This window comes from Lelliottia sp. AC1, assembly GCF_023278595.1.
Lineage (GTDB): Bacteria > Pseudomonadota > Gammaproteobacteria > Enterobacterales > Enterobacteriaceae > Enterobacter > Enterobacter nimipressuralis.
In genome coordinates this window covers 984,169-1,041,839 of sequence record NZ_CP025699.1, presented here as the reverse complement: position 1 = coordinate 1,041,839, position 57,671 = coordinate 984,169, and the positions used below count along the sequence as shown (strand labels likewise).

The 57,671-nt window shown below is 56.5% G+C and carries 52 protein-coding genes (2 of these 52 only partly in view); 19 read left to right on the top strand and 33 right to left on the bottom strand.

Features of this window, described 5'->3' with window-relative positions; translation table 11 throughout:
* Positions 1–527 carry the beginning of a tRNA preQ1(34) S-adenosylmethionine ribosyltransferase-isomerase QueA gene (queA, locus tag C0560_RS04865; RefSeq protein ID WP_123429390.1) on the bottom strand. 544 nt of this gene lie to the left of the window's left edge, so the window shows 527 of its 1,071 coding nt (coding positions 1–527); its start codon is at positions 525–527; the stop codon falls past the left edge of the window.
* A 91-nt stretch (positions 528–618) separates the two neighbouring features.
* On the opposite strand from queA, the gene acpH reads away from it, so the two are divergent.
* Positions 619–1,200, top strand: coding sequence for an ACP phosphodiesterase (acpH, locus tag C0560_RS04860; RefSeq protein ID WP_248859742.1), 582 nt, complete (start codon positions 619–621; stop codon positions 1,198–1,200).
* 127 nt (positions 1,201–1,327) lie between these two features.
* Positions 1,328–1,930, top strand: a complete 603-nt coding sequence (locus C0560_RS04855) for a peroxiredoxin (RefSeq protein ID WP_100777435.1) — start codon at positions 1,328–1,330, stop codon at positions 1,928–1,930.
* 101 nt (positions 1,931–2,031) lie between these two features.
* Here the strand turns inward: C0560_RS04855 and C0560_RS04850 are convergent, their stop codons facing one another.
* The 8 genes from C0560_RS04850 to phoB all read right to left on the bottom strand — a co-directional run bounded on the left by C0560_RS04850 (position 2,032) and on the right by phoB (position 12,531).
* Positions 2,032–3,900 carry an amidohydrolase gene (locus tag C0560_RS04850; RefSeq protein ID WP_181827406.1) on the bottom strand — a complete coding sequence of 623 codons (1,869 nt, stop codon included), beginning with the start codon at positions 3,898–3,900 and terminating at the stop codon, positions 2,032–2,034.
* Positions 3,901–3,921: 21 nt separating this feature from the next.
* Positions 3,922–4,467 (bottom strand): antibiotic biosynthesis monooxygenase, encoded by a 546-nt coding sequence (locus C0560_RS04845; RefSeq protein WP_100777437.1) that lies wholly within the window; start codon positions 4,465–4,467, stop codon positions 3,922–3,924.
* Between the two features lie 55 nt (positions 4,468–4,522).
* Positions 4,523–5,164 (bottom strand): hydrolase, encoded by a 642-nt coding sequence (locus tag C0560_RS04840; RefSeq protein WP_100777438.1) that lies wholly within the window; start codon positions 5,162–5,164, stop codon positions 4,523–4,525.
* Positions 5,165–5,364: 200 nt separating this feature from the next.
* Positions 5,365–7,182 carry a maltodextrin glucosidase gene (gene malZ, locus C0560_RS04835; protein ID WP_248859741.1) on the bottom strand — a complete coding sequence of 606 codons (1,818 nt, stop codon included), beginning with the start codon at positions 7,180–7,182 and terminating at the stop codon, positions 5,365–5,367.
* A gap of 161 nt (positions 7,183–7,343) precedes the next feature.
* Positions 7,344–8,717 carry a proline-specific permease ProY gene (gene proY / locus C0560_RS04830; protein ID WP_181827404.1) on the bottom strand — a complete coding sequence of 458 codons (1,374 nt, stop codon included), beginning with the start codon at positions 8,715–8,717 and terminating at the stop codon, positions 7,344–7,346.
* A gap of 78 nt (positions 8,718–8,795) precedes the next feature.
* A complete protein-coding gene (gene brnQ / locus C0560_RS04825; RefSeq protein ID WP_100777441.1) occupies positions 8,796–10,115 on the bottom strand; it encodes a branched-chain amino acid transporter carrier protein BrnQ in 1,320 nt (439 codons plus the stop codon).
* 409 nt (positions 10,116–10,524) lie between these two features.
* Positions 10,525–11,820, bottom strand: a complete 1,296-nt coding sequence (gene phoR / locus C0560_RS04820; RefSeq protein WP_123429395.1) for a phosphate regulon sensor histidine kinase PhoR — start codon at positions 11,818–11,820, stop codon at positions 10,525–10,527.
* Between the two features lie 21 nt (positions 11,821–11,841).
* A complete protein-coding gene (gene phoB / locus C0560_RS04815; RefSeq protein WP_095280962.1) occupies positions 11,842–12,531 on the bottom strand; it encodes a phosphate response regulator transcription factor PhoB in 690 nt (229 codons plus the stop codon).
* 181 nt (positions 12,532–12,712) lie between these two features.
* Between phoB and sbcD the strand changes: the two genes are divergently transcribed.
* Complete coding sequence (gene sbcD, locus C0560_RS04810) at positions 12,713–13,918, top strand: exonuclease subunit SbcD (RefSeq protein ID WP_248859740.1); 1,206 nt, start codon at positions 12,713–12,715, stop codon at positions 13,916–13,918.
* On the top strand, positions 13,915–17,052 hold the full coding sequence (sbcC, locus tag C0560_RS04805) for an exonuclease subunit SbcC (RefSeq protein WP_248859739.1): 3,138 nt from the start codon (positions 13,915–13,917) through the stop codon (positions 17,050–17,052). The genes sbcD and sbcC overlap by 4 nt, the downstream gene beginning before the upstream one ends.
* A gap of 111 nt (positions 17,053–17,163) precedes the next feature.
* Here the strand turns inward: sbcC and mak are convergent, their stop codons facing one another.
* Positions 17,164–18,069 carry a fructokinase gene (gene mak, locus C0560_RS04800; RefSeq protein WP_181827401.1) on the bottom strand — a complete coding sequence of 302 codons (906 nt, stop codon included), beginning with the start codon at positions 18,067–18,069 and terminating at the stop codon, positions 17,164–17,166.
* Between the two features lie 123 nt (positions 18,070–18,192).
* On the opposite strand from mak, the gene rdgC reads away from it, so the two are divergent.
* Positions 18,193–19,107: a recombination-associated protein RdgC gene (rdgC, locus tag C0560_RS04795; protein WP_100777446.1), complete on the top strand. Its 915-nt coding sequence runs from the start codon at positions 18,193–18,195 to the stop codon at positions 19,105–19,107.
* 54 nt (positions 19,108–19,161) lie between these two features.
* Here rdgC and ppnP read toward each other — a convergent pair whose 3' ends face one another.
* From ppnP to C0560_RS04770, 5 genes are all read right to left on the bottom strand, one after another.
* A complete protein-coding gene (gene ppnP, locus C0560_RS04790) occupies positions 19,162–19,449 on the bottom strand; it encodes a pyrimidine/purine nucleoside phosphorylase (protein WP_100777447.1) in 288 nt (95 codons plus the stop codon).
* Between the two features lie 71 nt (positions 19,450–19,520).
* Positions 19,521–20,198 carry an AroM family protein gene (locus C0560_RS04785; RefSeq protein WP_100777448.1) on the bottom strand — a complete coding sequence of 226 codons (678 nt, stop codon included), beginning with the start codon at positions 20,196–20,198 and terminating at the stop codon, positions 19,521–19,523.
* 238 nt (positions 20,199–20,436) lie between these two features.
* Positions 20,437–20,628: a protein YaiA gene (gene yaiA / locus C0560_RS04780; protein ID WP_100777449.1), complete on the bottom strand. Its 192-nt coding sequence runs from the start codon at positions 20,626–20,628 to the stop codon at positions 20,437–20,439.
* Positions 20,629–20,672: 44 nt separating this feature from the next.
* On the bottom strand, positions 20,673–21,197 hold the full coding sequence (aroL, locus tag C0560_RS04775) for a shikimate kinase AroL (RefSeq protein WP_102104321.1): 525 nt from the start codon (positions 21,195–21,197) through the stop codon (positions 20,673–20,675).
* 270 nt (positions 21,198–21,467) lie between these two features.
* A complete protein-coding gene (locus tag C0560_RS04770) occupies positions 21,468–21,926 on the bottom strand; it encodes a YaiI/YqxD family protein (protein ID WP_248859737.1) in 459 nt (152 codons plus the stop codon).
* A gap of 97 nt (positions 21,927–22,023) precedes the next feature.
* Here C0560_RS04770 and proC point away from each other — a divergent pair, with 97 nt between their 5' ends.
* On the top strand, positions 22,024–22,833 hold the full coding sequence (gene proC, locus C0560_RS04765; RefSeq protein WP_100777452.1) for a pyrroline-5-carboxylate reductase: 810 nt from the start codon (positions 22,024–22,026) through the stop codon (positions 22,831–22,833).
* A 16-nt stretch (positions 22,834–22,849) separates the two neighbouring features.
* Here the strand turns inward: proC and adrA are convergent, their stop codons facing one another.
* The 6 genes from adrA to C0560_RS04735 form a co-directional block, all read right to left on the bottom strand.
* Complete coding sequence (adrA, locus tag C0560_RS04760; RefSeq protein WP_181827400.1) at positions 22,850–23,965, bottom strand: diguanylate cyclase AdrA; 1,116 nt, start codon at positions 23,963–23,965, stop codon at positions 22,850–22,852.
* Positions 23,966–24,054: 89 nt separating this feature from the next.
* Entirely contained in the window at positions 24,055–24,375 is a 321-nt protein-coding gene (psiF, locus tag C0560_RS04755) for a phosphate starvation-inducible protein PsiF (RefSeq protein WP_194512858.1), read from the bottom strand.
* 92 nt (positions 24,376–24,467) lie between these two features.
* Positions 24,468–25,883: an alkaline phosphatase gene (phoA, locus tag C0560_RS04750; RefSeq protein WP_123429401.1), complete on the bottom strand. Its 1,416-nt coding sequence runs from the start codon at positions 25,881–25,883 to the stop codon at positions 24,468–24,470.
* A 96-nt stretch (positions 25,884–25,979) separates the two neighbouring features.
* Entirely contained in the window at positions 25,980–26,240 is a 261-nt protein-coding gene (gene iraP / locus C0560_RS04745) for an anti-adapter protein IraP (RefSeq protein ID WP_100777456.1), read from the bottom strand.
* A 237-nt stretch (positions 26,241–26,477) separates the two neighbouring features.
* Entirely contained in the window at positions 26,478–27,689 is a 1,212-nt protein-coding gene (locus C0560_RS04740) for a multidrug efflux MFS transporter (protein WP_194512860.1), read from the bottom strand.
* Positions 27,690–27,858: 169 nt separating this feature from the next.
* Complete coding sequence (locus tag C0560_RS04735) at positions 27,859–28,542, bottom strand: extensin family protein (RefSeq protein ID WP_100777458.1); 684 nt, start codon at positions 28,540–28,542, stop codon at positions 27,859–27,861.
* A gap of 108 nt (positions 28,543–28,650) precedes the next feature.
* Between C0560_RS04735 and ddlA the strand changes: the two genes are divergently transcribed.
* On the top strand, positions 28,651–29,751 hold the full coding sequence (gene ddlA / locus C0560_RS04730; protein ID WP_123429443.1) for a D-alanine--D-alanine ligase: 1,101 nt from the start codon (positions 28,651–28,653) through the stop codon (positions 29,749–29,751).
* On the opposite strand, the gene C0560_RS04725 is transcribed toward ddlA, so the two are convergent.
* Positions 29,748–29,984, bottom strand: coding sequence for a DUF2754 domain-containing protein (locus tag C0560_RS04725; protein WP_102104328.1), 237 nt, complete (start codon positions 29,982–29,984; stop codon positions 29,748–29,750). The genes ddlA and C0560_RS04725 overlap by 4 nt on opposite strands.
* A 249-nt stretch (positions 29,985–30,233) precedes the next feature.
* Here C0560_RS04725 and C0560_RS04720 point away from each other — a divergent pair, with 249 nt between their 5' ends.
* A complete protein-coding gene (locus C0560_RS04720) occupies positions 30,234–30,536 on the top strand; it encodes a DUF2755 family protein (RefSeq protein ID WP_100777460.1) in 303 nt (100 codons plus the stop codon).
* A gap of 3 nt (positions 30,537–30,539) precedes the next feature.
* Here C0560_RS04720 and C0560_RS04715 read toward each other — a convergent pair whose 3' ends face one another.
* The 3 genes from C0560_RS04715 to C0560_RS04705 form a co-directional block, all read right to left on the bottom strand.
* Positions 30,540–31,640 (bottom strand): DUF1615 domain-containing protein, encoded by a 1,101-nt coding sequence (locus C0560_RS04715; RefSeq protein ID WP_123429404.1) that lies wholly within the window; start codon positions 31,638–31,640, stop codon positions 30,540–30,542.
* Between the two features lie 14 nt (positions 31,641–31,654).
* Positions 31,655–32,875, bottom strand: coding sequence for a peptide antibiotic transporter SbmA (sbmA, locus tag C0560_RS04710; protein WP_102104331.1), 1,221 nt, complete (start codon positions 32,873–32,875; stop codon positions 31,655–31,657).
* 114 nt (positions 32,876–32,989) lie between these two features.
* Complete coding sequence (locus C0560_RS04705) at positions 32,990–33,523, bottom strand: isochorismatase family protein (protein WP_100777463.1); 534 nt, start codon at positions 33,521–33,523, stop codon at positions 32,990–32,992.
* 204 nt (positions 33,524–33,727) lie between these two features.
* Between C0560_RS04705 and ampH the strand changes: the two genes are divergently transcribed.
* Positions 33,728–34,885 carry a D-alanyl-D-alanine-carboxypeptidase/endopeptidase AmpH gene (ampH, locus tag C0560_RS04700; protein WP_100777464.1) on the top strand — a complete coding sequence of 386 codons (1,158 nt, stop codon included), beginning with the start codon at positions 33,728–33,730 and terminating at the stop codon, positions 34,883–34,885.
* A 5-nt stretch (positions 34,886–34,890) separates the two neighbouring features.
* Here ampH and C0560_RS04695 read toward each other — a convergent pair whose 3' ends face one another.
* A complete protein-coding gene (locus C0560_RS04695; protein ID WP_248859736.1) occupies positions 34,891–35,517 on the bottom strand; it encodes a helix-turn-helix domain-containing protein in 627 nt (208 codons plus the stop codon).
* Between the two features lie 94 nt (positions 35,518–35,611).
* On the bottom strand, positions 35,612–38,386 hold the full coding sequence (locus C0560_RS04690; RefSeq protein WP_248859734.1) for an autotransporter outer membrane beta-barrel domain-containing protein: 2,775 nt from the start codon (positions 38,384–38,386) through the stop codon (positions 35,612–35,614).
* A gap of 476 nt (positions 38,387–38,862) precedes the next feature.
* On the opposite strand from C0560_RS04690, the gene hemB reads away from it, so the two are divergent.
* Positions 38,863–39,837, top strand: coding sequence for a porphobilinogen synthase (gene hemB / locus C0560_RS04685; RefSeq protein ID WP_100777467.1), 975 nt, complete (start codon positions 38,863–38,865; stop codon positions 39,835–39,837).
* Positions 39,838–39,967: 130 nt separating this feature from the next.
* Positions 39,968–41,668 carry a lysophospholipid acyltransferase family protein gene (locus C0560_RS04680; protein ID WP_248859732.1) on the top strand — a complete coding sequence of 567 codons (1,701 nt, stop codon included), beginning with the start codon at positions 39,968–39,970 and terminating at the stop codon, positions 41,666–41,668.
* Between the two features lie 78 nt (positions 41,669–41,746).
* Here C0560_RS04680 and tauD read toward each other — a convergent pair whose 3' ends face one another.
* The 4 genes from tauD to tauA are packed head-to-tail and all read right to left on the bottom strand — an operon-like array spanning position 41,747 to position 45,161.
* Positions 41,747–42,598 (bottom strand): taurine dioxygenase, encoded by an 852-nt coding sequence (tauD, locus tag C0560_RS04675; RefSeq protein WP_123429407.1) that lies wholly within the window; start codon positions 42,596–42,598, stop codon positions 41,747–41,749.
* On the bottom strand, positions 42,595–43,422 hold the full coding sequence (gene tauC, locus C0560_RS04670; protein ID WP_181827390.1) for a taurine ABC transporter permease TauC: 828 nt from the start codon (positions 43,420–43,422) through the stop codon (positions 42,595–42,597). The genes tauD and tauC overlap by 4 nt, the downstream gene beginning before the upstream one ends.
* Positions 43,419–44,186, bottom strand: coding sequence for a taurine ABC transporter ATP-binding subunit (gene tauB / locus C0560_RS04665; protein ID WP_102104338.1), 768 nt, complete (start codon positions 44,184–44,186; stop codon positions 43,419–43,421). Before tauB ends, tauC begins: the two co-directional genes overlap by 4 nt.
* A gap of 12 nt (positions 44,187–44,198) precedes the next feature.
* Positions 44,199–45,161, bottom strand: a complete 963-nt coding sequence (gene tauA / locus C0560_RS04660) for a taurine ABC transporter substrate-binding protein (protein ID WP_095280932.1) — start codon at positions 45,159–45,161, stop codon at positions 44,199–44,201.
* A gap of 269 nt (positions 45,162–45,430) precedes the next feature.
* Between tauA and C0560_RS04655 the strand changes: the two genes are divergently transcribed.
* From C0560_RS04655 to fbpC, 6 genes are all read left to right on the top strand, one after another.
* Positions 45,431–46,060 (top strand): response regulator transcription factor, encoded by a 630-nt coding sequence (locus tag C0560_RS04655; RefSeq protein ID WP_100777483.1) that lies wholly within the window; start codon positions 45,431–45,433, stop codon positions 46,058–46,060.
* Positions 46,060–47,601: an MASE1 domain-containing protein gene (locus C0560_RS04650; RefSeq protein WP_248859730.1), complete on the top strand. Its 1,542-nt coding sequence runs from the start codon at positions 46,060–46,062 to the stop codon at positions 47,599–47,601. Before C0560_RS04655 ends, C0560_RS04650 begins: the two co-directional genes overlap by 1 nt.
* Positions 47,602–47,686: 85 nt before the next feature.
* The gene (gene uhpC, locus C0560_RS04645; protein WP_123429411.1) at positions 47,687–48,988 is read left to right on the top strand and encodes an MFS transporter family glucose-6-phosphate receptor UhpC; all 1,302 of its coding nucleotides are present in this window, start codon (positions 47,687–47,689) and stop codon (positions 48,986–48,988) included.
* Between the two features lie 12 nt (positions 48,989–49,000).
* Positions 49,001–50,032: an ABC transporter substrate-binding protein gene (locus C0560_RS04640; RefSeq protein WP_100777486.1), complete on the top strand. Its 1,032-nt coding sequence runs from the start codon at positions 49,001–49,003 to the stop codon at positions 50,030–50,032.
* Between the two features lie 77 nt (positions 50,033–50,109).
* The gene (locus C0560_RS04635) at positions 50,110–52,188 is read left to right on the top strand and encodes an iron ABC transporter permease (RefSeq protein WP_100777487.1); all 2,079 of its coding nucleotides are present in this window, start codon (positions 50,110–50,112) and stop codon (positions 52,186–52,188) included.
* A gap of 4 nt (positions 52,189–52,192) precedes the next feature.
* Positions 52,193–53,239: a ferric ABC transporter ATP-binding protein gene (gene fbpC / locus C0560_RS04630; protein ID WP_100777488.1), complete on the top strand. Its 1,047-nt coding sequence runs from the start codon at positions 52,193–52,195 to the stop codon at positions 53,237–53,239.
* Positions 53,240–53,317: 78 nt separating this feature from the next.
* Here the strand turns inward: fbpC and mmuM are convergent, their stop codons facing one another.
* Both mmuM and mmuP read right to left on the bottom strand, forming a co-directional pair.
* Positions 53,318–54,250 carry a homocysteine S-methyltransferase gene (gene mmuM, locus C0560_RS04625; RefSeq protein ID WP_248859729.1) on the bottom strand — a complete coding sequence of 311 codons (933 nt, stop codon included), beginning with the start codon at positions 54,248–54,250 and terminating at the stop codon, positions 53,318–53,320.
* Positions 54,237–55,637, bottom strand: coding sequence for an S-methylmethionine permease (gene mmuP / locus C0560_RS04620; protein WP_100777490.1), 1,401 nt, complete (start codon positions 55,635–55,637; stop codon positions 54,237–54,239). Before mmuP ends, mmuM begins: the two co-directional genes overlap by 14 nt.
* 432 nt (positions 55,638–56,069) lie before the next feature.
* Here mmuP and C0560_RS04615 point away from each other — a divergent pair, with 432 nt between their 5' ends.
* Entirely contained in the window at positions 56,070–57,179 is a 1,110-nt protein-coding gene (locus C0560_RS04615) for an AI-2E family transporter (RefSeq protein WP_100777491.1), read from the top strand.
* Positions 57,180–57,300: 121 nt separating this feature from the next.
* Positions 57,301–57,671: the start of a diguanylate cyclase gene (locus C0560_RS04610; RefSeq protein WP_248859727.1), read on the top strand. 1,414 nt of this gene lie beyond the right edge of the window; only the first 371 of its 1,785 coding nucleotides appear in the window; the start codon lies at positions 57,301–57,303; the stop codon falls past the right edge of the window.

Here is a 57,671-nt window from a genome sequence, read left to right as displayed (position 1 = left end):
ACGGCGCCGGGTTTTTCGCTGTAGACCGTCTGGTACAGCTCGCGGTCGGCGTCTTCGTCCGGGCGGTCGATGTACGGCGGCAGCGGCATGTGGCCGATGGCGTTCAGAATATCCAGCACCGGGCGTTCGTCGTTAAACTCGACTTCAAACAGCGCGCCGTGACGGGCCGTCATGGTGGCGTTGATGCTTTCGTCATCACCCAGCAGCAGCTCAGCGCCCGGCTTCGGCGCTTTGGAGGCGCGAATATGTGCCAGAATACGTTTGTCATCGAGCATACGTTCGACCAGCACTTCAATCTTGCCACCGCTGGCTTTACGGCCAAACAGACGCGCCGGGATCACGCGGGTATTGTTAAAGACCAACAGATCGCCAGGGTTGAGCTTATCGAGCAGATCGGTGAAAGTACCGTGCGTCAGCGCGCCCGTTGGCCCGTCCAGCGACAGCAAGCGGCAACCACTGCGCTCCGGCTGCGGATAGTGGGCAATCAGGGATTCAGGTAATTCAAAGGAGAAATCGGCGACGCGCATGACTTATACTCGTGACTTAAAAACAGGCGGCTTAGTCTAGTGCTCACACCTCTTTGCTGCAACAACTAGCCGTATCCGGATACCAAAACGCATGAATTTTCTCGCACACCTGCACCTCGCCCACCTCGCCGACAGCTCACTTTCGGGCAATTTGCTGGCCGATTTTGTTCGCGGCAACCCGGCAGAGGACTATTCCGAGGAGGTGGTGGAGGGTATTTTCATGCATCGTCGCATCGATGTGTTGACCGATAACCTGCCCGAAGTGACAGAAGCGAAGGCGTGGTTTCGACCTGAAACCCGCCGCGTGGCACCGATTACGCTGGATGTGATGTGGGATCATTTTCTCTCGCGCCACTGGTCACAGCTCTCACCCGAGCTGCCGCTGCCTGAATTTGTTCGCTATGCCCATTCGCAGGTGGCGCTCATTCTGCCCGACTCGCCGCCGCGCTTTGTCAATCTGAACGACTATCTGTGGTCCGAACGCTGGCTTGAGCGTTACAGCGAGATGGAATTTATTCAGCGCGTACTGAACGGTATGGCGAGCCGCCGTCCGCGGCTGGATGCCTTGCGCGACTCCTGGCAGGATCTGGACACCCATTACGACGCGCTGGAGACCCGTTTTTGGCAGTTCTATCCGCGCATGATGACGCAGGCGAAAAACAAACAACTTTAATAGAAGTGTGATTGATAGGTAAAAACTGGCTGAACGATTGTCAGCGCCTCTTTGTCTTAATGCTGAACACTCTCTATACTGGCCCGCGTTGCGTTCCAAATAACCTTAGTTACTACAGGAGAATCACATGGTTCTGGTCACTCGTCCGGCTCCGGATTTTACAGCTGCAGCCGTTCTCGGCAACGGTGAAATCGTTGAAAACTTTAATTTCAAACAGCACACCAACGGTAAACCTACCGTTCTGTTCTTCTGGCCAATGGACTTCACTTTCGTTTGCCCGTCTGAACTGATCGCATTCGACAAACGTTACGAAGAGTTCCAGAAACGTGGCGTTGAAGTTGTGGGTGTTTCCTTCGACTCCGAATTTGTACACAACGCATGGCGTAACACCCCTGTCGACAAAGGCGGCATCGGTGCAGTGAAATACGCAATGGTTGCGGACATCAAACGCGAAATCCAGCAGGCTTACGGTATCGAACATCCGGACGCTGGCGTTGCACTGCGCGGCTCCTTCCTGATCGACGCGAACGGCATCGTGCGTCACCAGGTAGTGAACGATCTGCCACTGGGTCGTAACATCGACGAAATGCTGCGTATGGTTGACGCGCTGCAGTTCCACGAAGAGCACGGCGAAGTGTGCCCGGCTCAGTGGGAAAAAGGTAAAGAAGGCATGAACGCGTCTCCAGACGGCGTGGCTAAATACCTGACTGAAAACGTCTCCAGCCTGTAATCGGCACGGATGATAAAAAAGGCTCGCTTAGGCGAGCCTTTTTGTTTTCTCTTAACCCTGCACCGGGAGTGAGCTTCGCCCTACCCGGCCTCATCATCAGGTTAAAACGCGAAACACGAGCAGCCCAGCACGCCCCAGAATGCCTGGTCATCCGATACCGGAATGCCCGACTGGCGCGCAATCCCATGCTGGTGCCCATGAACTCCGCAGCTGCCGATGCACTGATGCATCTGCACAACGGCGCCGACATTTGAGGCCACTGGCGGCGCTGAGCGGTAATGCCCCGGCACTTTCACCACTGGCGACCACTCCGGCAGAACCGGGATCGGCGGCGGCGACAGCGGACTAAACTGTCCGGCGGCGTACACCACTTTGCCATCCACTACCGTCAGCACCGACTCGATGCCTTTGATCTCCTCTTCCGGCACGCTGAAGTAGTCTTTCGATAGCACCACCAGATCCGCAAGCTGCCCTGCCACGATGCGGCCTTTCTTACCCTGCTCGCTGGAGAACCATGCGCTGCCTGCCGTCCACAATTCCAGCGCGATATCACGCGGCAGACGGTTGCTGTCGTCATACATCGACAGCCCGCCCACGGTGCGACCGGAGACCAGCCAGTACAGCGCCGTCCACGGGTTATAGCTCGCCACACGGGTGGCGTCGGTGCCTAAGCCCACGGGCACGTCCAGCTCCAGCATTTTCGCGACCGGCGGCGTGTGTTTCACCGCCTCTTTGCCGTAACGATCGACAAAATACTCGCCCTGGAACGCCATGCGATGCTGCACCGCAATCCCGCCGCCCAGCGCTTTTACGCGCTCGATGTTACGCTCGGTGATGGTTTCCGCGTGATCGAAGAACCAGTGCAGGCCGTTAAACGGTATGTCGCGGTTCACCTTTTCGAACACGTCCAGCATCCGGCTGATAGATTCGTCGTACGTGGCGTGAAGACGGAACGGCCAGCGCTGCTCCACCAGATGACGCACCACGCGCTCCAGCTCGTCTTCCATCCCCTCTGGCAGATCCGGGCGCGGCTGCAGGAAATCTTCGAAATCTGCCGCCGAGAAGACCAGCATTTCCCCCGCCCCGTTGGCGCGATAGAAATCGGTGCCCTGTCCCGGTTTGAGCATATCGGTCCAGCGTTCGAAATCTTCCAGCTCCTGCTTTGGCCGCTGGGTAAAGAGGTTATAGGCGATGCGAATCGTCATCTGCTCTTGGGCGTGCAGCTCTTCGATGATTTCGTAATCTTCCGGGTAATTCTGGAAGCCGCCACCCGCATCAATCGCGCTGGTTAACCCTAAGCGGTTAAGCTCACGCATAAACTGGCGCGTCGAGTTCACCTGCTGTTCCAGCGGCAGTTTTGGCCCTTTCGCCAGCGTGGAATAGAGGATCATCGCGTTCGGTTTGGCGATCAGCATCCCGGTGGGGTTGCCGTTATTATCACGGACGATTTCACCGCCCGGCGGGTTTGGCGTCTCTTTGGTGTAGCCGACAGCTTTCAGCGCCGCGCGATTCAGCAGCGCACGATCGTAGAGATGCAGCACAAACACCGGTGTATCCGGCGCCGCGTCGTTCAGCTCCTGGATCGTCGGCATCCGCCGTTCGGCAAACTGAAATTCGCTCCAGCCGCCGACCACGCGCACCCACTGGGGCGTTGGGGTGCGATCGGCCTGCTCTTTCAGCATCCGCAGGGCATCGGCCAGCGACGGCACGCCTTCCCAGCGCAGCTCAAGGTTGTAGTTCAGCCCGCCGCGAATCAGGTGCAGGTGCGAATCGTTGAGACCGGGGATCGCCGTGCTCCCTTTCAGATCGACAATTTGCGTCCCTTCGGTGGCGTAACTCATCACCCGGTCGTGGTTGCCGGTGGCGAGGATCTTGCCGTTGGCAATGGCCACCGCCTCAGCGAGCGGGTTTTCACGATCAAGGGTGTGGATCTGACCTTTGGTTAAGATCAGTGTGGCAGTTTGAGACATAACGTACTCCTTTGAGCCGGATCAGGCTTTTTTCAGCCACCCGGCGAACAGGCGGGTCACGATGGGCATCCACAACCAGACCACCAGCGCGACCACACAAGCATCGTTAAGCAAATGCAGGAATAAAGACCCTTTCAGGCCTGGAAGCAGCGCGCCGGTCAGTTGCGGTACGACGAGCGTGCTGGGGAAAATCACCATCAGCGTCATCAGAAACTGTTTCCACTGTTTCGGCTTGCGCACATGCGTCTCCGGCGGCGTAAACCAGAACGCGGCCTCGGTGCGCACTTCCGTTTTGTCCCCTTCGGCCAGCAGCGGTTCAATCTCTTTGACCAGCACTGAACGGGTATCGGACTGCGTCCAGGCATAGAGGTGTTCGAGGGTGTCGAAGCGGATAATGACCGTCCACAGATCTTGCCCTTCCGTCGGGCGAATCACGTTCGCGCCGAGGTGTCCGGGAAATTCTGCGGCCACGGGCATGATTTTGCCCAGCCACTGTTCGTATCGCGCCGCCTGTCCGGCCAGCAGGGTATGGGTGATCACCAGCGTCACATGTGAATTTTGCGCCATGAGAGTATCCAGGTCTGATGAAAATGGCGGGTTCAATCAACCCGCCGGGAGGGATTTACGCTTTACGCTCAGGCGCGCCGTGAACCAGGGTATAGGCATAATCGACGCCCATCCCGTACGCTCCGCTGTGCTCACGCACCAGATCCATTACCGCGTCGTAAGTCTCTTTGCGAGACCAGTCGCGCTGGTACTCCAGCAGCACCTGCTGCCAGGTCACCGGAACGGCACCGGCCTGCACCATACGGTCGATAGCACGCTCATGAGCATCGACAGAAGTGCCGCCCGAGGTGTCAGTTACCACGTACACTTCAAAACCCTCATCCAGCGCCATCAGCGCCGGGAAGGTCAGGCACACTTCGGTCCACAGGGCCGAGATGATGAGTTTTTTGCGGCCCGTTGCTTTGACTGCCGCAACAAACGCATCATCTTCCCAGGAGTTCATCGAGGTGCGTTCAATCGGTTTCACATCAGGGTGAACAGCCAGTAATTCCGGCCAGATATAACCGCTAAAACTTTTAGTTTCGACCGAGGTGTAGATAACCGGCACATCAAATATTTTGCCCGCTTTCGCCAGTGCAACCGTATTATTCTTAAGGAGTTGGCGGTCAATATTCGCCACACCAAACGACATTTGCGGCTGGTGATCAATAAAAATAAGCGTGGAGTTTGATGGGTCAATCAGTTCGCGGATAGACATAAATGTACCTTTTAATCAATACGTTAAAAGAAAACTAAATGTGTGCGATATGTGGTCGGGCCCTGACTGATAAAGCAAATTGAGTATAGCGAGAATAGATTGGCGGGATAGTAAAGATATTTGTCCGCTCTGTTTAATTTAACCGAACGACTTTGGGGAATATTCTGCAACGGGCAGCGTATGCCCGTTGCAGAAAGGGGCTAATTACCGAACCAGACCGTGGCAGAAATGGCAGGCAGAGACAATACGCCCTCCTGGATATCCCCTTTGCCCTCTTTCAGTAACCAGGTCTGGAGATTGAGCAACGGAGAGTCGTCCAGCACCACCTCACAGGCCTCTCCGCGGTTAATCGCCACCAGCACGCGCTGCTGGTTATAGACGCGGGCAAACACCACCACGTTGTCATGGGCATAGACCACCTGACAGCCGCCGTAGCGCAGCGCCTGACTGTGTTTACGCAGTTTCGCCAGGCGCTGATAGAGTGCCAGCAGGTTTTTGTCCTGTTTCTCACTCTCCCACGGGAAGGTTTTGCGGCAGAACGGATCGTTGTTGCCATCCAGACCCACTTCATCACCGTAGTAGATGCACGGTATACCCGGCCAGGTAAAGAGCCAGGTGACCGCCAGCGGCAGGCGCGCCACATCTTTACCTAACAGGGATTTAAAGCGCGCGGTATCGTGGCTGTCGAGCTGATTGAACATCCGCAGCTGCTGCTGATGGGACAGGCTGGCGCGATAGTTATTCATCCACGCCATACAGGTCTGGGCATCGATGTGCTGCGGATCGTACGAGATATCGGTATTGGCGAGGAATCCCCATACCGGGAAGGTAAATCCACGGTAGTTCATCGCCGCGTCTTCCGCATCGGCCTGTAGCCACTGGCGCGCATCGCCAAAATGCTCGCCAAACACAAAAGCTTCAGGCTGCGCGGCCTTGGCCGCCTGGGTAATGCCGGTTACGTGCTGAAGATTGTTCCGCGCGCCACCCGCTTCACCAAGCATATGCACCACGTCCAGACGCCAGCCGTCCATGTTCCACGGTGCTTTAAGCCAGTGGCGCACGATGCTGTCTTCGCCGCCGTAGATTTCGTCAACCAGCGTCGGGGACTGAAAATCGAGTTTCGGCAGGCTCGGATAGCCCAGCCAGTCGAGCGCCCGCCCCTCTTCGTTAAAACTGTACCAGTCGCGCTGGGCAGATTCCGGATTGTGACAGGCGCCGCCCGTGGCGCGATTGTGGCGGTCAAACCAGGCGTGGGAATCCCCGCTGTGGTTAAACACGCCGTCGAGAATCAGGCGCATCCCTTCACGGTGCGTGTTCTCCCGCAGGCGCAGCAGCGCCTCGTCGCCGCCAAACTGCTCGTCGACGTGGCGATAATCTTCCGTATCGTATTTATGCACGCTCGGGGCTTTAAACACCGGATTGAGGTAGAGCGCCGTCACCCCCAGTTTTTTCAGGTACGGCAGTTTTTCACTGATCCCGTCCAGATCGCCGCCGTAAAACGTCGATCCGCCGGCCTGCGCCGTCAGCGGTTCATCCCAGGTTTTACGGATAATGTCGTGGCCCGCCGCATGGTGGAAATAGACCTGATCCTGAGCGGCCGTGCGCTGCTGGCTGCGGGCAAAGCGGTCAGGGAAGATCTGGTAGAAGACCTGGTCGTACACCCACTGCGGGCCGTTGTCCGGGTTATCGACGGCAAACTGCTCCAGCCGTGCGGGTGGGAAACGGCTAAAGCCCTGCGGAGTAAACCACAGCTGGCGGTTGTTCCACAGCAGCTTAAAGCTGTAGCGACGGCGCGGCTGGCCCTGGGACAGATCAATGGTGGCTCGCCAGGCGGTGACGCCCGGCTGCGGCTGCGTGCGCTGTTTATGCATGGTCAGCGCCGTCTCTTCGTTATCCACTTCGGCGCGCAGCATGACGCGCTCCGGCTGATTTTCTCCCGTCAGCCACAGCGTAATCACTAAATTGTCTTTGTTTTGCTTAACAAATGGGGCAACCGGAAGGTGCCAGGCGTTCAACATCACGTATCCCCTTTGATGAAATTGAGGCCACCTTGCCACAGCGTAGTGGAGGATAACTCATCATGAAAAGGTTTATTGGGGGAGGAGGTGGAGGGAGGAGGCGTTTTACCGCGAAAAGCGTGCTTGCCGGGTAAGCAGAGCGCCACCCGGCATTTTTTACGTTACTGCGCTTCGGCCAGCTGGCGCTCGCGGCGACGTTTAAACGCCCATCCCACCAGCAGCAGAACAATCCACGCAAAGCCCACATACAGGGAGATACGGGTGTCCGGGTGATAGCCAATCAGCCCGATGATAAAGACCAGGAAAATCAGGCCAACGACCGTGGTCGCGACGCCGCCCGGCACTTTAAATTTCAGCGCTTTCACCTCTTCCGGCGGCAGACGGCGGCGGAATGCAATCTGCGAAATCAGAATCATGATCCACACCCAGACCGTCGCAAAGGTCGCCAGAGACGCAATCACCAGGAAGACGTTTTCCGGCATGATGTAGTTCAGGTAGACCGAGAGCAGCAGCGCGACGGTCATCACCATCACCGTGACCCACGGCGTACCGCGACGAGAGGTTTTCGCAAACACTTTCGGCGCGTTGCCCTGCTCTACCATGCCGTGCAGCATACGCCCAACGCCGAAAACGTCGCTGTTAATGGCGGAGAACGACGCCGTGAGCACGACAAAGTTCAGTATACTGGCGGCAAACGCGATACCCAGGTGCTGGAAGGTCAGCACAAACGGACTGCCGTTGGTTCCGACCTGATTCCATGGATAGATGGACATAATCACAAACAGCGTGCCGACGTAGAACACCAGGATACGCATCGGCACCGAGTTGATGGCGCGCGGAATGGATTTCTCCGGGTCTTTGGCCTCACCTGCGGTGATACCGATAATTTCGATACCGCCATAGGCAAACATCACCATCTGCAGCGACATCACCATCCCCAGCCAGCCGTTGCTGAAGAACCCGCCGTTACTCCACAGGTTGTGGATGCCGGTCGGTTGCCCGCCGTTGCCAATCCCCCAGATGATGATGCCAAAGCCCGCCACAATCATGATGATAATCGTCGCTACCTTGAAGAAGGAGAACCAGAACTCCAGCTCACCGAAGACCTTCACGCTCATCAGGTTGATGGCGCAGATGATCAGCACCACACTTAGCACCCAGATCCAGTGCGGCACCAGCGGGAACCAGACGCCCATATAGATGCCGAACGCCGTCACGTCGGCTATCGCCACGATCAGGATTTCGAAACAGTAGGTCCAGCCGGTAATGTAGCCCGCCAGCGGGCCAAGGTTTTCCTGGGCATAGCGCGAGAAAGAGCTGGCTGACGGATTGTGTACCGACATTTCACCCAGCGCGCGCATGATGATATAGGCCGCGACGCCGCCGATAATGTACGCCAGCAGCACGCTGGGTCCGGCCATTTTGATGGCATCTGCCGAGCCATAAAAAAGGCCTGTCCCGATTGCCGAGCCAAGCGCCATGAAACGAATGTGGCGGGTACTTAGCCCACGTTTGAGTCTGTTCGTGCTTTCCATTTAAATCTTGCCATTCAACTCGAAAAAAACAAAAAACCACGGGGCCATAAGCCCCGTGGTTAAACAATTTGTCGTTGATTAATGCGCGCTGGAAGTCACCTGACGCCCTGCTGCACGGTCCCAGATAATAGCCAGAACCAGTGCGACAACGGTCGGCATTAACCAGGCCAGGCCTTGCTCTGACAGCGGCAGACGCTGTGTCCAGGCTGGCAGGATCCCACCGAATGCGGATGCTTTAATCCCGTCAAGGATACCAAAAAGCAGGCTGATAAACATCGTTGGGGCAATAATTCGCGAGGAATTGTTCCACCAGGGACGGGTAAAGCTCAGCACCACCAGCACGATACACGGCGGATAAATCGCGGTCAGCACAGGAATGGAGACCTGAATCAGGTGGCTCAGACCAAGGTTAGAAACCGCCATTGAGAAGCCGCCGAGGATGAACACCAGCGTGCGGTATGACAGCGGAATATACTGGGCGAAGAACTCTGCACAGGCGCAGGTCAGGCCAACAGCCGTCACCAGACAGGCCAGGAAAATCAGTACCGCCAGCAGGAAGCTCCCCGCTCCGCCGAAGGTGTGCTGAACGTAGGCATGGAGGATCGCCGCGCCGTTCGCGTTTTGATCGACCAGCGTCGCGCTATCAGAGCCCAGACGGAACAGCGCCAGATACAGCAGCGTCAGACCAACACCCGCCATCAGGCCAGCCCAGATGGTGTAGCGGGTCAGTAGACGCGCTTCAGTCACACCGCGAGAGCGCGCGGCGTTAACGATGACGATACCAAAGACCATCGCGCCCATGGTGTCCATGGTCAGATAGCCGTTCACAAAGCCGTTCGAGAAGGCCGCCGTTTTGTAGGCGTCCAGCGACTCGCTGATCGGGCCTGCTGGCCACATGATGGCCGCCACGGCCAGCACGATCAGCGCAAGAATTTTCATTGGCGCGAGGAAGTTACCCACGGTATCCAGCAGTTTGCCCGGATAGAGGGAGACCAGAATCACCAGCGCGAAGTAGACCAGGCTGTAAATCAGCAGCGGCAGCGCGCCATCACCGGTCAGGGGAGCAATCCCCACTTCGAAGGAGACTGTTGCGGTACGCGGGGTCGCAAACAGTGGACCCACCGCCAGATAGCACACGGTTGCCAGCAGAACGCCCGCCACTTTACCGATCGGGGTGCTGAGGCTGTCCACGCCGCCGCCGACTTTCGCCAGCGCGATCACGGTCAGAACCGGAAGACCGACCGCAGTAATCAGGAAGCCAATCGCCGCTGTCCAGACGTGTTCACCCGCCTGCAGGCCAACCATAGGAGGAAAAATGATGTTACCTGCGCCGACGAACAGCGCAAAAGTCATAAAGCCCAGCGCGATGATGTCACGCGATTTTAAATGATGGGTCATAGAACCTTACTGCCTGTGGATGTGGTGTTGAAAACGTTGAGATTTTCGCCATACCAAAGGGGACGATACAGCGGAAAATTTACTCAATTTCAGCGGGATATGCTCCCGTCATGCCGTGGCGAAGAATAGTTTTTCGATTTACCACGTAAATACAGTCGGTATGACAGTATATGGGGCGCAATTTAAACGCTTATAACGTTTAAAGGCAAGGAGGGATCTGAAAACCAGAACAATATGCCAGCATGAAAATTCAGACCAGAACAATCCTCTAAGGTTAAGAAAAACTCATGGCTAATCATGCGAACAAAAAAGCAACAGCCGTATAAAATTCATTCACGTTTCGCTTGACTGCAAAGCAAACAGGCCAGCATACGCTGGCCTGTGGAAAGGAGCGCTGACACACACGTCGTCAGGCACTTTTTTTGGCAATTAAACGTTCCGGGATAACAAAACTGAAGCGCGTGCCTTTGCCCGGCGTACTCTGAATATCGAGGCGGCTGTCGTGGTGATTCACGGCGTGCTTAACAATCGCCAGCCCCAGCCCGCTGCCGCCGGTCTGCCGCGAACGCGCTTTATCCACGCGATAGAAACGCTCGGTCAGACGCGGAATATGCTCCGGTCCAATCCCCGGCCCGTTGTCCTCCACGCTAAACTCCGCCCCCGTCGGGACGCGCTGCCAGCGCACAATAATCTGCGTGCCCTCTGGCGTATGGTTCACCGCGTTATAAACCAGGTTTGAAATCGCGCTGCGCAGTTCGTCCTCGCTGCCGAGCACCTTTAGATTGTTGTCCAGCTCAAAAGTGAACTGATGCCTTTTGTGGCTCAGGGTCTGGGCTTCCCGCTCAACCACCCGCAGCATCATCGGCACGTCGATGGTTTCATTCATCGCCAGCGTCGGTGCCGCTTCAATTTTTGACAGGGTAAGCAGCTGCTTCACCAGCCCTTCCATGCGATGCGTTTGCTCGCGCATGGTGTGCAACGCTTTCTCTCGCGGCGCCCCCTCCAGCGTCTGCTCCTGCATCATCTCCAGATACCCCTGCAGCACCGTCAGCGGCGTGCGCAGCTCGTGGCTGACGTTGGCAAAGAAGTTACGCCGCGCCCCTTCGAGCTGGTGCATCTGGGTCACATCACGCGCCACCATCAGCCATTGCTGATCGCTGTAGGGCATCACGCGAAACTCAAGGTGACGGCCATTGTTCAGCACCAGATTATGCGGGCGGGTAAAGTCGCGTTTTTTTAGATACAGGGTGAATTCAGGATAACGCAGGAGGTTAAGGATATTCTGGCCGTTATCGTCCGGCCAGCGCAGCCCCAGCAGCTGTTGTGCCAGGCCATTACACCAGAACATCGTCCCTTCTTCGGTGGTCAGAATCACCGCATCCGGCAGCGATTCGGCGCCGCTGCGAAAGCGTTTGATCAGGCTTCCAAGCTCACGACGGCGCTTTTTATTTCGCATCTGCATCTGATGCAAGCCGTAAAGCAACGGCTCCCAGCTGCCGCTACCGGGCGGTGGCGTCATGCTGCGATCGACCCACAGCCACCAGGAGAGACGCAGTAAATTCCAGAAATGCCAGACCAGCAGGCCGGTCACTGCCGCCAGTAAAAACCACGGCAGATAACCAAAAATCGCCCCCAGAATGGCGGCGGGAATACAACATAAGATCAGTTCAAAAACGAGCCTTTTCCATGACAGACGTTCCAGCACGCGTCACACTCCTGTCATTGTTCAGAAACGGGTCGAAAAACGATAACCCGTACCGCGGACCGTCTGCACCATACGATCGTGGCCGCTGTGTTCCAGCGCTTTACGCAAGCGGCGAATGTGGACATCGACCGTCCTGTCTTCGACATAGACGTTAGTCCCCCAGACGTTATTCAGCAACTGTTCACGGCTGTAGACGCGTTCCGGGTGAGTCATAAAGAAGTGCAAAAGTTTGAATTCTGTCGGGCCCATATCCAGCGGGTTTTCGCCGGTCATCACGCGATGCGAGGTCGGGTCGAGGCTTAAGCCTTGCATTTCGATCACCTCTTCCACCGCCATCGGCGAAATACGGCGCATGACGGCTTTGATACGCGCCACCAGCTCTTTCGGCGAGAACGGCTTGGTGATGTAATCATCCGCGCCGGTCTCAAGACCGCGCACGCGATCTTCCTCTTCACCGCGCGCCGTCAACATCACCACCGGGATATCGCGGGTCATCGCTTCGCGTTTAATGTGCTTGATAAATTGCAGGCCAGAACCGCCGGGCAACATCCAGTCAAGCAGAATCAAATCGGGCCAGGGTTCGTTGAGTTGATTCACCGCGCTGTCATAATCTTCCGCCTCAACCGGCTGGAAGCCATTTTGTTCGAGCACGAAGCACACCATTTCGCGAATCGGAGCTTCATCTTCTACGACCAGAATACGTCTCGCCATACTTTGCCCTGTCTTATTAAAGTATCAGTTTGTAATGCGGCGCCATTATGCGTCAGATTTATGACAGATTTATGAAAAACATTACCACCATGAATGGCAAACTGTTGTTTTATTACAGCGGTTATTTTCCAGCCCCTGAAAGCTTATAATCCCCTTCACCCTTTTTTGCCATGGAACTGTTATGCGCATACTCCACACCTCGGACTGGCATCTGGGGCAAAATTTTTACAGCAAAAGTCGCGCCGCCGAACATGAAGCGTTCCTGAACTGGCTGCTGGAGACGGCGCAGTCGCAGGAGGTGGATGCGATCATCGTTGCCGGGGACATTTTTGATACCGGCTCGCCGCCGAGCTATGCGCGTGAGCTGTATAACCGCTTTGTGGTCAATCTGCAGCAAACAGGCTGCCATCTGGTGATCGTCGCGGGCAACCACGACTCCGTCGCCACGCTCAACGAATCCCGCGATATTCTTGCGTTTCTGAATACCACTGTAGTGGCAAACGCCGGACATGCCCCGCAAATCCTCAAAAAACGCGACGGAACGCCGGGTGCCGTGCTTTGCCCGATTCCTTTTTTACGCCCGCGTGACATCGTTCAGAGCCAGGCAGGGCTTTCCGGCGGCGAAAAACAGCAGCATCTGCTGCAGGCCATCACGGACTATTATCACCAGCAGTACGCCGAGGCCTGTGCGCTGCGCGGTGATGCGCCGCTGCCGGTCATTGCCACCGGGCATCTGACCACCGTCGGTGCCAGCAAAAGTGACGCGGTGCGCGAAATTTATATTGGTACGCTGGATGCGTTCCCGGCACAGAATTTCCCGCCAGCGGATTACATCGCGCTCGGCCACATTCACCGCGCGCAGATCATTGGCGGCTGCGAGCATATCCGCTACTGCGGCTCACCGATTTCCCTCAGTTTTGATGAAACCGGCAAAGGCAAAAGCGTGCATCTGGTGAGTTTTGCCGAGGGCAAACTGAGCGCGGTCGAGACGTTAACCGTACCGGTGACACAACCGCTGGCGATGCTCAAAGGCGATCTGGCCGCCATTTCTGCGCAGCTTGAACAGTGGCGCGGCGTGGAACAGTCGCCTCCCGTCTGGCTGGATATTGAAATCAGCACCGATGAATATCTGCACGACATGCAGCGCAAAATCCAGACCCTGACCGATGATCTGCCGGTTGAGGTATTGTTGGTGCGCCGCAGCCGCGAACAGCGCGAGAAAATTCTCTTAAGTGCGCAGCGCGAAACCCTCAGCGAATTAAACGTGGAAGAGGTATTTGAGCGCCGCCTGGCGCAGGAAGCGCTGGACGACGCACAGCGCACGCGCCTCAACGAACTCTTTACCCAGACCCTGCACGCGCTGCATGACCAGGAAAACAACGCATGAAAATTCTCAGCCTGCGTCTGAAAAACCTCAACTCCCTGAAGGGCGAGTGGAAAATCGACTTCACCGCCGAGCCGTTTGCCAGCAACGGCCTGTTTGCTATAACGGGCGCGACCGGTGCGGGTAAAACGACCCTGCTCGATGCCATCTGCCTGGCGCTGTACCACGAGACGCCGCGTCTGAACACGGTGTCGCAATCGCAAAACGATCTCATGACCCGCGACACGGCGGAGTGCCTCGCCGAAGTGGAGTTCGAAGTGAAAGGCGTGGCCTATCGCGCATTCTGGAGCCAGAACCGCGCCCGTAATCAGCCGGACGGGAACTTACAGGCACCGCGCGTGGAGCTTGCCCGGTGCGAAGACGGCAAAATTCTCGCCGATAAGGTGAAAGATAAACTCGATCTGACTGCCTCCCTGACCGGGCTGGATTATGGCCGTTTCACCCGTTCGATGCTGCTGTCGCAGGGGCAGTTCGCGGCGTTTTTAAATGCCAAACCCAAAGAGCGCGCCGAGCTGCTGGAAGAGCTGACCGGCACCGAGATCTACGGCCAAATCTCCGCCATGGTGTTTGAAAAACACAAAACGGCAAGAACCGAGCTGGAGATGCGCGAAGCGCAGGCGGCAGGCGTGGTGCTGCTGAGCGAAGAACAGCAACAGCAGCTCCATCAGGGTTTGCAAGCACTGACTGACGAAGAAAAAACGCTGCTCAGTGAACAGCAAAACCGCCAGGCACAACATCAGTGGCTGGTGCGCAGCGAAGAGCTGGCGCGTGAACAGCTACGTGCGCAATCGGCACATCAACAGGCGTTACAGGCACAGGCCGACGCCCAACCGGAACTGCTTAAACTGCAGCAGGCACAACCTGCGCTGGCGCTGCGCCCGCTCTGGGACCGTGAGCAGGAGCAGGCGTCAACGCTCACCCGCACGCAGCAGCAGATTGCCGAAGTAAATACTCGCTTACTTTCACGCAAGGGCCAGCGGGCGCGGATCCGTAACGGCGCAATGCGTGAGGCAGAGCGGATCCAGTCACAGCACAAATCCCTCGCCAACTGGATCGACGAACACAGCCACTTCGGGCTATTGAGCCAGCATATTGGCGGCTGGCGCGCGCTATTTACCCAGCAGCAGCGGGATAAATCTCAGGCAGTGGCGCTGGGTAAGCGTCTGACTGAACTGCAACAAAAACTGGCCGCGCTGCCACTCACTCCCCTGACGCTATCCGCAGAAGAGACCGCCCAGGCGCTAGAGCATCAGGTGCAGTATCGCCCGACGCGTCAGCGTCTCGCCACACTGCATGCCCGCTATCAGCCGCTGCAAAAACGGCTGTTACAGATGCGGGCAACGCAGGAAAAAGACCTGGCCGCGCAGGCCACGCTTGATCAAACCCTGGCTGCGCGACGCCAGCAGTACAAAGAGAAAAACCAGCACTATCTGGATCTGAAAACCCTGTGCGAACAGGAAGAGCTGATCAAGGGTCTGGAGGCGCACCGCGCCAGCCTCGAGGCGGGTAAACCCTGCCCGCTGTGCGGTGCAACCGAACATCCTGCCGTGGCGCATTATCAGGCGCTGGAGGTTAGCGCTAACCAACGTCGCCGCGATGAACTGCACGCCGAAGTGAAACGGCTTGAAGAAGAGGGACTGTTGCTGCGCGGACAGCTGAAAGCGCTGATAGACCAGCGTGAGCGCGAAGCCGCAGAAACCCTGACGCTCAGTCAGGAAGAGCAAGCGCTCACACAGGAGTGGCAGTCGGTGTGCGCGTCACTGAAGGCGAGCCTGAACATTCAGGAAGATATTGCCCCCTGGCTGGAGGAGCAGGAACAGTACGAGCGCCAGCTGTATCAGCTCAGCCAACGCCTGGCCTTGCAGAATCAGCTCAACGAACTGGAACAGCAGATTCACCAGATTCAGCAGCAGATTGATACCCAGCGCCAGACCTTGCTGAGTGCATTAACGCCGCTCGCCCTCACCGCGCCGCAAGAGGGCGAAGAGAGCGCGTGGCTGGCACTGCGTGAAACCGAATCGAATGAGTGGCAGGAAAAACAGAAGCAGCTCACGGCCCTTCAGGAACAAATGAACGCCCTGGTGCCGCTTCTCGACACGCTGCCCGCATCCGAAGATGAAACAGCGGACGAGCCGGTCCCCGACAACTGGCGCGATATTCACAACGACTGCATCTCCCTGCATAGCCAGCTCACCACCCTGCAACAGCAGGAGCAGAGCGATCGCGAGCGTCTGGCACAGCTGCAAACCCAGTTTGCAGCTGCGCTCCAGGAGAGCAGTTTTGCCAGTGAAGCCGCGTTCCTTGCCGCACTGCTTGATGGCGATACCGTGCGCAAGCTGGAACAGCTGAAACACACGCTGGAACAACAGCTCCAGCAATCTTCTGCGCTGGCCTTACAGGCGGATCAGCAGCGTCTGGAGCATATGGAAAAGCAACCGGAAGCGCTGCCGGAGGATTTGGACGTACAGGCATTGCAGGCACAATTACAGCAACTGGCACAGCAGCTGCGCGAAAATACGACGCGTCAGGGCGAGATCCGCCAGCAGCTGAAGCAGGACAGTGACAACCGTCTTCATCAGCAGGGCTTGATGCAGCAGATTGAAGAAGCCGCGCGTCTCGCGGATGACTGGGGATATCTGAACGCGCTGATCGGTTCCAGCACCGGCGACCGGTTCCGTAAATTTGCTCAGGGGCTGACCCTCGACAATCTGGTGTGGCTGGCCAACCAGCAGCTTAACCGTCTGCACGGGCGCTATCTGCTGCAACGCAAGGCCAGCGATGCGCTGGAGCTGGAAGTGGTTGATACCTGGCAGGCCGACGCCGTGCGCGATACGCGCACCCTCTCCGGCGGGGAGAGTTTCCTGGTAAGCCTTGCGCTGGCGCTGGCGCTGTCCGATCTGGTGAGCCATAAAACGCGAATAGATTCCCTGTTCCTTGATGAGGGCTTTGGTACGCTGGACAGCGAAACGCTGGATACGGCGCTGGATGCGCTCGATGCCCTGAACGCCACGGGTAAAACCATCGGCGTCATCAGCCATGTCGAGGCGATGAAAGAGCGCATACCGTTACAAATCAAAGTGAAGAAAATTAACGGGCTGGGCTACAGCAAGTTAGACAGAGCCTTTGCGGTGGAGTAAGCGCGATCACTGGGGGCTTTCCGGCCCCCATTCTTTTATGTCAGGGGATTAGAAATCGCAAAAAGCCTGACGTTTCCATCAGGCTTTTTCACAGCAGAATACAACGGACGATCAGTTAGGCCACAACCACGCCGCGCCACGCACGCCGCTGGAATCACCGTGCACCGCTTTGCGGATCGGCGTTTCGCATTCACCGCCGAAGACCCACTGCTTCACCAGCTGCGGAACCGTGGTGTAGATACGGTCGACGTTGCTCATCCCGCCGCCCAGCACGATCACATCCGGGTCGAGAATGTTCACCACGTGCGCCAGGGATTTCGCCAGGCGCATTTCATAGCGGCTCAGCGCCAGTTCGGCCACCGCATCCTGCTCTTCTACCAGACGCATAATTTCGTTGCCCTTAAGCGGTTGTCCGCTCAGACGACGGTAGTCGGTGGCAAATCCGGTCCCGGAGATGAAGGTTTCGATACACCCCTGTTTGCCGCAATAGCATGGTACTTCGGCGCGGTATTTCAGTTCGTCTTCGTCCATCCACGGCAGCGGATTGTGCCCCCACTCTCCCGCCGTTCCGTTGCCGCCGATATGGGCGCGACCGTTGAAGGCCACGCCTGCGCCGCAGCCGGTGCCGATAATGACCGCAAACACGGTCTGTGCGCCCGCCGCCGCACCGTCAATCGCTTCAGAGACAGCAAGACAGTTGGCGTCATTTGCCAGTCGCACTTCGCGGTTCAGGCGCGCGCTCAGATCTTTATCAAACGGCTGACCGTTGAGCCATGTGGAGTTCGCATTTTTTACCACGCCAGTGTAAGGCGAAATCGAGCCTGGAATCCCCATCCCAACCGAGCCGGTCTGCCCTGTGGCTTTTTCCGCCATCTCCACCAGCAGTGCGATGGTTTCGATAGTCTGCTGGTAGTCGTCACGTGGCGTCGGAAGACGATGTCTAAAGAGCTGCTCGCCGCGATCGCTCAGCGCAATGACTTCTGTTTTGGTGCCGCCCAAATCAATACCAATACGCACAGGACTCTCCTCATTATTTTGATTATCAACAGAGTAGAAGCAGGCTACCCGATTAGCAATGCAAGCACTGCCACAATTCGTTATCATGCCCGCTGATTTAACGACAAGGCCGTGGAAATTATCATGCTGTGGTTCAAAAATTTGATGGTTTACCGTCTCAGCCGCGACGTTTCGCTGCGTGCGGAAGAGATGGAAAAACAGTTAGCCGCTTACACCTTTACCCCATGCGGTAGCCAGGATATGGCAAAAACCGGTTGGGTTTCTCCGATGGGTTCTCAAAGCGATGCGCTGACCCACTCGACAACCAATGGTCAAATCATTCTTTGCGCGCGCCAGGAACAGAAAATCCTGCCGTCACCGGTGGTGAAGCAGGCGCTGGAAGCGAAGATCTTCAAGCTGGAGGCCGAACAGGGCCGCAAGCTGAAAAAAACGGAAAAAGATTCCCTGAAGGATGAAGTGCTGCACTCTCTGCTGCCTCGCGCCTTTAGCCGATTCAGCCAGACCATGATGTGGATCGACACCGTGAACGGTCTGATCATGGTGGACTGCGCCAGCGCCAAGAAAGCAGAAGATACGCTGGCTCTGCTGCGTAAAAGCCTGGGCTCGCTGCCGGTGGTTCCGCTGGCGATGGAAAATCCGATTGAACTGACCCTCACCGAATGGGTACGCAGCGGCAGCGCGGCGCAAGGTTTCCAGCTGCTGGACGAAGCCGAGCTAAAAGCGATCCTCGAAGATGGCGGCGTGATCCGCGCGAAGAAGCAGGATCTGGTCTGCGACGAAATCGCAGTTCATATCGAAGCCGGCAAACTGGTGACCAAGCTGGCACTCGACTGGCAGCAGCGCATTCAGTTCGTGATGTGCGACGATGGCTCGATTAAGCGTCTGAAGTTCTGCGATGAGTTGCGCGATCAAAACGAAGATATCGATCGTGAAGATTTCGCCCAGCGTTTTGATGCGGACTTTATCCTGATGACGGGTGAGCTGGCGGCATTGATTCAGAATCTGGTGGAAGGTTTAGGCGGCGAAGCGCAGCGCTAAATTCTCAAATCAGAAAAGCAGGCCGGGTCAGCGTCTACGCTACCCGGCCTTTTTTTATTTCAGATAACGGCACAGATAGGAGGTTGGCTCTGCAACCTGCAGGTTGAACTCGCTGTGGCCAGGGACGTTGAAAACTTCTCCGGCGGTGTACGCCTTCCATTCGGTTTCGCCAGGCAACAGCACGTTCAGCGCGCCGCTAATCACCGTCATCTCTTCAGGCTCTGCGGTACCAAAGGTATATTCCCCTTCAGCCATAACGCCCACACTGGCACGGCCAGTACTGCTGCTGGTAAAACCAATGGATTTCACTTTACCGGAAAAGTATTCGTTACTCGAAAGCATGAACTGGCCCTTATGTCTTTGGATAAAAATCCACTATAGGGGCCATCCTCCGTGCCTGTCACGCAAAATCATCAGGCCAGTAATTCAGACGCCAGACGGGTTACCAGAACGTTCGAGAGCAGCACCGGTACATCGAGGGCTTTTTGCAACAAATCACGATGTCGCTGATGAAAACCGAGACAATCGAGCATCAAAACGTCGGCGCCCTGCTCCAGCAGTTCACGTCCTGCCGAAATCAGTTTGGCTTCGCTATCCCAGATCGGGTTTGCCAGGGCAAACAGCGGCGGTTTTTGCAGGACTTTCCACTTCGCTATCTGGTTCTCCAACAGCTCTGCAATCGGCACGATTACCCCGACCTGATGCCCGTCGACAATCGAGGCCACCAGCGGAGGGATAATCCGCATCGGTTCAAGGAGGATAGCGTTTCGCGCCATAAGACCCGAAATCGGGGCGGTGCTCATTAACAGAATGACGTCATATCCTTGATTATCGAGCACTTCGATCACGCCCTGTAAAGCACGCTCGATTTTGTGATGTGAAACATGCGCGAGTTTACCGTCGCTTAACAATGTCGGCAGGGTCACCTCATTATCTGCAGGTGCGTAGTCTTCCATGACCTCTTCCCGACTCATCTTGCCGAGCAGGCTAAGATGGGTGATTTGCTGTTCGGAGACATGCTCAGTTAAGAGCGGTAACACTTCGCTGACAGGGACCACCCCGATGGTGAGGATCGCCAATGTTGCCTTCATCGTTTTCGCCTTTCTTCACTACCATTGCGATAATACAGGCACAAGCTCAATACGCTGCGCGGTTCTTGTTTCAGCTTAAACAGGTCAAAAGCGTAGCAGCATATCCCTACACCGAAATGTAAAGATCCAACGCCCGGTCTGAATCTCACTGTAATAACTAAATATTAACCCCCACTTAACATTCACGCTGAGTTAAAAGTGTGATTCAGGCACGGTTGTTATCGATTTCAGATTTGTATCAGGACTTTTCAGGATCTTCGTAGCGGCGCTTGGCATCCAGCGCTTCCTGCTCAGTTTCATGTTCGCTGATCAGGGAGTCCGGCTTTGGGTGGTCTGCACGCAGTTGATACCAGGTTACGGTTTGGGCACCGGTGCCTTTTTCAATAGTGACAATGCGCGCTTCACGTGGGTATGGCGGTCTGGTTGGCATAGTTCATCCTTTTTTAACGGCTAAACTATGAGTATAGACGCCTGCTAGCTGGCGCAAGCCAAACGCAGGGCGGTAACAATCTGATTTACGACCTGTTCCGGCGACTGTGCGGCGTCGATCACGTGGTGCGCCGCTTCGCGATACAGGGCGTCGCGCTCGGCGAGGATCTCGCTCACCTCTTCGCTGATTGGTTTCCCGGTCAGCGTCGGGCGTTGCCCCTCTTCCGGGAATGCTTCCAGGCGCTCCACCAGCGTAGATACGGGCGCGCACAGGTAAATCACAATCCCTTTCTCGCGCATAAACTGGCGATTACGCTCTGCGAGGATAATGCCGCCGCCGGTAGCAATGATGGTCGACGGTGCGGTTACCGCTTCCAGCGTGTCGCTTTCACGCGCGCGGAAACTTTCCCAGCCTTCTTTTTCGACAATCTCGGCAATGGTCTGGCGGGCCTGAGTTTGCAGCCAGTGATCGGTATCGACAAACTGGCTCTGACTGACACGCGCCAGTTCAAGGCCGACGGTCGTTTTACCGCAGCCACGGGGGCCAACTAAAAAGATGGGTTGGGTCATAGCCAGGTGTTCCCCTTGATACCGCATGGTTGCGGTGTGTAATGTCGAAAAACGAGCAATAATACCATTAAACTAGTACGCAAGGTAACTGTAAAAATAGGATTACAACAAGATTATGTTTGTATGACAGAGAGCGTCTGGCGTGCTTTTAACGCTTGTTCTCTGTAAAGAAATTATTGCATGAGCGGGTACGTCAACTTTACTGTAAAGCACCAGGCGATGACAACCCTGCGGTTGCCACACTATATCACAAAACAGCAATGCTTATCATTACGCAGTACGGCGCTTCACTTCCATCAGCCATTTATCCAGCTCGGCCGCGAACTGCTGGCGGTCACGCTGCGAGAGCGAATCCGGCCCACCGGTCTGCACACCGCTGGCGCGCAGGGTATCCATAAAATCACGCATGGTCAGTTTTTGGCGGATCGTCGCCGGTGAGTAGCGTTCACCCCGCGGATTCAGCGCCGCTGCGCCCTTCTCCAGCACCTCTGCCGCCAGAGGAATATCGGCAGTAATCACCAAATCCTCAGGGCTGCACAGGCGTACAATTTCGTTATCCGCCACGTCAAAGCCGGCCGGAACGCGCATTGAACGGATAAATTTCGACGGCGGAATACGCAGATTCTGGTTTGCCACCAGCGTTAGCGGCATCTGCACGCGCTCAGCCGCGCGGAATAAAATCTCTTTAATCACATTCGGACACGCATCCGCATCCACCCAAATCGCCATAGTTTCTCCCCTGGATGACATTGGTGGCTATTGTCGCCTGCTTTTCGTTGTTAAGCTATAAATCAGAACTCACAACGGATAATAACGGAGAGACGTGATGGACAAAAAAATCGGTTTTATCGGCTGCGGCAATATGGGAAAAGCCATTCTCGGCGGTCTGATTGCCAGCGGTCAGGTATTGCCAGGGCAGATTTGGGTCTATACCCCGTCACCGGATAAAGTTGCCGCGCTGCATGATGAATACGGCATTAATGCCGCCGAAAGCGCACAGGATGTCGCACAAATTGCCGACATCGTCTTTGGCGCCGTTAAACCTAACATCATGATTAAAGTGCTGAGCGACATCACCTCCAGTCTGAACAAAGACACGCTGGTGGTCTCCATCGCGGCAGGCGTGACCCTCGATCAGCTGGCACGCGCCCTGGGCCACGACCGAAAAATTGTTCGCGCGATGCCAAACACGCCGTCGCTGGTCAATGCGGGAATGACCTCCGTGACGCCTAACGCGCTGGTAACAGCAGAAGACGTGGCGGATGTGCTGAACATCTTCCGCTGCTTTGGCGAAGCGGAAGTGATTGCCGAATCGATGATCCATCCGGTGGTGGGCGTTAGCGGTTCCGCGCCTGCGTATGTGTTCATGTTTATCGAAGCGATGGCCGATGCCGCCGTGCTCGGCGGAATGCCGCGCGCCCAGGCTTACAAATTTGCCGCGCAGGCGGTAATGGGCTCCGCCAAAATGGTGCTGGAAACGGGCAAACATCCAGGCGAACTGAAAGACATGGTTTGTTCACCGGGCGGCACCACCATTGAAGCCGTGCGCGTTCTCGAAGAGCGCGGATTCCGCTCGGCGGTGATTGAAGCGATGAATAAGTGCATGGAAAAATCAGAGAATCTCAGCAAATCCTGATGACGCGCGCCGGGCGTCAGGCTGCCACTTCGGTGCGGTTGCGTCCGGCATTTTTCGCTTTGTAGAGCGCCACATCGGCGGCTTTTAGCCACTCGCGATAATGGCCAAATTCAGGCGTTAACGTTGCCACACCAACGCTTATCCGCAGTCGTACCTGCGGCGCGCAGGCTAGCGTTAAGGTTGCCAGCCGCTCATGGACACGCGACATGGCCGCAATGGCACTCTCCGCTGGCGTGCCGCTCATGATCACCGCAAATTCGTCACCACCGAAGCGCCCGATAAGATCCCCGGCGCGTAGCGCTAATTGCAATTGTCGGGTGACGGCAATGATCGCCTCATCGCCCACATCATGCCCCCAGGTATCGTTGATACTCTTGAAATGATCGATATCGATAATCAGGATCGCCGCCTCGCGATGGCTGCGCCGACAGGTGTCGTATTCATTACGCAATAAAATTTCCCAGTGACGCCGGTTAAATACGCCGGTCATACCGTCACGGGTGCTCATCAGCTCCAGGCGGCGCTTGTGCTCTGCCAGACGGATGGCGGTCTGATAGCTGACCCAGGCAAAGTAGATCGGGTAGAGAACCATCGCCGGCAGCGCCAGCCAGAGTTCCTGCGAAGAGAGGGTAAAGGTGGGGGAGACGCCGGTGAGTTTCAGGGTGATCAGGGCCGCAATAATCGTCATGGTTGCACCAGCCGTGAACAATTTGACGCCCCCTGCCCCCATCAGATTCATGCCTATCATTATTGTCAGTGCCGCCGTGGGAAGTACATTCAGCCCCATCAGCCCCATCCAAATTCCCGCCATAATGGCATCGACTTTCAGGTTCTTTATTTCGCTGGCTCGCGGATCGGCGGCGCGGTAAGCCAACTGCCAGGCGAGATGTGGCCAGACAAACGCCCAGCCCACCAGCACCAGCCACCAGAGGCCAGGCGGAGACTGAGCGACCAGCGCGCCTGCGACAGGGAAAAACATCGCCGCTAACCCGAACATCCGCGGCAGTCTTACCCGCCGGGCAAATCGGATTCCGGAACGATGGTGGTCATCCTGAGAAAGGTTCTGGGGCCACTCTTCTCGCGTGACGTCTTTATTGTAAAAGTTATCGTCATTCATAATTTTTGGGAACATTCTGAAACATTTCCCAAATTATAGAGACGGGTGTTGTGGGGAAAGTATGAAATTTCGGGTGAGCCGCTGGCACCGCTCACCCGTTAGGACTACGCGGATTTCTTCAGGCAGGCGCTCATAAATTTACTGCGGTCTTCCCCTTTCAGGGATTGCTGCGTCGCCAGGCCGTTACATTCGCGCATCTTTTGTTGCTGCGGCGTGAGGCTCTTTTCGCCCGGTTTCGACGAACTGTTTTTCAGGCAATCGCTCATGTACGTTTTACGCGCATCGCCTTTCAGCGTCTGGGCTGTCGCCTGTTGATTACAGGTGGTCATCCGTTGCTGCTGTGGGGTGAGCGTTTTATCGGCGGCGGACGCCACAGACATCAGGAGCAGAGAAGAGAGCAGGGTTACAGTAAGAGTCAGTTTCATAACACCATCCTTTTGTGAAGGTTCACAGTAAGTCTGGTTCGTGGCGGGAAAAATACCACCCGACGGAAGGGGATTTCCGCCGGGCGATCGCTTTATTTCAGGCCAAGAGCGGCTTTCATGGTGTAGAACAGATCCGTTTGATCCGTCAGCCCGACCACATTTGCCGCGTGCGGGCCATACGCCGCGATGCGCAGCTGTGTGCCGGTATGTTCCATGGAATCGCCTTCGGAGTTGCCATAGCTCATCACCATTACCGCACCGTCTTTGGTGTTCAGCGCCTGAGTCAGGCCTGGCGCTTTGGTATCGGGTGCCACGATCTGGCTGGCGTGCGCATGGTCAGCGGTCACTACCACGAGGGTGTTGCCATCTTTCTTCGCGAACGCCAGCGCTTTCTGCACGGCTTCATCAAGATCGACGGTTTCGCCAATCTGACCGCACGGATTTGCCGCATGATCCTGTTTATCAATCGACGCGCCTTCAACCTGCAGGAAGAAGCCCTTCTCGCCCTTGCTCAGCAAAGTGATGGCTTTGTCGGTCATCTGCGCCAGCGTCGGAACGCTGTCATCGCGTTTCGGGTTTGGCGTGCAGGTCACCGCCGGTTTGTCGATGTTGCCGTGGTAAGAAGCTTTTGGCCCTTCCCAGCGCACCGGCATGTTGCCGTCCGAGAACAGGCCGAGCAGCGGCTTGTCCTGGCCCGCTTCGGTGATCGCCGCCAGAGAAGCGGCATCGCTCACCAGCTGATAACCCCGCGCCTGCGCCTGTTCACGCAGAGTTTTGCCCTGCCACTCCCCGGCCGTCGCGGTTTCCGCGAATGTTTTCGCCCCGCCGCCCAGCGTCACATCGGCGCGGGCATTCAGCAGCTGTTCGGTGATGGAGCCTTTGCCGCCCTTTTCCAGCGCATTGGTCGGGCATTTTTCGCTGGTCACGGACGGGCCGTAGCATTTACGCGACGTCACATGCGCCACCAGCGCCGCTGGCGTTGCATCCTGCAGTTCAGCCGTTGAGACGTTACCTGTCGCAAGGCCAGCCGCCTTCGCCATCTCCAGAATGGTCTGGTGATCCTTTTCGTGAATATCGACGCCCAGCGCGCCGTTATAGGTTTTCACGCCCGTGGTCCACGCCGTGGCGGAGGCCGCCGAGTCGGTGACGTAATCAGGCTTACCGGTTTTTTTATCCAGCGCATAGTGGGTGTATTGTCCGGTCAACGGCAATGCGTCAATACCTTTAAAAAAGCCACCGGCCCCTTCGGCATAATTTCGCGCGGCGGTGATTTCGGAATCGCCCATCCCATCACCAATCAGCAAAATAATATTTTTAGCCGGTTTATCATTTAGCGATGCACGCAGCGCTTCGGTTTGATCTTCTGACAGACGGCGTGCGCCGCCCGGCTGCGTGATATCTCCCTGAGCCGCGCGATTATCCAGCACCTGGGTATTCGTGGTGTCGGCATAAATGGCAGGGGTAAATAATAAAGGCAGTAATGCGATGAAAAGTGCGCTCTGTTTCACTTTATTTCTCCATGTACAAATACATAAAAATAAACAGAGCGACTATAGGCACAACTTATGACAATGCTATGACAGGTTTTTAGATTCTGTGACAGATTAACTACGAGGATGCCGCAACAGCTTTTTTACGTATTGCTGTAGCATTTCGCTATCCTGAATCGGCACTTGAGAGTCGGGCCTGGCATCCTCCAGCGCGCCCTCAATACTTCGGATCAGCGCCTGCTGATCGGTCTGCGCCATTTGCCGTAAAAGGGCCGTGACGACGATTTCTAACGCTTCAACCTGGGCAACCAGTTCTTTTGACTCTTCTTCCTTTTGGGCAAGCTTAACCAGCAACTCTGCAATGAGATTTTTCATCGTGCTATTTCCTTATCAGGTTTTTGCTGACGGTATCATTACGGTTGATTATTGCAAAGAGGCGAAAAGTATTATCTTTATGAAAAAACACGCTATGTCGCAAATAACGATGATTTATCGTCAGCGAAACGTTTTGCTATTATAAAAACTGATTGCGTGGCAGCAAAATAGTAGAAAGCAGGCGCCATTATTTTTGATAACAGCGCCTGTTGTGGGTTAATACATAATATATCTTCTTTACGTCGCGATATTCGCCAATTTCTGACGGCGACGGCGTAATGCTATCGCGAGCTGGATAACGTTCAGTAACACCACCACTGCCGTAGCGGCAAATACCCAGCGGAATCCGGCCATCGCGGAAACGGTCGCGCCCATTAACGGACCTGCGACATTCCCCAGATACATAAATGACTGGTTATAACCAAAGATACGTCCGGTGACCTGATCGCTTGAGTATTTCACCAGCAGGGTTTGTACCGCAGGCAGCATCGCCCCATCGGCAAATCCGAGCAGGAAGCGCAGCACGCCGAGCTGGAACGGCGAGGTGACGAAGGACATCGCGAAAAACAGCACCACGGCGATAATCAGGGTCGCCATTAATATCCGCGCCGTACCGATACGATCCCCGAGCTTACCCAGCCGTGGGGCAGAGATCAGCGCGGAAACGCCTGGCACGGCGGCGATCATGCCGCTCAGGAACGCAATATTGTTGCTGTCCGGCGCCATGGATTTGATAAACAGCGCCAGAATCGGGCCGATGGAACCGTTGCACAGCTGAATCACCAGCGTTGTCACAAAAAGGCTGATCATCAGGCCGGGGTAGGGCAGCGTGGCAAAAACCGCTTTACCGCTCAGGCGATCGGCTTTGCTGACCGTCGGGCGCACGCCCTCTTTAATGAGGAACAAGGTCACCAGAAAACTCACCATCAGCAGCATCGCGGTAATGAAAAACACCGCGCGCAAGCCGACGTGGTCAGCCAGAAAACCGCCCATCAGCGGACCGCCAATGACGCCGCTGATTTGCGCGGTCGAGAGTGTGCTGATCGCCCAGCCGCTGCGCTCGCGCGGAACCTGCGACGCCACCAGCGCCATCGCGTTAGGAATATAACCGGACGTCAGCCCCATCAGGCCGCGCAGGAGAAAGAGCTGCCAGACGTTAGTGGCATAGGCCTGCAGCAGGATGGCGATCGCCATCCCCAGCGAGGCGCGCAGGAGCATCAGCTTGCGCCCTTTGCGATCCGCAAGGCTGCCCCACATGGGCGAGACAATGGCGGAAACCAGGAAAGTAATACTGAAGGTCAGACCCGACCACATCGACAGCGCTTCGTGGGACGACACGCCGAGCTGGGAGACATACAGCGGCAGGAAGGGCAAAATCTGGCTGATCGCAAGACCGGTGAAAAAACAGCCAAACCAGACCGATATAAGGTTGACTTTCCAGGATTCCATAACAGGCAAACTCTTCATTTTTAGGCGAATTCGCCGACAGATTAGCAAGTTGCGTCACATCACGTAGCGCCAGAGGTGCGGCCGCGACAACTTTGGTGTTTTATCTCCCCAGTCATCATATTTGTGAAACAAGTCACAAATCATCCACTTTTTGGTGGTGAATTATGCTTTAACGGCAGAGGCCAAAACCGCGCATTCCAAGGTGAAAATGGTTGGCGTGCGCCGCGTTATACTCCGGCCCAAGCCCGTTACCGTAGTAATCACAGCTGGCGCTCAGCAGCGCGCGCAGCCAGGGCTGTGTTTTGTCGTTGCGCCAGCCGCGCAGCACCGTCACCCGCTCGCCGTCTGCCAGCTGAAACGCGCTGATATCGAGCGCTTCGGCGCTGGCATGTTCGCTGCGACGCGCATCAGGCCGGTTGTAGATATTGCGACAGGCAAAGCTGCCGAGATGCTCCACGCGCGTCAACGGGCTGCCCATCATCGTCTGAGTGAGAGGTCGGGCCTTTTGATGGATAAACAGGGCGGAACTCAGGGCCAGCGGGCAGCTGGCGATAAAGCTGCTGCTCAGGGAGACCGGGCCGAAACTGCGCACCCGTACGACGCCGTTGAGCGGGCACTCTCCGGCGCTGTCCGCCAGCGCCTGGGTCTGGATGAGCTGTTTTTGATTGGCCTGCTCCAGCAGACTGACACAGGCTTCGGGCGTCAGGCGACGCAGCTTAAACTGGCTGATTTTCCCCGGCGGATCGTCGAGCGAAAGCGGAGTAAACGGGTTGTAATACGACGGCAGCCAGCGATAGCCCATCACCGCCGCGCCCACCACAATCAGACAGACCAGCACACTTTTCCCTCGCACAATCACTCCTCGTGAATAGCTCAAAACATTATGGCAGAAGGCGGCGAAACCCACAGAACATCGTGGTATGTTATGGCCTTTGATGAGTCAGACTGGAAGAAAGTGAAGATGGCGAAGCAGCGGGTAGGAATTGTTTTTGGGGGAAAATCGGCAGAACACGAAGTGTCGCTGCAGTCGGCCAAAAATATCGTTGATGCGATTGATAAGAGCCGTTTTGATGTCGTACTGCTGGGGATTGATAAGCAAGGCCAGTGGCACGTCAACGATGCCAGTCAGTATCTGCTGAACGCAGACGATCCGGCGCATATCGCGCTGAATCCATCAGATATCAGCGTTGCAACCGTTCCGGGCGTCGTGCAGGGCCAGCTGATTAACGCGGGGAATGCGCAAGCGCTGTCGCAGATTGACGTGGTTTTCCCGATTGTACACGGCACCCTGGGCGAAGACGGTTCCCTGCAAGGGATGTTGCGTATGGCGAACCTGCCGTTCGTCGGCTCCGATGTCCTTGGCTCTGCGGCTTGCATGGATAAAGACGTGACCAAACGCCTGCTGCGTGACGCCGGGCTGAACATCGCGCCGTTTGTGACGCTCACGCGCGCCAATCGCCAGCGCTACACCTTTGCCCAAATCACTTCTCAGCTCGGCCTGCCGCTCTTCGTAAAGCCGGCGAACCAGGGCTCTTCCGTTGGCGTTAGCAAAGTGACCAGCGAAGCACAGTTCACCGAAGCCGTGCGTCTGGCGTTTGAATTTGACCACAAAGTGGTGGTTGAGCAAGGGATTAAAGGCCGCGAGATCGAGTGCGCGGTGCTGGGCAATGATTTCCCGCAAGCCAGTACCTGTGGCGAAGTGGTGCTGAACAGTGATTTCTACTCGTACGACACCAAGTACATCGATGATAAAGGGGCGCAGGTAGTGGTCCCGGCGGTGCTGGATCCGGAAATCAATGACAAGATCCGCGCTATCGCGATTGAAGCCTATCAGGCACTCGGCTGCGGCGGAATGGCGCGCGTTGACGTGTTCCTGACGGCAGAGAATGACGTGATCATCAATGAAATCAATACGCTGCCAGGGTTTACCAATATCAGCATGTACCCGAAACTGTGGCAGGCGAGCGGTATCAGTTATCCGGATTTGATCACCCGCCTGATCGAACTGGCGCTGGAGCGTCATGCCGCTGACAGCGCCCTGAAAAGCTCCGTAAACGGTTAATCCGCTTTTTCGGCGCTCTCGACCGTTTCCGTCGTCGGCTCTTCAGGTCGACGGCGGATAATAAAGCCCGCCAGCCAGAAACTGATCACCCAGGTCACCAGCCCCACCGCATAGGTTTGCCAGCCTTTCGCTTCAAATCCCAGCAGCCCAACAACACCGTTAAGAATAAAAATCAGGCCAATCGCAAAGGCGTAATAATGCCAGTCACGGCGTAGTTTGGCAGACAGCTTCATGGCAACTCCGGCAGAATAAAAAGATATCCTCTCACAGTTTTCTCATGCGGTCTGTGGCGGATGCGGAAAATCTTAAATGCGTCGCAATTTAACTTAAGTCAGCAAAATGTGATGTAAGACATAAATTGCTAAACCAGGAGCATTCCCTGGCCCAAATTACCACGATTCTGATATTGACAAATGCTATGACCTGTCAGACTCACCTTGTATGACTGGCACATTGCCAGAATGAAATAGGGGGAGGTTTTTATGGCAGACTTTACACTGGCGAAGCCGATTTTTGGTGGCAAAAAACCGAGAACCTCCACGTCCGGCAACATCGCCTATGCCCTGTTTGTGCTGTTCTGTTTCTGGGCGGGGTCACAGCTTCTGAATATGCTGGTGCATGCACCGGGCGTTTATGAACACCTGATGCAGGTCCAGGACACAGGCCGACCGCATGTCGAAATTGGTTTGGGTGTCAGCACCATCTTCGGATTGATTCCGTTTCTCGCAGGCTGTGCCATCCTCGGTGTGATAGCCCTGGTGCTGCGCTGGCGCCGTCATCACTGACGTTTAGTTCAGTGACATACAGCGAGCCCGACGATCGTCGACGCGTTTCGCGAACCACGCCGTGGTGAGATTGCGCGTGATCTTCGGGCTTTCAAGCTGAATGCCCGGCAAAACTTCTCTCGGCAACGCGTTGCCACTCTTCTGCTCCGCCAGCTTAAACACCTGCTGATAAAGTTCCGTTTTCTCAAATGCCAGGCTGTCCCCTTTCTCCAGCTGACGGCGGATCTCGCTGTTGCTCATGTCCAGTTTGATCGCCAGTTTGCGCACCGCCTGCTCGGTTGTGCCCGCCTCGCTGCTGCCGTAAGCAATCAGATCGCCATCCAGTGCCAGCTTCGCGCCCGTCGCGCGGTTTACCGCATTCTGGAAAGCGGCGTTACGGCTGGCATACCAGCCCGCGTTGAAATCAGCAAAACGATACAGCGGGGCGCTGTAGTTGGCGGGATAATTCAGCAGATGGTAAGTGCCGAACCACAGCCCACCGCGCAGAGAAAACACCTCCTGGCGCACCGTACCGTCGATTTCCCACGGATAGCCGCGGGTATGTTTCTCGGCAAAGTCGATGCTGACCTGCATCGGGCCGCCCGTGTGCACCGGATTCAGCGAGCCAAACAGCTTCTGCCCCATCGGCACCATATCGATAAAATCATCGAAAATGGCGCTCAGCTGTTTCTCGGTTTTCACCGTATCCAGCCGCTCGCTGTAGCTTTTGCCGTTAGGCGAGGTGATTTTGAGCGCCGTGTGGACGAGGAACACCGGGATGTGCATTTTTTCTGCCCGGCGGTCTATCTCCTTCCAGGCAATTTTGTTAAGCCCAGGCACCGCCGGATCGGACTGGTACATGGACTCTTGCTGCGCCACCGCCAGCACCGAGCAGATATTCTCCTCGGTCGGGGCAATCTTCTGGCTCTCGAAGGTTTTCGCCAGCACGATTGCCCAGTCGTCGCGATCTTTGACGCTGGCGGGCATTTTCTGACGCACCACGCTTGCCACATCAACAGGCTTTTCGCCCTTTTTCAGCGGCGCGGCACCTTTGTCGGCGCATCCGACCAGCACGAGAGCGGCCAGCAGTGATAAGGGTAACGCGCGTGGTACGGCAAATGGCATAGCAACTCCCTGTTTTAACCTAATGTGTTGGTCACTTCCTGCAAGTTCTGGTCGTCCAGCTCGCGTTCGAAACTGCGCAGACGTTTATAGATGGACATCAGCTCAACCAGCGTAGTCCATGATGCAATCAAATACTGGAACGAACCGCGAACCTGACCGAAAACGTTGGTGATCTGAGTCATCAGACCGAGCGTAATCGTACCTGCCACAATCGACGGGAACAGCAGGAACAAACCGAAAACGTTATCAACCTGCAAATATAAGATGCGGGCGATGTTGAAATACATGTAGTGGAAATAGAGGCGGAAGTAGTTGCGACGCACCGCGCCAAACAGCTCGCGAACGGTCGGTGGTGAGGCGCGTTCAGGGTCGTCTTCCCCGTAGACCAGCTCTTTACGGTAGGCGGCTTCCACGCGCTGGTTTTTGAACTCCAGCCCCGGCAGTTTTATCCCAACAGCCGCCAGAAGCCCGGTCCCCATCAGCGACCAGACGATAGCCGCAATCACCAGGCCATAAGGCAGATGGCCGACAATCGGCAGCTCCGGAACGTGCGCGGAGAGCGTGACGAGCACCGGCAGAAACGCGATGAGGGTCATGATGGCGTTGATAAAGCTCACGCCCATATCTTCCAGCGTGGAGGCAAAACGCATCGTATCTTCCTGCACACGCTGCGCGGCACCCTCGATATGACGCAGCTGCTGCCAGTGCGCCATATAGTGTTCGTTCATCGCGGTACGCCAGCGAAAGACGTAGTGGCTGACGAAGAAGTTATTCATGACACCGATAATGACGGCGATCAGCGCGATGCCGAGGAAAATCCCGACTTCATGGTAGAACTGATTGATGGTGACTTTGTGCGGGGAGCTGAGCGCGGTCTGAATCAGATCGTAGAACGGCGCGTACCAGGCGTTGACCGCAACGCCGACCTCCACCAAAAACCAGGTGACAAAGATGATTAGCGCTGTGCCGAGAATCGACCAATACTGCCAGCGATGCGGCGCATAGCTGAACCAGAACAGGGCAAACAGCCCTACGCACAGCGCATAGTAGGCGTAAAACAGCAGATAGCTGAGGGACCAGAAGCGCGCCGCGCTGATAGGCACATCGCCCGTTGCGCCGGTTATGCGCTCAATCCACGCACCGCCGCCCGCCTGCCAGAAAATGACGGCGATCAGCGCCCAAATAAACGCCGAGAGAAAAAAGGGTCCCGGCTTTGGGAAAAAAGACTTAAACATGGTGCTTCCTTCTTGTTGTTATGGCGTTGCTGTGTTCAACAAAATACCACACGAAAAACCCGCCACGCGCCGCTCACCGGCGCGTGCAGAAAAAATAGACCTGTGGTTTATAGGTTAGTTCGCCTGCCACCCGGCAAGAATTGTTTCGGTGAGTTTCACGGTGGGCGCATTACCCGGTGCGCTAAGGGTGCCCCAGACCTCGTTATAGTGCTTAATCAGCACCTGCGCCTCGGCCGCCGGGCGATGTGCGGTGGTATGCGCATCTTCCGCCACCGTGATGTGATAGCCCCGGCTCACGCCATTTTTGAGGGTGGTGTCCACGCAGTAGTCGGTTGCACACCCGCAGATGACGAACTGCTGAATACCGTGTTCTGTTAACAATGCTTCGAGCTGAGTGCGATAGAACGCATCGCAGGCGGTTTTGGTGACATAAAACGCCCCCGCTGGCTGATGCAGTTCAGGCAGCAACGCAAAACCTTCGCTCCCCTCCTCCAGTCCACCCGCTTCGATGTGCTGAATAAATATCACCGTATCGGCGGCGTGCGTAAGCTGATTGATTCGCGAAACGCATTGTTCGCGTTGAATACGAGGCGTCGCAAACACGCCCTGCTGCATATCGACCACCATCACCACACGTTTTTCAGCCATCACCGTCTCCGAAGAATTGAGTCATACCAGCCCCTATCATAAGCCCGATGTCACAAAACAGGAGACTGATTGCAACGAAATTGTTCTTATTTACCCGTGGTTACGTTTTTCCCGCTATCGTTATGCAATTCGGCCCTTTGCACCGCGCCGTTTAGTAGTATAAATACGCATTACTTCTTTCATTCACTTCATGGATGCTTTTCGTTGAAACGTTGTCTGCTCTCCTTCGCCGCGCTGTGTGCGGTGAGCCTAACGTCTGTCCAGGCTGCCCAGCCGCTGACGGCACCTGTTTTCGCTTCTGATATCGCGGACCGCTACGCCAATCTTATCTATTACGGCAGTGGCGCAACGGGTATGGCGCTGGTCGTGATTGATGGTAATCAGCGTGTGTTTCGCAGTTTTGGTGAAACGCGTCCTGGCAGCAATGTCCGTCCACAGCTTGATTCGGTCATTCGCATTGCCTCTTTGACCAAGCTGATGACCAGTGAAATGCTGGTGAAGCTGCTCGATCAGGGCGTGGTCAAACTCAACGATCCCTTAAGCAAATACGCACCACCAGGGTCGCGCGTGCCTTCTTATCAAGGTACACCGATTACGCTGGTGAATCTGGCGACGCACACCAGCGCCCTGCCGCGTGAACAGCCCGGCGGCGCGGCGCATCGCCCAGTGTTCGTCTGGCCGACGCGCGAACAGCGCTGGACCTACCTGACAAACGCCACGCTGAAATCCGCGCCTGGTGCTCAGGCCGCCTATTCGAATCTGGCGTTCGATCTGCTGGCCGATGCGCTGGCGACGGCATCAGGAAAACCTTATACCCAGCTGTTTGAAGAGCAGATCACACGGCCCTTAGGGATGAAAGACACCACCTTTACGCCGTCTCCCGATCAGTGCAAGCGCCTGATGGTGGCGGAGAAAGGGGCAAGCCCGTGTAATAACACCCTGGCAGCGATTGGCAGCGGCGGAGTTTACTCCACGCCCGGCGATATGATGCGCTGGATGCAGCAGTTCCTCTCGTCCGATTTCTACGCCCGCAGCAATCAGGCCGATCGCATGCAGACCCTGATTTATAAACGCAATCAGCTTCATCGCGTGATTGGGATGGATGTCCCAGGCAAAGCCGATGCGCTGGGCATGGGCTGGGTCTATATGGCACCAAAAGATGGACGTCCGGGTATTATTCAAAAAACGGGCGGCGGCGGCGGATTCATCACCTATATGGCGATGATTCCGCAGTCAAATGTCGGTGCGTTCGTGGTGGTCACCCGCTCGCCAAATACCCGGTTTATCAATATGAGTGATGGGATCAATAATCTTGTGACCGAACTGAGCGGAAATAAAGCCCAGGTCGTTCCCGCATCCTGATCGAATTAATATTCTGCGGGCAAACGGTTGATGCTAACCAGTTTGCCCCGGTTCATATTAATATAATTCCCCTGCCGTAAAGCCGACAACACCTCCGCCACAACGGAACGCGAAATACGCGTGCTGCGCTGAATATGATTCATCACACCAATTTTAGAGCGCAGGGTTTCATCCCATTCCGCCATATCCAGCAGCATGGCACGAATCTGACTGTAGGAGTTATTTCCGACCAGCTGCATATCCCGCTTTTCTAATATTCGGTTTATCCATGACAGCCAGCAAAATGCGTCATGCCAAAGATGAGATTGCTGAATAAGTTGACGGGCAGTGGCGGCCGGAAGATAAAAACCACTGCAGGATGAGTGTGCCGCCATCGTATATTCCTGCTGATGTTCCATCATTCCAGCCGTGAGGCCAAGAATGAAAGGGGTCGTCACTATTCCGAGGAGAAGATCGTCGGGCCGACGATGGATTGACACTATTCCCGTCTGTATGACAAAGGTATGTTGTTCTTTATCGAAGCATTCATGGTAAATAATATTATGCGCAGAGGCTTTAAAGGGTGTGCTCTCGGCTTTCAGACATTGCTCGAGCCGTTTAAATTCAGAAAGGGGTTTCGCATCAGGATTCATACAGACCTCAAGCTATCCTTACTTATCGGTGCTGTTTCATTATTGTCGTTATAGTTAAAAACGCGGGGAGAGGAACCTCCCCGCGATTCAGGCATTACCAGGTGTATTTCACACCCAGGTTTGCGCCCCAGTTTTGGTCAACATCACCGCCACCGAGGTAATTAGCTTCCGTATAGGTGCTGAAGTTTTTGGTGAAGCTGAACTGAGTGCCCAGACCAACACGCACAGCAGACCCTTTCACGCCGTTGTCGATGATGTCGCCGTTGATATCCGCATCGTTGCTTGCATCGTCATAAACGTATGCCAGCGTGAAGTGCGGAGTCAGTGCCTGCTCGCCACCGTAGTTGAAGGTATAGCCCGCATCGATACCTGCTTCGTAACGCATGCTGTCGTATGACTGACCGTCCATACGCATGTCGTTGCTCAGCTGATAATCGTCGCCAGACTGGAACAGCCCAGACACAGCGGCGTACGGCGTGACATAACCAGAAGTATTTGGTTTCCAGTCGTAGCCCAGTTTCAGACCGAAGCCCCAGGCATCCGTGGTGGTGTTACCGTCCACATACTGGCCGTTGCTCATGGTTGCAGAGAGATCGTTATTGAAGCGGGTATAGCTCAGTGAGCTATCAATAAAGACGTTGTTAGCAAAGTACGCGGATGAGTAGATCATCGCCGTCTGGCTATCCTGATCAACCTGACCAGAATGATCGCTCACGTCGCCTTTCGCGAAGCCTGCTGCCCCCCCCAGGATCCATTTGGCGTTATTGCCGTCAATCTGCGTGTCCAGACCGACCATTACGCCGTTAACATCCTGATCGTAGCTGATTTCGCCGTTATCGCCGTCGAAGTTGCCACCGAAGTAGCTCACCCACGCGCCGCCTTTGTCTGCCAGGCCATGACGGCTGTTGGTCAGACGGTTACCCACGGCATCCTGCTCCAGGTTCCAGATATTGGTATTTGCAGAAGGAATGCTGAGCGCCATGTTCGCGTAGTCAGTCAGCTCTTCCTGATGCAGCACCACGCTGTCGCCCTGCTGCTGCGCCTGGTAGGTGTAAGCGCCCAGATCGGCTTTGTTGGCTGCGGTGAAGGTCGCCTGGGTGTCTGCATTGTTGTCATAGACGCGAATGACTTCATTGCCTTTATAGTCAGCAATGGAACCTGCACCCGTCGCATTGTCGATACGCACTTTGTAGTTACCTGCGGCTTCGCCGTTCACCGCCAGGTGACCGTCGGAGTTCAGTGCAACCACGCCGTAGTCGTAATCGGCTTTGCTCTTATCGTTGGTAATGTAACGAGCGTTGTTCAGATCGGAATTCAGCACGTAGTCACGGCTCGCCACGTTCAGCACACCGCCATCCGTCAGCACCATGTTGTGCGTATCAACCTGACCCAGACCAAGCGCCAGTTCCGCACCGTTATCCACGGTAATGGTGTTGGCATACAGCTCAGCGGTCTCTTCCGTCAGCGCAGCCTGGCTGTAGCTGTCGAGATAGAGACTGTTTGTTGCCACGCCACCGCTATCGCCAATATTCAGTGATGAGCCGTTGGTGAGGGTGATGCTGTCAGCCAGCAGGCCAGAGTTTTCAACATTGACCTGTGACTGGTTTTTTACCGCCAGCGTGTCGATGTTGGAGAGCTTACGCGTATCCCACTCAGACGCGTTGTCCAGAGTGATGTTAAACAGGCCGCTCTGATAAACCTCTTCACCGGCGACATGGGCGTTAGTATCGAAGGTAGAATCTGGCCAGATACTATTTGGTGACAGCGTGGTCCAGTCAACGCCGGTATAACCCAGACCGTACATCTGTGCAGTACCGATAGCTTCAACGCTGGACTGTGCTGCGCCAACCCACTTACTGCCGTTGGTTAAGGTCACATCCAGTTTATCGGTGCCATCCCAGCCGTTGGTGGTTGGGTTATAGACGCCATCGTCTGTCGTATCCGTCGCCGGATCGCCGTTCTCAAAGAAGTTGTTATCGAAGGTGCTGGAGAACAGGATGTCGCCTGTAACGGTGGAGTGATCAAACGTCGCGGTGGTCTGCATGGCGTTGTCTGCACCGCTTGATGCAACGATCAGCGCTGCATCGTCCGCTGCTGTGGCATTGGTTTCGCCATAGTCACTCGGCTTCGCACTTTGGCCATAAAAACCGTTGGTCCCCAGATCGCTGTAAGCACCGGAAGTCAGTACGGAATCTTTCACCACCAGCGTATCCGTAAAGACATGGTTGCTATTGGCTACACCTTCGACGTCATCATAAGGCGTATTATCAACCTGCTGATAACCCTGAGTCAGGGTAATACCCGCAACGTGGGAGTTATTCTGGATAACAATATCGGATTCAGTGTCCAGCGTAATGGCATTACCTGCGGCATAGGTATCGAGATAATGGGTTTCGGTTTTATCACCATTCACAACGTCATAAGCATAATGCTCATAGGTATCATTGATGGTGGAATTATCTACCGTCAGGCTGAAACGATCGTACTGAGAATGTGTCGTACCGTCCGCATCTAATCCCTCTGCGCAGGTGTCAGACTTGCACTCAGAGGTGATCATTCCATTGATGGTGCTGTTTGAAATGCTCAGCGCATTGGCACGACCCCCCACACCATCGTCCAGATAGTACGTGGAAATAACGCCATTCACGGTGGATTTATTGATGACAGGATAAATATCGCCATCGTGGCTGGCGTCTGAATATCCCCAGTCTGCATACCCGTCAAACCAGGGGGTAGAGACCGTGTTGTCATAGCCGAAGGTATTATATGTTGTACCGGAAATGTCCTTAGCATTAGCCTGAGAAGCGATAGCCAGCGTGCAGGCTAATGCAATTTGAGATACGGCGAGTTTCTTTTTCCATGTTTGCATTGAGTCAATCCCTCCTCAGGGACGTAAGCAAGTTTGTCCGTAAAAACACAAGTGCAACTAAATATCGTGCGGTGGGAATTATGCGACCTCACTTCAAAAAGGTTCAATGAATGATTCCATTAAGTCCGTATCCAGACAAATAACAAAAAGAGTTCTGCAGATATAAATAAGAAATTATCAAAGCGTCATAAACACAATGAATTACACGCGTTTTCAACCATGTTAATTAATATATTTACGCCCAATGAAATATGTCAGAAAAATAGGAATGGCAGCACTAAGAAATATCATGAATAAATTAAACGCTTTGCTCAGGTTACTTTCAAATAGAGAATAACCGGATGCCCTTGCTCTGGTGGCAACATTTTTCCCTGCACTTCTCACCGCTTTTCTAACAAAACCACCACTTTCGTAAAACAGCGAACGGTAATATCAGGTACAATATGCGCTATTGTTCTACAGACATCAGGCATCCCATGACCGATTTAATTGCACGTCCCCGTCGCCTGCGCAAATCCCCCGCGCTGCGCGCTATGTTTGAAGAGACAACACTCAGTTTGAACGATCTGGTGTTGCCGATTTTTGTTGAAGAAGAGATCGATGACTACAAAGCCATCGATGCCATGCCGGGCGTAATGCGCATTCCGGAGAAACACCTGGCGCGTGAAATTGAGCGCATTGCCAACGCGGGCATCCGCTCGGTGATGACCTTCGGGATCTCGCACCACACGGACGCCACCGGCAGTGATGCACTGAAGGAAAACGGTCTTGTGGCGCGCATGTCGCGTATCTGCAAAGAGGCCGTGCCGGAAATGATCGTCATGTCCGACACCTGTTTCTGCGAATACACCTCTCACGGCCACTGCGGTGTGCTGTGCGATCACGGTGTGGATAACGATGCCACCCTGATTAACCTCGGCAAGCAGGCCGTCGTTGCTGCCGCAGCCGGCGCGGATTTCATTGCGCCTTCAGCGGCAATGGACGGTCAGGTGCAGGCGATTCGTCAGGCGCTGGACGCGGCTGGATTCACCGATACCGCAATCATGTCCTACTCCACCAAATTCGCCTCATCGTTCTACGGCCCATTCCGCGAAGCGGCTGGCACTGCCCTGAAGGGCGATCGCAAAACCTATCAGATGAACCCACTCAACCGCCGCGAAGCGATCCGCGAGTCTCTGCTGGACGAAGCCCAGGGTGCCGATTGCCTGATGGTCAAACCCGCCGGGGCTTACCTGGATATCCTGCGCGACATCCGCGAGCGTACCGAGCTGCCGCTGGGTGCCTACCAGGTGAGCGGCGAATACGCGATGATCAAATTTGCCGCGCAAGCGGGTGCGATCGATGAAGAGAAAGTGATCCTCGAAAGCCTGGGCGCGATCAAACGCGCGGGGGCAGATCTGATCTTCAGCTACTTCGCGCTGGATCTGGCCGAGAAGAAAATCCTGCGCTAATGCCCCCATGTGCCGGGTGGCGGCTTCGCCCTGCCCGGCCTGTTCCTGTCCCTACGAAACTTCATCAAACTGCCATACAAACGACATCGGGTGCTTCTACTGTCTCGGCAAGACGACAGGAGAAACCATCATGTTCAGTCTCGATAGCGTTCTTGACGATCTCTGGCCTCAGGCGAAACCCGCCCCCTGGCAAAAAAGCCTGTTAAAAAAGCTGTTCTACGAAGACGAGTTCCAGCAGTTCGCCGCCCGACACCGCCACCTGAAAGGGCTGGATATGGTGGAGCAGATTCTGGAACATCTGGATATTCTCTGCACACTCTGCGCACGCGACCTCGAACAGATCCCCGAATACGGCCCGCTGGTTATTGTTGCCAATCACCCTACCGGCACGCTGGATGGTCTGGCGCTGCTGTATGCGGTTTCCCGCGTACGTCGCGATGTGAAAGTGGTCACCAACCGAATGCTGACGCACCTCGAACCCCTCAGCTCGCTGTTTATCCCGGTGGACAACATGGGCGGAAAAACGGCGAAATCGTCGCTCGTGCAGATGGAAAACCACCTGCAAAACGCAGGTGTGCTGATCTTTTTCCCGGCAGGCGAAGTCTCACGTCCGACCCGCAAGGGTATCCGCGATAAAAAGTGGCATTCTGGCTTCATCAAACTGGCCAGCAAACTGCGCGCGCCGCTGCTGCCCGTTCATATTCAGGCACATAACAGTGTGCTGTTTTATGCCTCCACGCTGATCTCACCGACACTTTCGCTGCTGCTGTTAATGCAGCAGATGTTCCGCCGCCGCCACAGCACCTTACCGATAAAAATCGGCCAGCAGATTGCCTGGAGCCACTGGTTCAGTTCAACCCTTTCACCCCGTGACATGGCCGAGCAATGCCGCCAGCACGTGATGCGTCTTGGCAAGGGATTGCCGGGGAGGTTCAAAACCCAGTGCGCTATCGCCCGCCCGGAAGATCGAGCCACGCTAAAACGCGAGCTGGCGCTGGCTGAATGCCTCGGTAAAACCGCCGATGGGAAAGGGATTTATCTCTGGCAACGCAACGGACAAGAAGATGCGCCCCTGCTGCGCGAACTGGGGCGTTTACGTGAGATCGCCTTTCGCGCCGTGGACGAGGGCAGCGGTAAGCGTCGCGACACCGACAGCTACGACGATGATTATCTGCATCTGATCCTGTGGGATGACGAAGAGCTGGAAATTGTCGGCGCCTACCGCTTTATCCCCACCGCAAAACAGCTTGCGCATCGCGGGCTGGACGGTCTGTACAGCTACAGCCTGTTTCATTACGACGACAAAATGCAGGACGTGCTGGAGCACGGCATCGAGCTTGGCCGCAGCTTTATTCAGCCGCGCTACTGGGGCCGCCGTGGACTGGACTATCTATGGTCAGGGATTGGGGCTTATCTGGCGCGTTACCCGCAATATCGCTATCTGTTCGGTCCGGTGTCCATCTCCGGTGGGCTGCCTCCTGCCGCGCGCGATCTACTGGTGGCGTTTTACCGTCTGTGGTTCCCGGCCAGTCACCCGTTGGCCGCCTCCCGCCAGCCCTATCCGGCATCATTGCCCGATGTGCTGGCGCAGTTTGGCGGCGTGAATTACGTCGAGGATTTAACAAAGCTCAAGTCATTGCTCGGGAATCTGGGCTGCGGTATTCCCCCGCTCTACAAACAGTATTCCGAACTGTGTGAGCCAGGCGGCGTGCAGTTTATCGATTTCGGCAGCGATCCGGCGTTCAACAACTGTGTGGATGGGCTGGTGCTGGTGGATTTATGCTATCTGAAGGCGAACCGGTATCAGCGGTATATTGAGGCACATCTTTAACTTTTTTGCCGGGTGGCGGCCTCCGCCTACCCGGCCTGTAAATCACAGGGCGGGAAAGCATTGCGCCACCCGATACCATCACGACGCGCGATAAAATGGCTTATCGCCCAATATCGTCGCCCGCTGCATTATCCTGCGCTGCGGCAGATAATCAGCATTGGCGTAATGCTGCGTCACACGGTTATCCCAGATCGCCAGATCGTTTTGCTGCCAGCGCCAGCGCACCTGGAACTCCGGCTTCGTCACATGTGCAAACAGGAACCCTAACAGCGCCTCGCTCTCTTTCTGGCTCAAATCCACAATTCGGGTGGTAAAGCCTTCGTTGACAAACAGCGCCTGCTTGCCCGTGACCGGATGCGTGCGCACCACCGGATGCAGCAACGGCGGATGTTTCGCGACCGCCTCCTGCCAGCGCTGGTGCTCTTCTTCCGTTTTGCGGTACTTATATTCCTGGAACGATTTCTTGAAATCGTGCTCCGCCCGCAAACCGCTCAGCAGCTGTTTAAGCGGCGCCGACAGCGCCTCAAAGGCGGCAATCCCACTGGTCCATAAGGTATCGCCCCCGGTTTCCGGCAGCAGCTTGGCCGCCAGAATCGCCCCGGCGGGCGGCGTTTCGATAAACGTGACGTCTGTGTGCCAGTTGTCGTTATCCGGTGGATTATCGTTATGGGTATCCAGCACGATAATTTCTTCCACCCCTTCCGCGTGCGGATAGACCGGGTGAATATGGAGATCGCCAAAACGGAGTGCCAGGGCGCGCTGCTGCTGCGGCGTGACCGCCTGCTCGCGCAGAAAGACCACCTGATGGCGCAGTACCGCGTGGTACAACTGCTCAAACTGGTTATCACTCAGGGGGCGCGTCACGTCGAGGCCCGAAATCTGCGCGCCGATATAAGGTCCCAGCGGGGTAATGGTCAGACGTTCACTCATTGTATCTCTCCATGCCAGGGCGTCAGGCGACGCTGTAACGCGCGCAGCCCCAGTTCTAAACTAAAGGCAATCACGGCAATGACCGCGATCCCTGCCAGTACCACATCCGTCGCCAGAAATTCGCCTGCCGACTGCACCATAAAGCCAAGCCCGCGCGTTGCGGCAATCAGCTCTGCCGCCACCAGCGTCGACCAGCCCACGCCTAAACCAATGCGCAAACCGGTTAAAATCTCCGGCAGTGCGCCGGGTAAAATCACAAACCACAGCACCTGTGCGCGACTGGCTCCCAGAGACTGCGCCGCGCGGATCCGCACCTGCTGGGCGCTCTTTACCCCCGCCAGCGCCGACATGGCGACGGGGGCAAAAATGGCCAGATAGATCAGCAGGATCTTTGAGGTCTCACCGATACCAAACCAGATCACCATCAGCGGCAGATAGGCCAGCGGCGGCACCGGCCGATAAAGCTCAATCAGCGGATCGAGGATCCCGCGCACGGTCGGGCTTAGCCCCATCGCAATCCCCACCGGAATACCGACGATCACCGCCGCCAGCAACGCCACCAGAATGCGGCCCAGGCTCGCCGCCAGATGCTGCCATAAGGTCGCATCCATAAAGCCTTGCGGACCGGCGATGGAGACCAATTTCGTCAACACCTGACCCGGCGGGGGCAGAAACAGCGGGCTAACCCACTGCTGCGCCGCCACCGCCCACCATATCGCCAGCAACACCAGCAAGGTGCCTGCGCTCAGGGTGATCTGACGTGAAAACGGCCAGCGGAGGGTGAAACGTTTTCCGGCCCGTTTTTCGCTAAAAACAATGCTCATGAGAACGCCTCCCGCTGCTCAAATACACGGCTCAACACGTATTCGCGCTGAGCAATAAAGTGCGGATCGGATTTGATGCTGCGCACCGGTTCCCCTGCCACGTAGCGGCGGGCAAAGTCCAGCGGCAGACGCTCCAGCACGCGGCCCGGTCCCGGTGACAGCAGCACCAGTTCGGTGGCCATAAACACCGCCTCTTCGATATCATGCGTAATCAGCAGCACCTGCTTACCCGTTTCGTGCCACAGGCGCAGCAGCAGGGTTTGCATCTGCTCGCGGGTGAAAGCATCCAGCGCGCCAAACGGCTCATCCAACAGCAACAGCTGCGGATTGGCTGCCAGCGCACGGGCAATACCGACTCGCTGACGCTGGCCGCCCGAGAGCTGCCAGATGAAGCGTTTTTCCGCCCCTTCCAGCCCCACTTTTTTCAGCATCTGGCGCGCCGTCTCAAGACGCCCGGCACGCTCGGCTCCCGCTAATTGCAGACCGAAGGCCACGTTCTCCTGCACGTTGCGCCAGGGCAGAAGCCCTTCGCTCTGAAAGACCACGCCGCGCTCGGCGCCGGGGCCTTCCACACGTTTACCTTCCAGGTGAATGGTGCCGTGCTGATACGGAACAAACCCGGCGATCAGATTGAGCAGCGTGGTTTTCCCGCAGCCGGAAGGCCCAAGCACCACCAGAAGCTCACCGCTATCCAGCGTCAGATTGATATCGTCTAGCGCAGGTTTCCCGCCGTAGCTGGCGGACAGGTTTGTAATTTGCAGCATCACGGCCTCCCGTTACTTCACAAAACGATCGGTCACGAACTGGCTGTAATCCGCCGCCACCGCAGGTACTTTGCCCTGCTCTTTCAGGAACCCGGCAGTATCGACAATCGCTTTATTCACTGGTCCCGAAAGCTGCTGCACCTGTTGCGCAGGCGTCAGATAGGTGTTGCCCTTCACCAGCCCCGGCACGTCGGATTCAGGCACCCCACTCAGGCGCGAGAGTTTTTCCAGATTGGCAGGCTGTTTCAGCCACTCATCCGGATTTTCGATATAGGGCTGTTGGGCGTCGATGGCACTTTTGGCGAAGGCTTTCACCACCTCAGGATGTTTCTCGGCGAAATCCTTGCGCACCACCCAGACGTCCAGGGTCGGCGCGCCCCACTGACCCACTTTTTCCGAGTCGGTCAGCACGGTGCCGTCTTTTTCCAGTTCGTTGACTGCCGGTGCCCAGACATAGGCCCCGTCAATATCCCCACGCTGCCAGGCGGCGATAATTGCCGGCGGCTGCAGGTTCAGAATCTGTACCTGACCCGGCTTGATCCCCCAGTGTTTCAGGGCTGCCAGCAGGCTGTAGTGGGTGGTTGAGATAAACGGCACCGCAATGCGTTTACCGATCAGATCTTCGGGCTTCGTGATATTTTTCTTCACCACCAGCGCTTCGGAATTGCCGAGCTGTGAGGCCAAAAGAAACACTTCAATCGGCACCTGCTGGCTGGCCGCCACGGCCAGCGGGCTTGAGCCGAGATTACCGATCTGCACATCACCCGACGCCAGCGCCCGCACGATGCTCGCGCCGCTGTCGAACTTGCGCCAGTCGACTTTTGCCCCGCTCTCTTTGGCGAAGGTGTTGTCTGCCTGCGCGACTTTCGCCGGTTCAGCGGAGGTTTGATACGCGACGGTCACATCGACCGCCTGCGCCTGAAATGCCCACAGCGCCAGTGCGCCGAGTAATGTGATACGCGATGAAATTGCCATAATGTCTGCTCCCCTCTCTTGTTATGGGAGCAGTATTTCTGGCGCGGGAATTTTGATAAAGGAATAAAAAAGAATCTGTAATTCCTAACAGTTTTTAGAAAAAAAGTGGCAAAGGATAGTGAATTTCGTGCAGATAGCATTCCGTCTGCACTGGCCGCCCGACGTCTTTATTGCAATTTTGTTACATTCATTCCATATCCGTGCGCACACGATTGCCAGCCGGGTGGCGACAGGCATCATAGAGCCAGTATTCAGCCAGGGTAGATGAAATGATCAAAGTGGTGCTGGTGGATGACCATGTGGTAGTGCGGTCGGGTTTTGCGCAGCTGTTAAATCTGGAGGACGACCTGGTGGTCGAAGGCCAGTACAGCAGTGCGGCTGACGCCTGGTCGGCGTTAACCCACAGCGAGATTGACGTCGCGGTGCTGGATGTCGCCATGCCCGATGAAAACGGGCTTAGCCTGCTCAAACGTCTGCGCCAGCAGCGCCCGACGTTTCGCGCCATCATTTTGAGCATCTATGACACACCCGCTTTCGTGCAAAGCGCGCTCGACGCCGGAGCCAGCGGGTATCTCACCAAGCGCTGCGGCCCGGAAGAGCTGGTGCAGGCGGTGCGCTCCGTCGGCATGGGCGGCCACTATCTCTGCGCCGACGCGGTCAAAGCCCTGCGTGGCGGCCAGCCGGTGTCGAAAGTGCTCGATGTCCTCACCCCGCGTGAGCGGGAGGTGTTCGACCTGCTGGTAAAAGGCGAAAGCGTCAAGGCCATCGCCTTTACCCTCGAGTTGAGCCATAAGACGGTTCACGTCCACCGCGCCAACGTGCTGGGAAAATTGCAGTGCAGCAGCACCATTGAGCTGGTGCATTTCGCTCTCGACAATCAGCTGCTGACGGGCCACTGATGCGGCGCTCCCTGCGGCACATTGTTCTCTCCCTGTTTATTATGCTGGCCTGGGGAACCGGCTGGCTGATGCTGTGGACGCTCAGTTTTTATCTCACTCACAACGGCCAGCAGGCGGTGCTTTTTCTGCCACAGGGCGTCTATCTGGCGCTGCTGATCCTCCTGTCGCGCCGTTTCTGGCCCGCCGTGGTATTGCCGACGCTCGCCGCCATTCTCTGGCTGCACAGTGAGCAGTTACTGACAAGCTATCTGATGCTGGCTGCGCCGCCCCTCGGGCTACTCAGTGCTTACGCGGTGCAACGCTACTGGCACCGTTTTCCCCTGTACTGGCAGCGACTGTCGCTGCTGATTGCGGCGGTGAGCGTCAACGCGCTGCTGCAAACCCTGTGCCTCGCACCGTTTCTGCAAAGCCCCGCCACGCTCCTGGGGCTGGCCTCTTTTACCGGCGGCGTGCTGCTGACACCGTTCGTCTATCTGGTGTTTGAGTTTTTACGCCAGCAGCATCGCTACCATCTTCTCGGGCTGGACACGACCAATCCGCCCTTGCGCACGTCGCTGATCATCTGGTGCAGCCTGTTTTTCATCATCGGGATCGGCACGCAGATGGTGCTCTCCCCCGCCCTGGAACGCCTGCTGCTGATTGTGGTGTTCCTGCCAAACGTGGTGATGGCGTGGAAATTCGGCTGGCAGGGCGGCGTGCTCTCCGGTCTGCTTGGCAGCATGATGATCACCATTGCCCGTCAGGTGGGCGTAGGGTTTACGGACCTGCTGGAACTGGAGATTTTTCTCGCCACCCAGTCCCTGCTTGGCATCGGGCTGGGGATCGCCATCAGCCGTCAGCAGCAATTGGCGCTGAATCTCGATCACTATCGCCGCAGGCTCGAAGCGGAGCTGCAGGCCCGTCGGGCGCTGACCGAAAAACTGATCCACACGGAAGAAGATACCCGCAAGCATCTGGCGCGCGAGCTACACGACGAAATCGGCCAGAACATCACGGCGATTCAGATCCAGTCCCAGTTAGTCAAACGCGCGGGAGATACCCCCCTGGCGGTGGAAGCCGCCGGTCAGATCAACGAGCTGGCGCGACGCATCCACCATTCGACCCGCCAGCTGTTGCGCCAGCTGCGTCCGCCGGTGCTGGATGAACTCTCGCTTCAGGAGGCGCTGCACCATCTGGTGAACGAATTCGCCTTTGCCGAGCGCGGCATCGACTGCCGTTTTGACTGGCAGCTGGCCGCCCCGCCGCAAAACGAGACCCTGGTCTTTACCCTCTATCGCCTGTTGCAGGAGTTGCTGAATAACGTCAGCAAACACGCAGACGCCAGCGAAGTGCGGATCGTCTTGCGCCAGCATCATGGCCGCCTGTTGCTGGAGGTCACGGACAACGGCAGCGGAATTGCACCGGACAATGCGCCCGGCTTTGGTATTCAGGGCATGCGCGAGCGCGTACACGCCCTGGGCGGTGAATTCACCCTTGAGTCGCAGGGCGGCACGCGCGTAATTGTTAACCTGCCCACAATTTTGCAACAAACACCGCACTAACCAGGAAAAAGTCTTAGTCACTCCAGACTTTCTCTCATCCCTTTTGTCTTGCACTTCCCTACAGTCAGCTCAAACGGAGAACGCCATGCACGCACTGTCTGCTGAACAGATTTCTCAACGCTATCGGGCCCTGCGCCCACGCTTGTTGCTGTGCATGGTGGTGGGCTACGCGGCGTTTTACCTGACGCGTAAAAGCGTCAATTACGTTCTGCCCGCCCTGCAGATGGATTTGGGACTGAGTAAAAGCGATATCGGGCTTATCGGGTCGCTGTTTTATCTGAGCTACGGTCTGTCGAAATTTGCCGCCGGACTGTGGCATGACCGCCACGGACAGCGGGCGTTTATGGGGATCGGCCTGCTGGCCACCGGGGTGCTGAACGTGCTGTTTACCTTCAGCGATTCGTTTGGCCTGCTCCTGTTCATCTGGACGTTGAACGGATTCTTTCAGGGATGGGGCTGGCCGCCCTGCGCGCGCCTGCTCACTCACTGGTATTCGCGCAACGAGCGCGGCTTCTGGTGGGGATGCTGGAATACCTCCATCAACATCGGTGGGGCGATTATTCCGCTGATATGTGCCTTTGCCGCCCATCTCTGGGGCTGGCAGGCGGCGATGCTGACACCGGGGATTATCAGCATTGTGCTCGGCATTTGGCTGACCACGCAACTGCGGGGGACACCGCAGGAAGAGGGTCTGCCAACGGTCGGGCAGTGGCGCAACGATCCGCTGGAGCTGCGCCAGGAGCAGCAAAGTCCGCCGATGGGTTTGTGGCAGATGTTACGCACCACCATGCTGCAAAACCCGATGATCTGGCTGCTCGGCGCCTCCTATGTGCTGGTCTATTTGATCCGCATCGCGCTGAACGACTGGGGGAACATCTGGCTGTCGGAAAGCCACGGCGTCAATCTGCTCAGCGCCAACGCGACGGTGATGCTGTTTGAGGTCGGCGGTTTGCTCGGCGCGCTGTTCGCCGGATGGGGCTCGGATCTGCTGTTCAGCGGGCAGCGTGCGCCGATGATTTTGCTCTTCACGCTGGGCCTGATGGTTTCTGTCGCCGCGCTGTGGCTGGCGCCGGTTCACCACTACGCCCTGCTGGCGATCTGTTTTTTTGCGGTCGGATTTTTTGTCTTTGGGCCGCAAATGCTGATTGGTCTTGCCGCCGTCGAATGCGGACACAAGCAGGCGGCAGGCTCAATAACCGGTTTTCTCGGCGTCTTTGCCTATATGGGGGCGTCGCTTGCCGGATGGCCGCTGTCACTGGTTATTGAACATTACGGCTGGTCGGGGATGTTCAGTTTGCTCTCCATCGCCGCCGTACTGATGGGTTTATTACTGATGCCGCTGCTGATGTCGGGCATCACCGCTTCTCGCAGTCACATAACGTCTTAAAAGGGCTGAATAATGAAAACAACGCTTCTCTCTACCCTCATTGCTTCCGGGATCGCGCTGGCTACCTTGACCGGTGCCGCACAGGCCAAAGGCCGTCTGGTGGTCTATTGCAGCGCCACCAACGAAATGTGCGAAGTCGAAACCAAAGCGTTCGGCGATAAGTACGACGTCAAAACCTCGTTTATCCGCAACGGCTCCGGCAGCACGCTGGCGAAAGTCGATGCCGAGAAGAAAAACCCGCAGGCAGACGTCTGGTACGGCGGCACGCTGGACCCTCAGTCTCAGGCCGGGGAAATGGGGCTGCTGCAGCCATACAAATCAAAAAATCTTGAGCAGATCATGGAGAAATTCCGCGATCCCGCCAAGGTGAAAGGCAACCTCTCCTCCGCCGTTTACGTCGGTATTTTGGGCTTTGGCGTCAACACCCAGCGCCTGAAAGAGAAAAACCTGCCGGTACCGAAGTGCTGGAAAGATCTGACCAAGCCGGAATACAAAGGCGAGATCCAGATCGCCGATCCGCAAAGCTCCGGCACCGCCTATACCGCGCTGGCAACCTTCGTGCAGCTGTGGGGCGAAGATCAGGCGTTCGACTATCTGAAACAGCTCAACGGCAATGTCTCCCAGTACACCAAATCCGGCATCGCCCCGGCGCGTAACGCCGCGCGCGGTGAAACGGCCATCGGCATTGGTTTCCTGCACGACTACTCGCTGGAAAAAGAACAGGGCGCACCGCTGGAGCTGATTTCGCCGTGCGAAGGCACCGGGTATGAGATCGGCGGTGTCAGCATTCTGAAAGGCGCGCGTAACGAAGAGAACGCGAAGCTGTTCGTGGACTGGGTGCTGTCAAAAGAGGCGCAGGAGCTGGCGTGGAAGAAAGGCAAATCCTACCAAATCCTGACCAACACCACCGCCGAGACGTCGCCGAACTCCCTGAAACTCGACGATCTGAAGCTGATTAGCTACGACATGGACAAGTACGGCTCAACGGATGTGCGCAAAGCGCTGATCAACAAATGGGTCAGCGACGTGAAGATGGGTAAATAAGCCCGCGATACGTGGTCAATGCCGGGTGGCGTCTGCGCGTGACCCGGCCAACATTTTCCTCAACACCCGGAAAACTTATGTCACACACACTCGCTCTTCATCCCGTCAAAAAACGGGATGCGGTATTCCTGTGGGTTTTAGTCGGCTGGCTGGCGTTTGCGCTGCTGCCGAGCTGGAGCCTCGATTACGGCCTGCTGGAGTCGACGCGCGAGGAGATTCTCGACGCCTACAGCTGGTCCCATTTCAATATCAGCTGGCTGTGGTATTTGCTGCCAAGCCTGCTGCTGGTGCGGCCGTTTAACGAAGCGAAGCGCGAGCAGCGCAGCCGCCACTATCTCGACGCCGGTTGGGCGCTGCTGTGCATGGCCTTTATCGTCGTCAGCGCTACGGTGGAAGGACGCGGGTTAGGCTTTGCCACCATTGTGCTGTTCGTTGCTCTCGGCGCGATTATGACTCTGGCGCTGACGCGTCTGGAATGGCTGGGCGGCGACCGCTTTGTGATTGGCTCGCTGATCACCATTGTGGCCCTGATCGGCATCTTTATCGTCTGGCCGAGCATCGCGATTTTCATTCCGATGTTCACCAACGACGCCGGGGAGTTCGCCCCGCTGGCCTTTATGAATGTGCTGTCGCAGGCGCACATCGTGCAGGTAATTATCAACTCCGTGCTGCTGTCGATTGCCGTCGGTATCGGCTGTACTTTCTTCGGGCTGGTGCTGGCGATCTACACCACCCGCATCGCGAAACGCAGCGCCATCATTGGCCGCATCTTCTCGATCCTGCCGATCGTCACCCCGCCGTTTGTGGTGGGTTTAGGCGTGACGCTGATGATGGGCCGCTCCGGCTACATCACCGAGCTGATGGTCGACTGGTTCGGCCTGACCAACACCAACTGGCTGTACGGTTTCACCGGTATCTGGCTGGCGCAGGTGCTGGCGTTTACCCCGATGGCCTTTATGATCCTCGACGGCGCGATCAAAACCATTCATCCCTCGCTGGAAGAGGCGTCCTATACGCTGCGCGCCAGCCGCTGGCAGACCTTTAACGGCGTCTTCGTGCCGCTGCTGAAACCGGCGCTCGCCAATGCGTTTCTGATCGTGATCGTCCAGTCGCTGGCCGACTTCAGTAACCCGCTGGTGCTCGGCGGTAACTTCGACGTATTAGCCACCCAAATCTACTTCTACATCACCGGCTCGCAGCTCGATTATCAGGCCGCCAGCACCCTCGGCGCGTTCCTGCTGGTCTTCTCCCTGCTGGTGTTCTGCATTCAGTACATGTGGATCGGCAAGCGCTCGTACGTCACGGTCTCCGGCAAATCTTACCGTGGCGACGTGCAGCCCCTGCCGGTGACGCTGGTGTGGAGCGTGGTCGCCCTGCTGACGGTGTGGATCGCCTTTAACGCCCTGCTTTACGGTAGCATTTTCTACGGCAGCTTTACGGTCAACTGGGGCGTGGATTACACCCTGACGCTCGATAACTTTATCAAGCTGTTCGGCCAGGGCATGAGCGACGGCGCATGGCCTTCACTGCTCGATACCCTGCTCTACGCAGGGATCGCCGCGCCGATCACCGCCGGTTTTGGTCTGCTGATCGCCTGGGTCGTCGTGCGCCAGCAGTTCAAAGGCAAAAAGACCATCGAATTCACCACCATGCTGTGCTTCGCAGTGCCGGGTACCGTGGCGGGTGTGTCGTACATTCTGGCCTTTAACAGCGCCCCGGTTTACCTCACCGGCACCGCGGCGATTGTGATTATTTCGATGGTGATGCGTAACGTGCCGGTCGGCATTCGCGCCGGGATTGCGGGCTTAGGGCAGATCGACAAATCGCTCGATGAGGCCTCTCTTAGCCTGCGTGCGGGCTCCCTGCGCACCATCACCCACATTCTGCTGCCGCTGTTGCGCCCGGCGATTCTTTCGGCGCTGATCTACAGCTTCGTGCGTGCCATTACTACCGTCAGCGCCATTGTGTTCCTCGTCACGCCCGACACCCGCGTGGCCACGGCCTACATTCTGAACCGCGTGGAAGACGGCGAATACGGCGTGGCGATTGCCTACGGCTCAATCCTGATTGTGGTCATGCTGGCGATCATTTTCCTCTTTGACTGGCTGATCGGTGAGGCGCGTACCTCCCGTTCCAAAGCTAAAAACCAGGCGTAAAACTATGACTCAGAAACATTTCGTTGAACTGCGCAATGTCACCAAGCGCTTCGGGAATAATACCGTTATCGAGAACATCAACCTGGCGATCCCGCAGGGACAGATGGTGACGCTCCTCGGCCCGTCCGGCTGTGGGAAAACCACCGTCCTGCGCCTGGTCGCCGGGCTGGAAAAGCCGACTGAAGGGCAGATTCTGATTGATGGCGAGGATGTGACTCATCGCTCCATCCAGCAGCGTGATATCTGCATGGTGTTCCAGTCTTACGCCCTGTTTCCGCATATGTCGCTGGGTGAGAACGTCGGCTACGGCCTGAAAATGCTCGGCGTGTCGCGCGCGGAAACCAAAGCGCGGGTGAAAGAGGCGCTGGCGATGGTCGATCTGGAAGGATTTGAAGATCGCTATGTCGATCAGATCTCCGGCGGCCAGCAGCAGCGCGTGGCCCTCGCGCGCGCGCTGATCCTCAAACCGAAAGTGCTGCTGTTTGATGAGCCGCTGAGTAACCTCGACGCCAACCTGCGCCGCAGTATGCGCGACAAAATTCGCGAGCTGCAAAAGCAGTTCAACATCACTTCACTCTACGTCACGCACGATCAGAGCGAGGCGTTTGCGGTGTCGGACACGGTGCTGGTAATGAACAAAGGCAATATTATGCAGATCGGTTCGCCGCAGGATCTCTATCGCCAGCCCGCGTCGCGTTTTATGGCGAGCTTTATGGGCGACGCAAACCTGTTCCCGGCCCGCTTCAGCGACGATTACGTGGAGATCCACGGCTATCGTCTGCCGCGCCCGATGCACTTTGCGCGTGAAGGTTCCGGCTCCGTCGGCGTGCGCCCGGAAGCCATCACCCTGAGCGAACGCGGAGACGACAGCCAGCGCTGTACTATTCGTCACGTCGCCTACATGGGGCCGCAGTACGAGGTAATTGTGGAGTGGCACGGGCAGGAGATTTTGCTGCAGGTTAACGCCACGCGTCTGCAGCCCAACGAAGGCGACCATTACTACCTGGAGATCCACCCGTACGGCATGTTTGTGCTGGCAGACGCGGCGTGAGTTTGCCCGGCGGCGTTACGCGTGCCGGGCATTCGGGTTTTACAGGCCGGGTCAGGCGAAGCCGCCGCCCGGCGATGCTTAGCGCAGAGCCTTAAGCTCAGCAATATCCTTCGGCGTGGTGCGACAGCACCCGCCAATCAGCTTCGCCCCTGCCGCAATCCACTGCGGCAGGTACCCCGCCAGCGTTTCACAGGCTTCGCCGTGATGGTGCCAGGTTTTGCTCACCGCGTCGTAGTGCTCACCGGAATTCGGATAGACCACCAGCGGTAGATCCGTCAGCGTGTGCAGATGCTGAAGCGCCGCCGTGGTGTTTTCCAGCGCAATACAGTTTATCCCCAGCGCCACAATCTGCGGATTATCCGCCAGCGCAGCCACTACCTCCCGCAGCAGCGTGCCGTCGCTCAGATGCTCGCTGTCGCGCAGGGTAAACGAGAACCACGCTTTCGCGCGGGGATAGCTTTCCAGCAGCGCCGCCAGCGCGGCGATCTCCGCAAAAGAGGGGAGCGTTTCGCAGGCCAGCAGATCGGCCCCCGCATCGAGCAGGGCTTCTACCCGCGAACGGTGAAAATCGGTAAACGCCGCAGCACTTCGGACGTAATCCCCGCGATATTCAGAGCCGTCCGCCAGAAACGCGCCGTAAGGCCCCACGGAACCGGCCACCAGCAGCGTGCCCGCCTGCGGGTTTTCCGCCAGACAGGCTTCACGCGCCTTGCGCGCCAGCTCCACGCTTTTGCCGATCAGCGCGCGGGATTGCGCTTCATCGTAGCCGCGTGCGGCAAACCCTTCTGCCGTCGCCTGATAGCTGGCGGTGATCGCCACCTGCGCGCCGGCGCGGAAATAATCGAGATGCACTTCGCGGATCAGCTCCGGGTTCTCCACCAGCACTTTGGCGGACCATAGGCTGTCGGCAAGGTGACAACCGCGCGCTTCCAGTTCCGTCGCCATCGCTCCGTCCAGCACGATAAAGGGCTGTGTTTCTAGGAGGGAGGTAAGCGGATTATTCTGCGACATGTTCAGGCTCCTGGGTTTTTGAGGTTTGAGTCAGGTAGTAGGCACCATAACACAGGGCGACAAACGGCAGCCCGCAGTAAAGGGCAATACGCTGGGTCGGATCAAACGCCAGCCCGACGCAGGCCACCAGGCACAGCACAAAACCCAGCACCGGAACCAGCGGATACCACGGCGCGCGATACTGCAGATCGCCCAGCGTTTTTCCGGCCTGAAGATGGCGACGGCGGAACATAAAGTGCGACGCGCAGATGCTGATCCACACCGCCACCACCGCAAAACCTGAAATAGCCGAGAGCGCGACAAACACCGTATCCGGCGCGATGACGCTGGAGAACAGCGCCAGAACGCCGCCCAGCATACTCACGGAGATTGCCGTCAGCGGGACGCCGTTTTTATTGACCTGCGCAAAGCAGCGCGGCAGCGTTTTTTCATTGGAAAGTGACCACAACATGCGCCCCGACGCATACAGCCCGGAGTTGGCCGCCGAGAGGATCGCCGTCAGGATCACGAAGTTAAAAATATCCGCCGCATAGGGAATGCCGACTTTCTCGAACACCAGCACGAACGGGCTTTTTTCAACGCCAGCCTGCTGCATGGGGATCAGCGCCGCCAGCACAAACACGGTGCCGATAAAGAAAATGATTAACCGCGCGATGGTGGTGCGGATCGCCACCGGAATCACTTTATGCGGGTTCTGCGTTTCGCCCGCCGCGATACCGATAAGCTCCGTCCCTGAAAAGGCAAAGTTGACCGCCACCATCGTCATCAGGATCGGCAGACCGCCATGCGGGAACCAGCCTTCTGCGGTGATATTCGCCAGCCCCGGCGCGGGTGAGCCGTCCTGCATCGGGATAAAACCAAAAATTGCCGCCCCGCCCAGAATGATAAAGGCGATGATGGTGATCACTTTGACCAGCGAGAACCAGAATTCCCCTTCGGCGAAAAAGCGCGTGGAGATGACGTTGAGGGCAAAAATGACGGCGCAGAAGACCACGCACCAGATCCATACCGGAACCTGCGGGAACCAGTACTGCATACAGAATCCTGCGGCGGTAAAGCTCGAACCGAGGGCGACCGTCCAGGTGAGCCAGTAGAGCCACGCCACCGTATACCCTGTCGCCGGGCCGAGGTAGCGCGCCGCATAAACGTGAAACGCGCCGGTTTCCGGCATCGCCACGGAGAGTTCCCCCAGGCACTGCATCACCAGCCATACCACCAGCGCGCCGATGAGATACGCCAGCAGCGTCCCGGCGGCACCGGTGGTGGAGATGATGTAACCCGTGTTGAAAAACAACCCTGTCCCAATCACGCCACCCAGCGAAAGCATAATCAGGTGGCGGGTTTTCATGGTGCGCTTTAGCTGCCCATTTTCTTGTTCTGTTTGCATATTACCTTCTAAACGTATGGACATCTAAACATCCAAAGAAGGTTTGTTATACCGTGATTGTTAACAAAAAGCTAGCCATGAACCAGCCGCAGCCGGGCGCGGCGCGCGCTGAGACGAGGGTGATGAGTGAGAATGACGTAGAGAATCGGTCGCCAGGCCATAAGCACCTCCACAGAGCAGATACTTACAGCATGGCGCGGGGCGCTGACTTCTTCGGTCAGTCGAAAGTGGTAACGTTCTAAGGCGAGTTCACACATAAAGGTGTTGCCACATGCGGCCCGCATCTCATCAAACGCGTGATGCGCGGGCGGTTTGCCGGGTGCACGGCGTTTTCCCGACCGGCGGGTGTTAAGGTGATCTCCGTAACAAAATTGGTAATTCCCTCAAAGGGTTCTATAGTCGACTCTGTTTCTTAGCCACCAGGACTCGCTAATGCGCTTTAACGGACTGACTAAAGGTTTTTTCATTCTTATTCTCGCCATTGTTTCAGTGGCGTTCTTCGATATCCTCGCCCCCTACTTTTCCGCCGTGTTATGGGCGTCAATCCTGGCGGTCATTTTCCATCCGGTGAAAAACAAACTGCGCGGATGGGTGGGTGAACGTAACGGTGTGGCGTCGCTGCTGACGCTGCTGGTGATCTGCCTGATCGTCTTTACGCCGCTGATCGTGATCCTGTCGTCGCTGGCCATCGAGCTAAACGTGGTTTACACCAAGCTCCAACATACCAATCCGCAGTTTCCGGAGGTGGTGGCGAGCCTGTTTTCACACCTGCCGGACTGGGCGCGGAACTTCCTCGTCGAACACAACCTGGATAACGCCAGCCAGATCCAGCAAAAGCTGTCAGATGTGGCGCTGAAAGGCGGTCAATATCTGGCGGGCAGCGCCTTCTTAATCGGCAAAGGGACGTTTGGCTTTGCGATTAGCTTTGGTGTGATGATCTATTTGCTGTTTTTCCTGCTCAAAGACGGGCCTTATCTGGTGCGCCAGATCCTCGATTCGCTGCCGCTGTCCGATTTTGTTAAACAGCATCTGTTCGCCAAATTCGCCGCCGTCTCGCGTGCCACCGTTAAAGGCACCGCCGTGGTGGCCGTGGTTCAGGGGATTCTGGGCGGGATCGCCTTTTACATTGCCGGTATCGACGGCAGCGTCCTGTGGGGCGCGCTGATGGCCTTCCTCTCCCTCATTCCAGCCGTCGGCTCGGCCATTATCTGGGTGCCCGCCGCCATCTTCCTGTTCGCCACGCAGCAGCTGTGGCAGGGGTTCTTTATCGTCGGCTTCTTCGTGATTATCGTCGGGCTGGTGGATAACATCCTGCGTCCGCTGCTGGTCGGGAAAGACACCAAAATGCCGGACTATTTAATCCTGATCTCTACCCTGGGCGGGATGGAGATTTACGGCATCAACGGATTTGTCATCGGGCCGCTGGTCGCCGCGCTGTTTATCGCCTGCTGGAATTTGCTCTCCGGGCGCGACCACGCGGGGAACGTCGACGAAATCGACGAGGCGTTCATCGAAGAGGGGAAAAATCCTCCCGATTTGTGAAAGCGTGACGATAAATAACAGACTGGCGGCCACGGGCCGCCATTTTTTTGTCACGCCAAATCAGGCGTTTCCTATAATTTCAAGAACGCTATCCCACTAACGGCTGAAAAGGATCCAACAGGTGCGAATTGCCACCATAACCAACTGGGCCTACGGCGTCACGGTGTGTCTGACTCTCGCTTCCGGCGTGGTCATGCTGCTGGCCTCAAATGCCGATAACGCCGAGCGACAGGCCGTTGAACAGCGCCAGATATTTGATCAGTTGAGCGAAGAGGTCGAAACGGATGCCTGGGCGCTGTCGGATTTGGCACGCCTGTATGTCATCAATAAAGATCCCGATGCCCTGAAGGACTATCAGCAAAAAGATCAGTCCCGTAAGCCCATTGAGCACCGGCTCTCCCGACTCAAAGATAACGGCGCGACCGGCGAAGAGCTGGCGCTGCTGCATGAAGGGTTACAGGTGGTCGATGAGTTGCAGGATGAGCAGCAGGC

What these genes read in the sequence shown, in the direction of transcription:
- acpH (WP_248859742.1), top strand. Translation starts at nt 619, where the DNA reads ATGAATTTTCTCGCACACCTGCACCTCGCCCACCTCGCCGACAGCTCA.
- C0560_RS04855 (WP_100777435.1), top strand. Translation starts at nt 1,328, where the DNA reads ATGGTTCTGGTCACTCGTCCGGCTCCGGATTTTACAGCTGCAGCCGTT.
- C0560_RS04850 (WP_181827406.1), bottom strand. Translation starts at nt 3,900, where the DNA reads ATGTCTCAAACTGCCACACTGATCTTAACCAAAGGTCAGATCCACACC.
- C0560_RS04845 (WP_100777437.1), bottom strand. Translation starts at nt 4,467, where the DNA reads ATGGCGCAAAATTCACATGTGACGCTGGTGATCACCCATACCCTGCTG.
- C0560_RS04840 (WP_100777438.1), bottom strand. Translation starts at nt 5,164, where the DNA reads ATGTCTATCCGCGAACTGATTGACCCATCAAACTCCACGCTTATTTTT.
- malZ (WP_248859741.1), bottom strand. Translation starts at nt 7,182, where the DNA reads ATGTTGAACGCCTGGCACCTTCCGGTTGCCCCATTTGTTAAGCAAAAC.
- proY (WP_181827404.1), bottom strand. Translation starts at nt 8,717, where the DNA reads ATGGAAAGCACGAACAGACTCAAACGTGGGCTAAGTACCCGCCACATT.
- brnQ (WP_100777441.1), bottom strand. Translation starts at nt 10,115, where the DNA reads ATGACCCATCATTTAAAATCGCGTGACATCATCGCGCTGGGCTTTATG.
- phoB (WP_095280962.1), bottom strand. Translation starts at nt 12,531, where the DNA reads ATGGCGAGACGTATTCTGGTCGTAGAAGATGAAGCTCCGATTCGCGAA.
- sbcD (WP_248859740.1), top strand. Translation starts at nt 12,713, where the DNA reads ATGCGCATACTCCACACCTCGGACTGGCATCTGGGGCAAAATTTTTAC.
- sbcC (WP_248859739.1), top strand. Translation starts at nt 13,915, where the DNA reads ATGAAAATTCTCAGCCTGCGTCTGAAAAACCTCAACTCCCTGAAGGGC.
- rdgC (WP_100777446.1), top strand. Translation starts at nt 18,193, where the DNA reads ATGCTGTGGTTCAAAAATTTGATGGTTTACCGTCTCAGCCGCGACGTT.
- ppnP (WP_100777447.1), bottom strand. Translation starts at nt 19,449, where the DNA reads ATGCTTTCGAGTAACGAATACTTTTCCGGTAAAGTGAAATCCATTGGT.
- C0560_RS04785 (WP_100777448.1), bottom strand. Translation starts at nt 20,198, where the DNA reads ATGAAGGCAACATTGGCGATCCTCACCATCGGGGTGGTCCCTGTCAGC.
- yaiA (WP_100777449.1), bottom strand. Translation starts at nt 20,628, where the DNA reads ATGCCAACCAGACCGCCATACCCACGTGAAGCGCGCATTGTCACTATT.
- aroL (WP_102104321.1), bottom strand. Translation starts at nt 21,197, where the DNA reads ATGACCCAACCCATCTTTTTAGTTGGCCCCCGTGGCTGCGGTAAAACG.
- C0560_RS04770 (WP_248859737.1), bottom strand. Translation starts at nt 21,926, where the DNA reads ATGGCGATTTGGGTGGATGCGGATGCGTGTCCGAATGTGATTAAAGAG.
- proC (WP_100777452.1), top strand. Translation starts at nt 22,024, where the DNA reads ATGGACAAAAAAATCGGTTTTATCGGCTGCGGCAATATGGGAAAAGCC.
- adrA (WP_181827400.1), bottom strand. Translation starts at nt 23,965, where the DNA reads ATGTTCCCAAAAATTATGAATGACGATAACTTTTACAATAAAGACGTC.
- psiF (WP_194512858.1), bottom strand. Translation starts at nt 24,375, where the DNA reads ATGAAACTGACTCTTACTGTAACCCTGCTCTCTTCTCTGCTCCTGATG.
- iraP (WP_100777456.1), bottom strand. Translation starts at nt 26,240, where the DNA reads ATGAAAAATCTCATTGCAGAGTTGCTGGTTAAGCTTGCCCAAAAGGAA.
- C0560_RS04740 (WP_194512860.1), bottom strand. Translation starts at nt 27,689, where the DNA reads ATGGAATCCTGGAAAGTCAACCTTATATCGGTCTGGTTTGGCTGTTTT.
- ddlA (WP_123429443.1), top strand. Translation starts at nt 28,651, where the DNA reads ATGGCGAAGCAGCGGGTAGGAATTGTTTTTGGGGGAAAATCGGCAGAA.
- C0560_RS04725 (WP_102104328.1), bottom strand. Translation starts at nt 29,984, where the DNA reads ATGAAGCTGTCTGCCAAACTACGCCGTGACTGGCATTATTACGCCTTT.
- C0560_RS04720 (WP_100777460.1), top strand. Translation starts at nt 30,234, where the DNA reads ATGGCAGACTTTACACTGGCGAAGCCGATTTTTGGTGGCAAAAAACCG.
- C0560_RS04715 (WP_123429404.1), bottom strand. Translation starts at nt 31,640, where the DNA reads ATGCCATTTGCCGTACCACGCGCGTTACCCTTATCACTGCTGGCCGCT.
- sbmA (WP_102104331.1), bottom strand. Translation starts at nt 32,875, where the DNA reads ATGTTTAAGTCTTTTTTCCCAAAGCCGGGACCCTTTTTTCTCTCGGCG.
- C0560_RS04705 (WP_100777463.1), bottom strand. Translation starts at nt 33,523, where the DNA reads ATGGCTGAAAAACGTGTGGTGATGGTGGTCGATATGCAGCAGGGCGTG.
- C0560_RS04695 (WP_248859736.1), bottom strand. Translation starts at nt 35,517, where the DNA reads ATGAATCCTGATGCGAAACCCCTTTCTGAATTTAAACGGCTCGAGCAA.
- C0560_RS04690 (WP_248859734.1), bottom strand. Translation starts at nt 38,386, where the DNA reads ATGCAAACATGGAAAAAGAAACTCGCCGTATCTCAAATTGCATTAGCC.
- hemB (WP_100777467.1), top strand. Translation starts at nt 38,863, where the DNA reads ATGACCGATTTAATTGCACGTCCCCGTCGCCTGCGCAAATCCCCCGCG.
- C0560_RS04680 (WP_248859732.1), top strand. Translation starts at nt 39,968, where the DNA reads ATGTTCAGTCTCGATAGCGTTCTTGACGATCTCTGGCCTCAGGCGAAA.
- tauD (WP_123429407.1), bottom strand. Translation starts at nt 42,598, where the DNA reads ATGAGTGAACGTCTGACCATTACCCCGCTGGGACCTTATATCGGCGCG.
- tauC (WP_181827390.1), bottom strand. Translation starts at nt 43,422, where the DNA reads ATGAGCATTGTTTTTAGCGAAAAACGGGCCGGAAAACGTTTCACCCTC.
- tauB (WP_102104338.1), bottom strand. Translation starts at nt 44,186, where the DNA reads ATGCTGCAAATTACAAACCTGTCCGCCAGCTACGGCGGGAAACCTGCG.
- tauA (WP_095280932.1), bottom strand. Translation starts at nt 45,161, where the DNA reads ATGGCAATTTCATCGCGTATCACATTACTCGGCGCACTGGCGCTGTGG.
- C0560_RS04655 (WP_100777483.1), top strand. Translation starts at nt 45,431, where the DNA reads ATGATCAAAGTGGTGCTGGTGGATGACCATGTGGTAGTGCGGTCGGGT.
- C0560_RS04650 (WP_248859730.1), top strand. Translation starts at nt 46,060, where the DNA reads ATGCGGCGCTCCCTGCGGCACATTGTTCTCTCCCTGTTTATTATGCTG.
- uhpC (WP_123429411.1), top strand. Translation starts at nt 47,687, where the DNA reads ATGCACGCACTGTCTGCTGAACAGATTTCTCAACGCTATCGGGCCCTG.
- C0560_RS04640 (WP_100777486.1), top strand. Translation starts at nt 49,001, where the DNA reads ATGAAAACAACGCTTCTCTCTACCCTCATTGCTTCCGGGATCGCGCTG.
- C0560_RS04635 (WP_100777487.1), top strand. Translation starts at nt 50,110, where the DNA reads ATGTCACACACACTCGCTCTTCATCCCGTCAAAAAACGGGATGCGGTA.
- fbpC (WP_100777488.1), top strand. Translation starts at nt 52,193, where the DNA reads ATGACTCAGAAACATTTCGTTGAACTGCGCAATGTCACCAAGCGCTTC.
- mmuM (WP_248859729.1), bottom strand. Translation starts at nt 54,250, where the DNA reads ATGTCGCAGAATAATCCGCTTACCTCCCTCCTAGAAACACAGCCCTTT.
- mmuP (WP_100777490.1), bottom strand. Translation starts at nt 55,637, where the DNA reads ATGCAAACAGAACAAGAAAATGGGCAGCTAAAGCGCACCATGAAAACC.
- C0560_RS04615 (WP_100777491.1), top strand. Translation starts at nt 56,070, where the DNA reads ATGCGCTTTAACGGACTGACTAAAGGTTTTTTCATTCTTATTCTCGCC.